This is a genomic window from Pseudomonas sp. F-14 TE3623 (assembly GCF_053629015.1).
In genome coordinates this window covers 6,693,962-6,750,579 of record NZ_JBRJHM010000001.1, presented here as the reverse complement: position 1 = coordinate 6,750,579, position 56,618 = coordinate 6,693,962, and the positions used below count along the sequence as shown (strand labels likewise).

General features: G+C 60.2%; 52 protein-coding genes (1 of these 52 cut by a window edge). 26 read left to right on the top strand and 26 right to left on the bottom strand.

The window, feature by feature from the left end; translation table 11 throughout:
- Positions 1–237: 237 nt before the first annotated feature.
- On the bottom strand, positions 238–1,185 hold the full coding sequence (locus tag AB7M29_RS31225; protein ID WP_217858081.1) for an IS110 family transposase: 948 nt from the start codon (positions 1,183–1,185) through the stop codon (positions 238–240).
- Between the two features lie 293 nt (positions 1,186–1,478).
- Here AB7M29_RS31225 and AB7M29_RS31220 point away from each other — a divergent pair, with 293 nt between their 5' ends.
- Positions 1,479–5,795, top strand: a complete 4,317-nt coding sequence (locus tag AB7M29_RS31220; protein WP_454248679.1) for an Lhr family helicase — start codon at positions 1,479–1,481, stop codon at positions 5,793–5,795.
- 135 nt (positions 5,796–5,930) lie between these two features.
- On the opposite strand, the gene AB7M29_RS31215 is transcribed toward AB7M29_RS31220, so the two are convergent.
- Positions 5,931–8,051, bottom strand: a complete 2,121-nt coding sequence (locus AB7M29_RS31215) for a mechanosensitive ion channel family protein (RefSeq protein ID WP_454248678.1) — start codon at positions 8,049–8,051, stop codon at positions 5,931–5,933.
- A 289-nt stretch (positions 8,052–8,340) separates the two neighbouring features.
- On the opposite strand from AB7M29_RS31215, the gene AB7M29_RS31210 reads away from it, so the two are divergent.
- The 5 genes from AB7M29_RS31210 (at position 8,341) to AB7M29_RS31190 (ending at position 13,750) form a co-directional block, all read left to right on the top strand.
- On the top strand, positions 8,341–9,552 hold the full coding sequence (locus tag AB7M29_RS31210) for an MFS transporter (RefSeq protein ID WP_454248677.1): 1,212 nt from the start codon (positions 8,341–8,343) through the stop codon (positions 9,550–9,552).
- 211 nt (positions 9,553–9,763) lie between these two features.
- Complete coding sequence (locus AB7M29_RS31205; protein ID WP_454248676.1) at positions 9,764–10,690, top strand: DUF72 domain-containing protein; 927 nt, start codon at positions 9,764–9,766, stop codon at positions 10,688–10,690.
- A complete protein-coding gene (locus AB7M29_RS31200) occupies positions 10,687–11,484 on the top strand; it encodes an endonuclease/exonuclease/phosphatase family protein (RefSeq protein ID WP_123720577.1) in 798 nt (265 codons plus the stop codon). The genes AB7M29_RS31205 and AB7M29_RS31200 overlap by 4 nt, the downstream gene beginning before the upstream one ends.
- Positions 11,481–12,767, top strand: a complete 1,287-nt coding sequence (gene clsB, locus AB7M29_RS31195) for a cardiolipin synthase ClsB (protein ID WP_217858206.1) — start codon at positions 11,481–11,483, stop codon at positions 12,765–12,767. Before AB7M29_RS31200 ends, clsB begins: the two co-directional genes overlap by 4 nt.
- Positions 12,764–13,750, top strand: coding sequence for a lysylphosphatidylglycerol synthase domain-containing protein (locus AB7M29_RS31190; protein ID WP_217858207.1), 987 nt, complete (start codon positions 12,764–12,766; stop codon positions 13,748–13,750). The genes clsB and AB7M29_RS31190 overlap by 4 nt, the downstream gene beginning before the upstream one ends.
- Positions 13,751–13,878: 128 nt before the next feature.
- Here the strand turns inward: AB7M29_RS31190 and AB7M29_RS31185 are convergent, their stop codons facing one another.
- From AB7M29_RS31185 to AB7M29_RS31175, 3 genes are all read right to left on the bottom strand, one after another.
- The gene (locus AB7M29_RS31185; RefSeq protein WP_052967059.1) at positions 13,879–14,637 is read right to left on the bottom strand and encodes an alpha/beta hydrolase family protein; all 759 of its coding nucleotides are present in this window, start codon (positions 14,635–14,637) and stop codon (positions 13,879–13,881) included.
- Positions 14,627–15,736, bottom strand: coding sequence for a DUF3182 family protein (locus tag AB7M29_RS31180; protein WP_217858208.1), 1,110 nt, complete (start codon positions 15,734–15,736; stop codon positions 14,627–14,629). The genes AB7M29_RS31185 and AB7M29_RS31180 overlap by 11 nt, the downstream gene beginning before the upstream one ends.
- 308 nt (positions 15,737–16,044) lie before the next feature.
- On the bottom strand, positions 16,045–17,040 hold the full coding sequence (locus AB7M29_RS31175; protein ID WP_454248675.1) for a GlxA family transcriptional regulator: 996 nt from the start codon (positions 17,038–17,040) through the stop codon (positions 16,045–16,047).
- Between the two features lie 102 nt (positions 17,041–17,142).
- Here AB7M29_RS31175 and AB7M29_RS31170 point away from each other — a divergent pair, with 102 nt between their 5' ends.
- The 4 genes from AB7M29_RS31170 (at position 17,143) to AB7M29_RS31155 (ending at position 21,006) form a co-directional block, all read left to right on the top strand.
- Positions 17,143–17,691, top strand: coding sequence for a cysteine hydrolase family protein (locus tag AB7M29_RS31170; RefSeq protein WP_454248674.1), 549 nt, complete (start codon positions 17,143–17,145; stop codon positions 17,689–17,691).
- 299 nt (positions 17,692–17,990) lie between these two features.
- Positions 17,991–18,938, top strand: a complete 948-nt coding sequence (locus tag AB7M29_RS31165) for an IS110 family transposase (protein ID WP_217858081.1) — start codon at positions 17,991–17,993, stop codon at positions 18,936–18,938.
- 261 nt (positions 18,939–19,199) lie between these two features.
- Positions 19,200–20,084, top strand: coding sequence for a sugar nucleotide-binding protein (locus AB7M29_RS31160; RefSeq protein WP_217858202.1), 885 nt, complete (start codon positions 19,200–19,202; stop codon positions 20,082–20,084).
- Positions 20,077–21,006 carry an NAD-dependent epimerase/dehydratase family protein gene (locus AB7M29_RS31155; protein WP_454248673.1) on the top strand — a complete coding sequence of 310 codons (930 nt, stop codon included), beginning with the start codon at positions 20,077–20,079 and terminating at the stop codon, positions 21,004–21,006. Before AB7M29_RS31160 ends, AB7M29_RS31155 begins: the two co-directional genes overlap by 8 nt.
- A 74-nt stretch (positions 21,007–21,080) precedes the next feature.
- On the opposite strand, the gene AB7M29_RS31150 is transcribed toward AB7M29_RS31155, so the two are convergent.
- The 5 genes from AB7M29_RS31150 to AB7M29_RS31130 form a co-directional block, all read right to left on the bottom strand.
- Positions 21,081–21,779 (bottom strand): OmpW/AlkL family protein, encoded by a 699-nt coding sequence (locus AB7M29_RS31150; protein WP_217858200.1) that lies wholly within the window; start codon positions 21,777–21,779, stop codon positions 21,081–21,083.
- Between the two features lie 247 nt (positions 21,780–22,026).
- A complete protein-coding gene (locus tag AB7M29_RS31145) occupies positions 22,027–22,545 on the bottom strand; it encodes a DUF3299 domain-containing protein (RefSeq protein WP_217858227.1) in 519 nt (172 codons plus the stop codon).
- Between the two features lie 11 nt (positions 22,546–22,556).
- The gene (locus tag AB7M29_RS31140; protein ID WP_052967068.1) at positions 22,557–23,822 is read right to left on the bottom strand and encodes an ABC transporter permease; all 1,266 of its coding nucleotides are present in this window, start codon (positions 23,820–23,822) and stop codon (positions 22,557–22,559) included.
- A gap of 1 nt (position 23,823) precedes the next feature.
- Complete coding sequence (locus AB7M29_RS31135; protein WP_052967069.1) at positions 23,824–24,534, bottom strand: ABC transporter ATP-binding protein; 711 nt, start codon at positions 24,532–24,534, stop codon at positions 23,824–23,826.
- Between the two features lie 134 nt (positions 24,535–24,668).
- Complete coding sequence (locus tag AB7M29_RS31130; protein WP_454248672.1) at positions 24,669–25,262, bottom strand: DUF2796 domain-containing protein; 594 nt, start codon at positions 25,260–25,262, stop codon at positions 24,669–24,671.
- A gap of 135 nt (positions 25,263–25,397) precedes the next feature.
- Between AB7M29_RS31130 and AB7M29_RS31125 the strand changes: the two genes are divergently transcribed.
- Positions 25,398–25,745 (top strand): hypothetical protein, encoded by a 348-nt coding sequence (locus AB7M29_RS31125; protein WP_454248671.1) that lies wholly within the window; start codon positions 25,398–25,400, stop codon positions 25,743–25,745.
- 119 nt (positions 25,746–25,864) lie between these two features.
- Here AB7M29_RS31125 and trxA read toward each other — a convergent pair whose 3' ends face one another.
- The 3 genes from trxA to AB7M29_RS31110 form a co-directional block, all read right to left on the bottom strand.
- Positions 25,865–26,737 (bottom strand): thioredoxin, encoded by an 873-nt coding sequence (gene trxA / locus AB7M29_RS31120; RefSeq protein WP_454248670.1) that lies wholly within the window; start codon positions 26,735–26,737, stop codon positions 25,865–25,867.
- Between the two features lie 176 nt (positions 26,738–26,913).
- Positions 26,914–27,570 carry a class I SAM-dependent methyltransferase gene (locus AB7M29_RS31115; protein ID WP_454248669.1) on the bottom strand — a complete coding sequence of 219 codons (657 nt, stop codon included), beginning with the start codon at positions 27,568–27,570 and terminating at the stop codon, positions 26,914–26,916.
- Positions 27,567–28,031 carry a YbaY family lipoprotein gene (locus AB7M29_RS31110; protein WP_123359061.1) on the bottom strand — a complete coding sequence of 155 codons (465 nt, stop codon included), beginning with the start codon at positions 28,029–28,031 and terminating at the stop codon, positions 27,567–27,569. The genes AB7M29_RS31115 and AB7M29_RS31110 overlap by 4 nt, the downstream gene beginning before the upstream one ends.
- Before the next feature lie 117 nt (positions 28,032–28,148).
- Here AB7M29_RS31110 and nrdR point away from each other — a divergent pair, with 117 nt between their 5' ends.
- From nrdR to AB7M29_RS31050, 12 genes are all read left to right on the top strand, one after another.
- A complete protein-coding gene (nrdR, locus tag AB7M29_RS31105) occupies positions 28,149–28,613 on the top strand; it encodes a transcriptional regulator NrdR (protein ID WP_007906838.1) in 465 nt (154 codons plus the stop codon).
- Entirely contained in the window at positions 28,610–29,743 is a 1,134-nt protein-coding gene (gene ribD / locus AB7M29_RS31100; protein ID WP_454248668.1) for a bifunctional diaminohydroxyphosphoribosylaminopyrimidine deaminase/5-amino-6-(5-phosphoribosylamino)uracil reductase RibD, read from the top strand. The genes nrdR and ribD overlap by 4 nt, the downstream gene beginning before the upstream one ends.
- Positions 29,744–29,790: 47 nt before the next feature.
- On the top strand, positions 29,791–30,453 hold the full coding sequence (locus tag AB7M29_RS31095) for a riboflavin synthase (protein WP_454248667.1): 663 nt from the start codon (positions 29,791–29,793) through the stop codon (positions 30,451–30,453).
- A gap of 31 nt (positions 30,454–30,484) precedes the next feature.
- Complete coding sequence (gene ribBA / locus AB7M29_RS31090) at positions 30,485–31,576, top strand: bifunctional 3,4-dihydroxy-2-butanone-4-phosphate synthase/GTP cyclohydrolase II (protein WP_052967077.1); 1,092 nt, start codon at positions 30,485–30,487, stop codon at positions 31,574–31,576.
- Positions 31,577–31,667: 91 nt separating this feature from the next.
- Positions 31,668–32,144, top strand: coding sequence for a 6,7-dimethyl-8-ribityllumazine synthase (gene ribH, locus AB7M29_RS31085; RefSeq protein ID WP_003228649.1), 477 nt, complete (start codon positions 31,668–31,670; stop codon positions 32,142–32,144).
- Positions 32,141–32,641: a transcription antitermination factor NusB gene (gene nusB / locus AB7M29_RS31080; protein WP_038981348.1), complete on the top strand. Its 501-nt coding sequence runs from the start codon at positions 32,141–32,143 to the stop codon at positions 32,639–32,641. Before ribH ends, nusB begins: the two co-directional genes overlap by 4 nt.
- A gap of 18 nt (positions 32,642–32,659) precedes the next feature.
- Entirely contained in the window at positions 32,660–33,625 is a 966-nt protein-coding gene (gene thiL / locus AB7M29_RS31075; protein ID WP_454248666.1) for a thiamine-phosphate kinase, read from the top strand.
- Entirely contained in the window at positions 33,622–34,125 is a 504-nt protein-coding gene (locus tag AB7M29_RS31070) for a phosphatidylglycerophosphatase A family protein (RefSeq protein ID WP_008073949.1), read from the top strand. Before thiL ends, AB7M29_RS31070 begins: the two co-directional genes overlap by 4 nt.
- Positions 34,126–34,148: 23 nt before the next feature.
- Positions 34,149–34,886: a substrate-binding periplasmic protein gene (locus AB7M29_RS31065; protein ID WP_454248665.1), complete on the top strand. Its 738-nt coding sequence runs from the start codon at positions 34,149–34,151 to the stop codon at positions 34,884–34,886.
- Between the two features lie 234 nt (positions 34,887–35,120).
- Entirely contained in the window at positions 35,121–35,738 is a 618-nt protein-coding gene (ribA, locus tag AB7M29_RS31060; protein ID WP_217858192.1) for a GTP cyclohydrolase II, read from the top strand.
- Positions 35,735–36,154 carry an MFS transporter gene (locus AB7M29_RS31055; protein WP_454248664.1) on the top strand — a complete coding sequence of 140 codons (420 nt, stop codon included), beginning with the start codon at positions 35,735–35,737 and terminating at the stop codon, positions 36,152–36,154. The genes ribA and AB7M29_RS31055 overlap by 4 nt, the downstream gene beginning before the upstream one ends.
- Positions 36,154–36,954 carry a cobalamin-binding protein gene (locus AB7M29_RS31050; protein WP_454248663.1) on the top strand — a complete coding sequence of 267 codons (801 nt, stop codon included), beginning with the start codon at positions 36,154–36,156 and terminating at the stop codon, positions 36,952–36,954. The genes AB7M29_RS31055 and AB7M29_RS31050 overlap by 1 nt, the downstream gene beginning before the upstream one ends.
- A 137-nt stretch (positions 36,955–37,091) precedes the next feature.
- On the opposite strand, the gene AB7M29_RS31045 is transcribed toward AB7M29_RS31050, so the two are convergent.
- The 13 genes from AB7M29_RS31045 to exaC all read right to left on the bottom strand — a co-directional run bounded on the left by AB7M29_RS31045 (position 37,092) and on the right by exaC (position 52,512).
- Entirely contained in the window at positions 37,092–38,975 is a 1,884-nt protein-coding gene (locus tag AB7M29_RS31045) for a TonB-dependent receptor domain-containing protein (RefSeq protein ID WP_454248662.1), read from the bottom strand.
- A 168-nt stretch (positions 38,976–39,143) separates the two neighbouring features.
- Positions 39,144–41,042: a 1-deoxy-D-xylulose-5-phosphate synthase gene (gene dxs, locus AB7M29_RS31040; RefSeq protein WP_217858188.1), complete on the bottom strand. Its 1,899-nt coding sequence runs from the start codon at positions 41,040–41,042 to the stop codon at positions 39,144–39,146.
- A gap of 91 nt (positions 41,043–41,133) precedes the next feature.
- On the bottom strand, positions 41,134–42,021 hold the full coding sequence (ispA, locus tag AB7M29_RS31035) for a (2E,6E)-farnesyl diphosphate synthase (protein WP_217858187.1): 888 nt from the start codon (positions 42,019–42,021) through the stop codon (positions 41,134–41,136).
- Complete coding sequence (locus tag AB7M29_RS31030) at positions 42,018–42,260, bottom strand: exodeoxyribonuclease VII small subunit (RefSeq protein ID WP_007894317.1); 243 nt, start codon at positions 42,258–42,260, stop codon at positions 42,018–42,020. Before AB7M29_RS31030 ends, ispA begins: the two co-directional genes overlap by 4 nt.
- Positions 42,261–43,090: 830 nt before the next feature.
- Positions 43,091–43,837 (bottom strand): S24 family peptidase, encoded by a 747-nt coding sequence (locus AB7M29_RS31025; RefSeq protein ID WP_454248661.1) that lies wholly within the window; start codon positions 43,835–43,837, stop codon positions 43,091–43,093.
- 237 nt (positions 43,838–44,074) lie between these two features.
- On the bottom strand, positions 44,075–44,602 hold the full coding sequence (gene ppa / locus AB7M29_RS31020) for an inorganic diphosphatase (RefSeq protein ID WP_007894323.1): 528 nt from the start codon (positions 44,600–44,602) through the stop codon (positions 44,075–44,077).
- 113 nt (positions 44,603–44,715) lie between these two features.
- Positions 44,716–45,528, bottom strand: coding sequence for a M90 family metallopeptidase (locus AB7M29_RS31015; protein ID WP_217858177.1), 813 nt, complete (start codon positions 45,526–45,528; stop codon positions 44,716–44,718).
- Positions 45,529–45,534: 6 nt separating this feature from the next.
- Positions 45,535–46,191, bottom strand: coding sequence for a DedA family protein (locus AB7M29_RS31010; protein WP_217858176.1), 657 nt, complete (start codon positions 46,189–46,191; stop codon positions 45,535–45,537).
- A 364-nt stretch (positions 46,192–46,555) separates the two neighbouring features.
- Positions 46,556–47,017: a GNAT family N-acetyltransferase gene (locus AB7M29_RS31005; RefSeq protein WP_052967090.1), complete on the bottom strand. Its 462-nt coding sequence runs from the start codon at positions 47,015–47,017 to the stop codon at positions 46,556–46,558.
- 112 nt (positions 47,018–47,129) lie between these two features.
- On the bottom strand, positions 47,130–47,954 hold the full coding sequence (gene eutC, locus AB7M29_RS31000) for an ethanolamine ammonia-lyase subunit EutC (RefSeq protein WP_217858175.1): 825 nt from the start codon (positions 47,952–47,954) through the stop codon (positions 47,130–47,132).
- Between the two features lie 8 nt (positions 47,955–47,962).
- Positions 47,963–49,357, bottom strand: a complete 1,395-nt coding sequence (locus tag AB7M29_RS30995) for an ethanolamine ammonia-lyase subunit EutB (protein ID WP_454248660.1) — start codon at positions 49,355–49,357, stop codon at positions 47,963–47,965.
- 51 nt (positions 49,358–49,408) lie between these two features.
- Positions 49,409–50,857 carry an ethanolamine permease gene (eat, locus tag AB7M29_RS30990; RefSeq protein ID WP_454248659.1) on the bottom strand — a complete coding sequence of 483 codons (1,449 nt, stop codon included), beginning with the start codon at positions 50,855–50,857 and terminating at the stop codon, positions 49,409–49,411.
- 134 nt (positions 50,858–50,991) lie between these two features.
- Positions 50,992–52,512, bottom strand: coding sequence for an acetaldehyde dehydrogenase ExaC (exaC, locus tag AB7M29_RS30985; RefSeq protein ID WP_052967093.1), 1,521 nt, complete (start codon positions 52,510–52,512; stop codon positions 50,992–50,994).
- A 467-nt stretch (positions 52,513–52,979) separates the two neighbouring features.
- Here exaC and AB7M29_RS30980 point away from each other — a divergent pair, with 467 nt between their 5' ends.
- From AB7M29_RS30980 to ubiX, 3 genes are all read left to right on the top strand, one after another.
- Entirely contained in the window at positions 52,980–54,893 is a 1,914-nt protein-coding gene (locus tag AB7M29_RS30980; RefSeq protein WP_454248658.1) for a sigma-54-dependent Fis family transcriptional regulator, read from the top strand.
- 168 nt (positions 54,894–55,061) lie between these two features.
- The gene (mpl, locus tag AB7M29_RS30975) at positions 55,062–56,411 is read left to right on the top strand and encodes a UDP-N-acetylmuramate:L-alanyl-gamma-D-glutamyl-meso-diaminopimelate ligase (RefSeq protein WP_007894342.1); all 1,350 of its coding nucleotides are present in this window, start codon (positions 55,062–55,064) and stop codon (positions 56,409–56,411) included.
- Positions 56,408–56,618: the 5' portion of a flavin prenyltransferase UbiX gene (ubiX, locus tag AB7M29_RS30970; protein WP_007894343.1), read on the top strand. The gene runs 422 nt beyond the window's last position; only the first 211 of its 633 coding nucleotides appear in the window; its start codon is at positions 56,408–56,410; its stop codon lies beyond the right edge, outside the window. Before mpl ends, ubiX begins: the two co-directional genes overlap by 4 nt.

Here is a 56,618-nt window from a genome sequence, read left to right as displayed (position 1 = left end):
GACGGTTTCGAGCGCTCTCCCTTTTGGCTCGCTGAATCGGTGACAGATCCGGTAGGCGGATCTGATGGAGAGCTGCTTTTCATGATGCTGACCCCGTTGTGAAAAACTCACGCGTGAGAAACACTACAGGCAATTTTTGCGGACCTCAATAGCTCACGCGTGAGATTTTTTCGACTGTTGCACAGGTGTATGACGATAGAAGGTCATGTGGGAGATTCTATGGTTGAAGGGAAGCCCTCAACCAGCTTTGGGTTGATATTCGCTCTGTCCTTTCAGTAGAGCGAATACGATCCGAGCAAGCTTGCGAGCCAGTATCACCAGCGCCTGAGTGGTGCTGAAACCTCGAGCTCTTTGCTCTTCATAAAAGCCTTTCCAGGCTGGCGTACGGCTGGCCGACATAGCTGCATTGTGCAGAAGCCGGCGAGCTTCCGGGTCACCTCGCTTGGTCAAGCTCCGGCGCCCGTCTTTTTGCCCTGACTTCGCCACCCGCAAATCCATTCCCAGAAAGGCAATAAAGGCATCTGCGTTTCTGAAGTCGCCCCGCTGAAACGCCGTGAGCAAGCGGGCTCCGGTCAGAAATCCAATGCCTTCAACTTTCAGGCAACGCTTCAACTGACCGAGCAAACCGGCTTCTTTCAGATGATCATTAATCGTCTTTTCGACCAGCGTTTCAAGCTGCTGCATGGCTTTCACTTGCGCGGCGAAAGCAGATTTCAGCAGCGGTTCATTCGCCCAACTTTGCACCAGGCCGACCCGCGCCTGAACCAAGGCTGCGCGACGACGAAAAAGGCTCAAGAGCTGGCGGTACAGCGGTGATGGCGGGGTCCAAGGATGAAGATCATCACCTTCGTTCTTCAGATAGCGGGCGAGCAGTCTGGCATCCAACGCATCGGTTTTGGCGCGGATATTCACCCCTTTTCGGTAATGGCTGAGTTCATAGCCACCCACCATGTAAATCACGCAGCCAGCCTCATAGGCCAGATCGGCGAACTCCAGGTGATAGATATTGGTCGACTCAATGGCTACCGCGACTGTCCCCGACAAGGCTTTCAACCACTGCTTGATGGCAGCCTTGTTGTTGGGAATCTCTTCAAGCAGGTCAAGTTCGGCGTGATAGATCACCAGTTCGTTCTTGGCGACATCCACGCCTACGATTGGCTTTGTGACAGAAACCGGCATTGCCATTGGATTTCCTCCGGGATATGTTTTGAGCACTTGAAGGGCTCACCCAGAGGCGCAGGCTTGTTCCTATCGTCGGTCCTAGCCAGATGCATTCTTTATCGGCGCTTGGGTGAAAGGAGGAGGGGCGAAATCTCCCACGGATCTGTACTGCGTCAACAGTCAGAATCGGGCTTTGTCCCTCCTCCTCCCTTCAAGTCCTACCATACAAGCGGGCTTGCTCGCGAAGGGGCCCTAAAGCCGACAGAGGACTTGAGCGGTACTTGCAACTTCCCGCCCCCACCCGCATAAATTACCCCATGAATCTGCCCATCCCCACGGACGCTGCTCTGGCAGGCTTTCACCCCGCCGTCAGCGCCTGGTTCAGCAACACCTTCGCGACGGCCACCGCCGCCCAAGCCCGGGCGTGGCCGTTGATCCGCCAGCGCCGCTCTACCCTGATCGCTGCGCCCACCGGTTCCGGCAAGACCCTCACCGCGTTTCTGGCCGTGCTCGACGATCTGGTCCATCGTGGCCTGGAGAGTCCGGACGGCCTGCCGGACGAAACCCTGGTGGTCTACGTTTCGCCGCTCAAGGCGCTGTCCAACGACATCCGGATCAACCTGCAAAACCCGCTGGCCGGCATTACCGAACAGTTGCGGGTGATGGGCCTGCCCGACGTACCGATCAGCACCGCCGTGCGCACCGGCGATACGCCGCAAAAAGAGCGCTCGGCCATGCGCAAAACCGCGCCGCACATTCTGGTGACCACCCCGGAATCTCTTTACGTGCTGCTCGGCTCCGACTCCGGCCGGCAAATGCTCGGCACCACCCACACGGTGATCGTTGACGAAATCCACGCCATTGCCGCCAGCAAACGTGGCAGTCATCTGGCCCTGAGCCTGGAACGTCTGCAAGCACTCTGCTCGCAACCGCTGGTGCGTATCGGCTTGTCCGCCACGCAGAAACCCATCGAAGCGGTTTCGCGCTTTTTGGTCGGCCGTGATCGCGACTGCGACATCATCGACATCGGCCACGCCCGCCCACGGGACCTCGATATAGAGGTGCCGCCCGTGCCCTTGTCGGCGGTGATGGCCAATGACGTCTGGGAACTGGTCTATGACCGACTCGCCGCCCTCGCCCGTGAACACCGGACCACGCTGATTTTCGTCAACACCCGGCGTCTGGCCGAACGCCTGAGTCGACACTTGAGCGAGCGCCTCGGCAAGGACGCGGTGGCGGCCCACCATGGCAGCCTGGCCAAAGAGTTTCGCCTGGACGCCGAGCAACGCCTCAAGCGCGGCGAGCTGCAAGTGCTGATCGCCACGGCTTCGCTGGAATTGGGGATTGATATCGGCGATGTCGACCTGGTGTGCCAGATCGCTTCGCCACGCTCGATTGCCGGGTTTCTGCAACGAGTCGGCCGCTCCGGGCACCAGGTCGGCGGCACGCCCAAGGGCCGGTTGTTTGCCACCACCCGCGACGACCTGATCGAATGCGCCGCCCTGCTCGATTGCGTCCGCCGTGGTGAACTCGACACGTTGCAGATCCCCGAAGCGCCGCTGGACGTGCTGGCCCAGCAGATCATCGCCGAGGTCAGCTGCCAGGAATGGCAGGAACAGGCGCTGCTGGACATGCTGCGCAACGCCTCGCCTTACGCCTCGCTCGACGAAAAACACTATCAGGCACTGCTGCAAATGCTCGCCGAGGGCTACAACGGGCGTCTGGGTATTCGTAGCGCTTACCTGCACCGGGACGCCGTGAGCCGCACCCTGCGCGGTCGCCGGGGCGCCAAGCTGACCGCCGTGACCAGTGGCGGGACGATTCCGGACAACGCCGACTACAGCGTTTTGCTGGAGCCTCAAGGGCTGAACATCGGCAGCGTCAACGAAGACTTCGCGGTGGAAAGCATCGCCAGGGATATCTTTCAGCTGGGCAATACGTCGTATCGAATCCTGCGGGTCGAAACCGGCAAGGTCCGGGTCGAAGACGCTCAGGGGCAACCGCCGACCATTCCGTTCTGGCTCGGTGAAGCACCCGGGCGCAGTGATGAACTGTCGTTCGCGGTGGCACGCCTGCAAGCGCAACTCGATGAGCGGCTCGGCGCCACACCCGGCAACTTGCAACCGGCCGTCGACTGGCTGACCGACACCCTCGGCCTGAACCTCGCCAGCGCCGAGCAATTGGTCGATTACCTGGCCCGGGCACGCCAGACCCTCGGCGCCTTACCGTCGCAAGACACGCTGCTGATGGAGCGGTTTTTCGACGAGTCCGGCGGTACGCAACTGATCATCCATTCGCCGTTCGGCAGCCGCATCAACCGCGCCTGGGGCCTGGCCCTGCGCAAGCGTTTCTGCCGCACCTTCAACTTCGAATTGCAAGCCGCCGCCAGCGAGGACGCCATCGTGCTGTCGCTGTCCACCGGTCATAGCTTCGAGCTGGAGGATGTCTGGCGTTATCTGCACAGCAACAGTGCCGAACATACCTTGATTCAAGCGGTGCTTGAGGCGCCGCTGTTCGGTGTGCGCTGGCGCTGGAACGCCGGGGTCGCCCTGGCGCTGCCGCGCTACAGCGGTGGACGCAAAGTACCGCCGCAGATCCAGCGGATGAAAAGCGAAGACCTGATCGCCAGCGTGTTTCCCGATCAGATCGCCTGTGTGGAAAACCTCGCTGGCGAGCGCGAGATTCCTGATCATCCGCTGGTGGAACAAACCCTCGATGATTGCCTGCACGAAGCCATGGACAGCGAAGGCTGGCTGGCATTATTGCGGCGCATGGAACAGGGCGACATCCGCCTGGTCAGCCGCGATTTGCCGGCGCCCTCGCCACTGGCGGCGGAGATTCTCAGCGCTCGCCCCTACACCTTTCTCGACGATGCGCCGCTGGAAGAGCGCCGCACTCAGGCAGTGCTCAACCGCCGCTGGAGCGATCCGCAATCCACCGACGATCTCGGTGCGCTGGACGCCGAGGCAATTACTGCGGTGCGTGAAGAGGCCTGGCCAACGCCAACCGGCATTGATGAAATGCATGAAGCGCTGATGAGCCTGGCGTGCATCTCCGATACCGAGGCCCTGGCCAATCCGAATTGGCTCGAGTGGCTGAACACCTTGGCCGACCGTGGCCGCGCCAGCCGTTTGCAAATCAATACCGAACAATCGCTATGGTTCGCGCTGGAGCGACTGACTTGCCTGCGGGCGATTTATCCACAAGCCACATTGGTTCCACCGCTGGAGGCGTTGCCCGGTTTCGATGAAACCTGGGAGCCGGACGAAGCGGTGCTGGAAGTGATCCGCGCACGGCTCAGCGCGTTTGGTCCGTTGCCGCTGAAGGCGATTGCTGAACCTCTCGGTCTACCGGCGATTCAAGTCACTCAGGCCCTGGCGCAACTGGAGCGCGAAGGCTATGTACTGCGCGGGCAATTCACCCCTGGCGCCCCTGATGACGAGTGGTGTGAGCGGCATCTGCTGGCGCGGATTCATCGCTACACGGTCAAACGACTGCGACGGGAAATCGAGCCGGTTGCGTTGCAGGACTTCATGCGTTTTCTGTTCGACTGGCAGCATCTTTCCAGCGCGAGCCAAGCCCAGGGCCGCGCGGTGTTGCCGGCGATCATCAGCCAGTTCGAAGGCTACCCCGCCGCTGCTTCGGCGTGGGACAGCGACATTCTGCCGGCGCGTATCAAAGACTACTCGGCGAGCTGGCTGGATGAGTTATGCCGCAGCGGCAAACTGATCTGGACCCGACTGACCACGCGCAACAAGAGCGCCAGCACGGCATTGCGCAGCACGCCGATTCTGTTGCTGCCGCGTAGTCAGGTCGGATTGTGGAGCGGCTTGACCGAGCAGACGCCGGTCAGCGAACTGTCGCCCAAAACACAGAAAGTCCATGAAGCGCTCAGCCAGCATGGCGCACTGTTTTTCGATGAGCTGATTCACGAAGCCCATCTGCTGCGCTCGGAACTGGAAATCGCCTTGCAGGAACTGGTCGGTGCCGGGCTGGTAAACGCCGACAGCTTCGCCGGCCTGCGGGCGCTGATTACCCCGGCCAGCAAACGCCAGAATCGCAGCAGCCGACACGGGCGCGGAGCATTTGTCGGCGGCATGGACGATGCCGGACGCTGGGCCTTGCTGCGCCGCGGTGCTGCTGCCCCGGTTGTGGATAAACAACGACCAGCGCCTACGCCCAGCGAAACCCTGGAACACATTGCCATGACCTTGCTGCGCCGTTATGGCGTGGTGTTCTGGCGCTTGCTGGAGCGTGAGGCGGATTGGTTGCCGAGTTGGCGGGAATTGCTGCGCACATTCCATCGGCTCGAGGCCCGGGGCGAGATTCGTGGCGGGCGGTTTGTCAGTGGTCTGGCGGGGGAGCAATTTGCGCTCCCTGAGGCGATTCCGTTGCTGCGCGAAGTCCGGCGGCGACCGCACGACGGAAGTCTGATCGCGGTGTGTGGGGTGGATCCGCTGAACCTTGCCGGCACCTTGTTGCCAGGCGCGAAAGTACCGGCGCTGGCGAGCAATCGACTGGTGTACCGCGACGGCATACCGGCCGCCGCCGAGATCGCTGGCAAGCAGCAGTTCTGGCTGGAGCTGGATCAGCAGGCCAGTGGCGAGGTGCGTAACAAACTGATCCGGCATTGATGTTGTCTGGCCTGGCGCCTTCGCGAGCAAGCCCGCTCCCACGGGGGATGTTGTGTCGATCACAAAACCGCGCTCCGACACAGATCAAATGTGGGAGCGGGCTTGCTCGCGAAGAGGCCATCACAACCAACAAGATCATTGGGTTCGCGGTTGATCCGGCAACAACACCGGCGATTCCTCCAGCGTCGGCCCATCATCTTCTGGCTCATCCACATGCCTTTTGGGGATCAAAACCTGCTGTGGATAAGTCTGCGCGAAATGCACCCATGGGCTGTTATCCACAAGCTTTTTCAAACGCTGATTGAACGCCCGGCTCACCGCATATTGCCCACCCGACACGGTACGAAACTGCGCCGTCAACACCACGCCGTTAAGGTCCATTTTGTCGACACCGAACACATCCAGCGGCCCTTGCAGGTTGTACTTGAGAAACGCATCGTCACGAATCGAATCCCCGGCCTCGCGGATCAGTTCTATGGCCTTGTCGACATCGGTGTCGTAAGTGAACTGCACCGAGAAAAATGCAAATGCAAACTGCCGCGATTGATTGGTCACGGCCTTGATCTGGCCGAACGGCACCGAGTGCACAAAGCCCTTGCCGTCGCGCAGACGCAGGGTGCGAATGGTCAGGCCTTCGACAGTGCCGGCGTGGCCGGAATCGAGCACCACCCAATCGCCGATCGACAAGGTGTCCTCAATGATGATGAACAACCCGGTGATTACGTCCTGCACCAGTTGCTGGGAACCGAAACCAATCGCCAGACCGACCACCCCGGCACCGGCTAGCAGCGGCGCGACGTTGATCCCCAGGTTGGCCATGGTGGTGATCGCGCAAATCACCACCAAGATGATTTTGATCGCATTGCGCAGCAGCGGCAGGATGGTTTTCACCCGCGTGCTCGGCTGACGCGCCGAGCGCTTGCTGACCGGCGGTTTCAAGGCTTCCTGAATCGCGGTGTCGAGCACCACCCAGAGCAACCACGTCACCAGAAAGATCATGCCGATACTGCTTAACGAATTACTGATCGCTCGGCCCACGGAGTTGCGTTCAGCAAACTCGAACAGCGACACGCCCCAGATTCGCCCGAGGATTTCGATGAACGCCACGGCCATGACGATGCGCAGCAAGGCATGAAGCAAGCTGAGAAAACGCTCCTTGTAAGCACTGCTGCGCTGGATCGCTTCGGCCCGGCGAGTCTTGAACAAGTGCTGGAAAATCGTGCTGAGAAACACCATCGCGATCAGCAACACGGTGGTGAATAACGCACAGCGCAGGGCCTTTTGATTGTCCTCGCCGACGCCGATCAGGTTGATCGCCGAGACCAGCACCATCAGCAGGATCGGCCAGTACCAGAGCCCGGAAAAGATTCGCAGGGACTCTTGCAATGAGGGCTGTTTGAGGCGCTGAGTCAATGGGCGGTTACGGATCAGATGCGCCACCGGACGACGCAGGTGAATCACCAGCAAACCGAAGATGATCGACGCGAACAGCCCAGTGAAGACCGCGATGCTGCTGGTGATGTTGCCGCCCAATTGCCGGGCGATCTGCGGGCTGGTCAAGGCATCGCTCAGCGCAGCGAGGAAGCCAATCATGAACAGCGGTCTGGGGCAGTAGTCACGGATGATCTGCACCGCCGGGCGCTTATGACCGGTATTGAACATGACGATTACGCAGAGCAGCATCGAGGTCGAGAAAATGCCGCTGCTGGTGGCGTAGGCGAAACACAGCGCGAGGGCGCGACCGACCGAAGCCTGCAGGAAATGGCTGACGTAGAGGGTCAGCGGCAGACAGATCACGGCGGGCAAGGTGAAAGGCATCAAATACTTGAGCAGGTCCTGGCTGCGCTCGCGCGTTCGCAACCAACGGCCCAGGTTCAAATGCCTGGCCAGAATGCCGCCGAGCACCGTGAGCAAGGCAAACGTGCCGAGCCACACACCGGACAACAACAGGAAGTCAGCGGCTACGCCCCAGGAAGAACGGGACGAGGGCTGATTCACCAGTTTGTCCACTTCATCCGCCGCCCGATCAGCGCGCAGACGCCAGGCATCCACCAGATTTTGGTTGAGATCGAGTTTGTCCTGAACGTCGTCGATGCTGGAGCTGATGGCCCCGAGCAGGCCTCCCTGGACCAGCGGCTCAGCCTTGGCGGGCTCTTCAGCTGCAGTGGGAACGCCTGACAACGCGGCGGCTTCCAGTTCGTTGCTGCCCACAAACAGCAACGCCCCCAGTAGTATCGCGGTCTTGAACTTGAACAAAACGCGGAGCTCCTTCACAAGGGTCTGTAAGGAACTGATTGGCAAATGGCGGCCAAGTTCGGTTTTGGCCGCAAGATAGCCCGCCGATGCGGTTCACTGTGGAGAGAGAGCTTGCCCCCGCTGGGGTGCGAAGCGCCCCCAAAACCTGCGAACCGATTTCTCTCAGATATTTCATTCGCCACTCGATATTTGACCTCCGCGCAAATATCAAATGCCCATCCCTGTATTTTTCCGCACGGCCCAAACCCCGACACTGCGCTCCATCAATCAATCCCACCGGAGTGCAGCCATGCCCATTGCCTTGCTCGCGCTGACCCTCAGCGCTTTCGCCATCGGGACGACGGAGTTCGTCATCGTTGGCTTGTTACCTACCATCGGCGCCGATCTCGGTGTCAGCCTGCCGTCCGCCGGTCTGCTAGTCAGTCTGTATGCACTCGGTGTGGCCATCGGCGCGCCGGTGCTGACCGCCCTCACCGGTAAAGTCCCACGCAAATTGCTGCTGTTGTCGTTGATGGTGCTGTTCACCCTCGGCAACTTGCTGGCCTGGAAAGCGCCGAGCTACGAGTCGCTGATCATTGCGCGGATCGTCACGGGCCTGGCCCACGGGGTGTTTTTCTCGATTGGCTCGATCATCGCCACCAGCCTGGTGCCGAAGGAGAAAGCCGCCAGCGCGATTGCCATCATGTTCACCGGCCTGACCGTGGCGCTGGTCACTGGCGTACCGTTGGGGACGTTTATCGGTCAGCATTTCGGCTGGCGTGAAACCTTCCTCGCGGTGTCTGCATTGGGTGTGATCGCCTTCCTCGGCAGCCTGCTCTATGTGCCGAAAAACATCGCCCACAGCAAACCGGCTTCGCTGATGCAGCAATTGCAGGTGCTCAAGCAACCGCGCCTACTGTTGGTGTATGCCATGACAGCGGTCGGTTACGGCGGCTCGTTCATTGCCTTCACCTTTCTGGCGCCGATTCTTCAGGACATTTCCGGCTTCAGCGCCAGCACCGTCAGCCTGGTGCTGCTGGTGTACGGCATCTCGGTGGCCGTCGGCAACATCTGGGGCGGCAAACTGGCGGACAAACACGGCCCGATCAGCGCTCTGAAAATCATCTTCGCCCTGCTCGCCGCCGTGCTGTTCGTGCTGACTTTCACGGCTGGCAATCCATGGCTGGCCCTGGCCACCGTGCTGGTTTGGGGCGCCGTCGCTTTCGGCAACGTGCCGGGCCTGCAGGTGTATGTGGTGCGTCAGGCCGAACATCACACCCCGAATGCGGTGGACGTGGCTTCGGGCCTGAACATTGCGGCATTCAACCTCGGCATTGCCGGTGGGGCGTGGGGCGGTGGTTTGATCGTGGCGCACATGGGTCTGATTCATACCGCGTGGATCGGCGGCCTGGTGGTCTTGGTCGCACTGGCACTGACCGCCTGGAGTGGGCGTCTTGACCGGTTGGGCCCTGTGTATGCCGAATCGGCTGAAGGCTCGGCCCGGATCGTCGTCGGGCATTGATCAACCTATGGGAGCGGGCTTGCTCGCGAAAGCGGTGTGTCAGTGACATCAATACTGGATGTGCCGCCGCTTTCGCGAGCAAGCCCGCTCCCACATTTGATTTATGGTGTTTTTGAGTTTTACCGTCCGTAGCCCCGTCGAAACTTTCTCGCCCCCCCGGCAGTCATCAAAAGACAGAGGCTGTCCGAGGGCTACATAGACGGGAGGCGACATGGCGGCGATTCATATTGGTATTTCAGGCTGGCGCTACACGCCTTGGCGGGGGGAGTTCTACCCGAAGGGGCTGACCCAGAAGCGCGAATTGCAATTCGCTTCACGGGCAGTGAACAGCATCGAAATCAATGGATCGTTTTACGCCCTGCAACGGCCCGAGCGTTATGCCCAGTGGTACGACGAAACCCCGGCGGGCTTTGTGTTCAGCGTCAAGGCGCCGCGTTTCATCACCCATATCAAGCGCTTGCGAGACATTCATAAGCCGCTGGCGAATTTCTTTGCCTCCGGGGTGCTGGAACTCAAGGAAAAACTCGGCCCGATCCTCTGGCAGTTTCCACCCAACTTCAAATTCGACCCGGAATTGTTCGAAAGCTTTCTCGAACAATTACCCCACGACACGGAACAAGCCGCCGCCCTCGCCCGCCAGCATGAGCCGCGTTTGAACGGTCACGCCAGCATGAAGGCCTACGGCAAGAAACCGCTGCGCCATGCCGTGGAAATTCGCCACGAAAGCTTTGTCGATCCCGCCTTCGTCCGGCTGCTCAAACGCTACAACACCGCGCTGGTCATCGCTGATACCGCCGGCAAATGGCCGTATCGCGAAGACCTCACCAGCGATTTCGTCTATCTGCGCCTGCACGGTGCCGAAGAACTCTACGCCAGCGGTTACACCCCACAAGCGCTGAAACGCTGGGGCGACCGGATCGATGCCTGGTATCACGGACAGCAACCGGCAGATCCGCAATTGATCGCGCCCCGGCAAAAACCCAAGACACGCAGATCCCGGGAAGTGTTCTGCTATTTCGATAACGACATCAAAGTCCGGGCGCCCTTCGATGCCCGCCGCCTGCTTGAGCGTTTCCATCTCGACAAGGACCTTGCCACCGTCCCCGGTGAGCCAGTTGCCGAAGGAGTGCTGCCATGAGCGTTCCCGAACCGGTCGGCACAACGGATGAACAGCAACCCATCATCAGCGCCGTGAGCCGTTTCACCGTGCTGACGGTCAACACCCACAAGGGTTTCACCGCGCTCAACCGACGCTTCATCCTGCCCGAGTTGCGCGAAGCAGTACGCAGTGTGTCCGCCGATGTGGTGTTTTTGCAGGAAGTGCATGGCACTCACGAATATCACCCGCAGCGCTACCTCAATTGGCCGGCGATGCCTCAGTACGAATTCCTTGCCGATACCTTGTGGCCGCAGTTTGCCTATGGGCGCAACGCGGTCTATCCAGCGGGCGATCACGGCAATGCGCTGTTGTCGAAATTCCAGATCATTCGCCACGACAACCTCGACGTTTCCATCCACGGCCATGAGAACCGTGGAATCCTGCATTGCGTGTTACGGATGCCCGGCGATGGCCGGGAAGTGCATGCCATTTGCGTCCATCTGGGGCTTCGCGAAAGTCACCGCACGGCACAACTCAAGCTGCTGACCCAACGTTTGGAAGAGTTGCCGGAGGATGCCCCGGTGGTGATCGCCGGCGACTTCAATGATTGGCGCCTGCGCGCTGATGCGCTGCTCAAGCCCTGCGGCTTGCGTGAAGTCTTTGCCGAGCTGCATGGCAAACCGGCGCGTAGTTTCCCGGCGCGTTTGCCGGCGTTGCGCCTGGACCGCATCTACGTGCGCAACCTCAAGGCCAGCCATCCGCAAGTACTGGCGGCACGGCCCTGGTCACACCTTTCCGACCATGCACCGCTATCGGTGGAGATCGAGCTATGACCGGCCCATTGATGGAAAAAACCACGATCGAACACGTCTCCGCACCTCCGCCCGTGCGTGAGCCGGCGGTCGTTAATATCGAATACGGTTGGCACCGTAACAACCGGGTCCAATTGCTGGAGAACGGTGAGGAATACTTTCCACGGGTATTTGAAGTGCTGCGCCAGGCCCAGAGTGAAATCCTGCTGGAAACCTTCATTGTGTTCGAGGACAAGGTCGGTAATGAGCTGCAAAAAATCCTGATTGAAGCGGCTCAACGCGGCGTGCGCATCACCGTCAGCCTCGACGGTTTTGGTTGTGGCGAATTGAGTACGGAGTTCCTCGCGGCCCTGAGCAATGCAGGTGTGCGCCTGCAAATATTTGACCCCGCCCCGCGTCACTTTGGCATCCGCACCAACTGGTTCCGCCGCCTGCACCGCAAGATTGTGGTGGTCGACGGCACGATTGCGTTCCTCGGCGGAATCAACTTTTCCGCCGACCATTTGGCCGACTTCGGCCCTGAAGCCAAACAGGATTATTCGGTTGAAGTGCAAGGCCCGGCGGTGGCCGATATTCATCATTTCGCCTTGCTGCAAAGCGGTCGCCCGGCCCGGGCCAAATACTGGTGGCAACGCCGCAGACAGAGGCGCGCGGAACTGGCGGTCAGCGATCATGATGGTCAGGTACGGCTGGTGTATCGCGACAATGCCGAACACCAGGGCGATATCGAAGAGGTGTACTTGCGAGTACTGCGCGGCGCCCGGCATCGCGTGATCATCGCCAACGCCTACTTCTTTCCAGGCTATCGGCTGCTGCGGGAGATCCGCAACGCGGCGAGGCGAGGGGTCGAGGTGCGCCTGATTCTTCAGGGCCAGCCGGATTTGCGCGTGGCCAGGCTCGCCGCGCGCATGACCTACGATTATCTACTGCGGGCCGGGGTAGCGATTTACGAATATTGCGACCGTCCCCTGCATGGCAAAGTCGCCTTGGTCGACGAGGACTGGAGCACCGTCGGTTCAAGTAACCTCGACCCGCTGAGCCTGTCCCTGAACCTGGAGGCCAACGTGTTGATCCGCGACCGCGCCTTCAACCGTGACCTGTTCGAGCGTCTCGACGAATTGAGCAGCAACCACTGCAAGGTCATGTCGACGGACAAGGCGCCTCGCGGGCGGATCTGGCACATGACTATCGGTTTTCTGGTGTTTCACGTCCTGCGGCATTTCCCGGCCTGGGCCGGTTGGCTGCCGGCGCATAAACCGCGCCTGAAACCCTTCATCCATCCGACCGGGAGCGATAAGGCATGAGGCATTCTGAAGCGCAGCCTGCGCCTCACTCCGACACGCCGCGAAAATCCCACTGGCACCGCTGGAAAAAGCCGCTGACGATGCTGTTTTTTCTGGCGTTGATTGTGCTGTTCACGATGCTTGCCCAACGCATCGAGTGGGGCGAAGTGTTCGATACGTTGGCCGACTTTAAAGTGCGCACACTGATCATCGCGTCCGGGCTGACGCTGCTGAGTTTTCTGGTGTACGCCTGTTTCGACCTGATCGGTCGCACCTATATTCGACAGGACCTGACCTGGCGGCAGATCCTGCCAGTGGGCATCATCAGCTATGCCTTCAACCTTAACCTGAGCGCCTGGGTCGGCGGGGTCGCCATGCGTTATCGGTTGTATTCGCGGCTCGGCGTGAGCAAAAGCAACATCGCGAAAATCCTCGGGCTGAGCCTGGCGACCAATTGGTTCGGCTACATGGTGATTGCCGGCACAGTGTTCAGCAGCGGACTGGTGCGAATGCCCCCAGGCTGGAAATTGAGCAGCGGCGCCCTGCAAGGCGTGGGCGTGTTATTACTGCTGATAAGCGCGGGCTATCTGGCAGCCTGTCGATTTTCCAGGCGACGGCAATGGTCAATTCGCGGCGTGGAAATCAATCTGCCGTCGCTGCACATGGCGGTCCTGCAACTGGCCCTCGGCGCGCTCAACTGGTCGCTGATGGCGGCGGTAATCTTCACCCTGCTGCCGAGCAAGCTGGACTATCCGCTGGTGCTTGGCGTGTTGCTGATCAGCGCCTTTGCCGGAGTTATTACCCACATTCCGGCCGGGCTCGGCGTGCTGGAGGCGGTGTTCGTGGCGTTGCTGCAACACGAGGCCTCACGAGGAAGCCTGGTGGCGGGGTTGCTCGCTTATCGGGCGATCTATTTCCTCCTGCCGCTGCTGATTACCGTGGTGATGTACCTGGTGGTGGAAGCCAAGGCGAAGTCGTTGCGGATCCAGAAGAAACCTTCTTGAGAGATTGGTTGAAACGGATGCCGCTTTCGCGAGCAAGCCCGCTCCCACATTGATAGCGCTTAGACAGGCAGTGCGGATCAAATGTGGGAGCGGGCTTGCTCGCGAATGATCGCAAGAACACTGCAAATCTAACTCGACTGAATAATGCTCAACCGCTCGCCCACCACCATTTCCGTGATCCAGCCCACCAGAATGCTGGTATACGCCTGTTGTGAGACAGGCTCGCTCAAGGCGTGATCGGCACCGTCGATAATCCGGTGAGTCAGCGAGTGGGTCTGCTGACACGCCGCGCGGTAACTCATGATGGTCGCGTGGGGCACATAGGCGTCCGTCTCGGACTCCACCAGCAACACATCCCCGGTAAATTGCGAACAGGCATGCAGCGCGCGATTGCTGTCGGCGCTGACCCGCGTGCTGCGGTAATCGCGCAAATCGAGCTTGTCCAGCTCACGCTTGGGTGTGTGCCAAAAGTCGTCTCGATACAACGCCGGCACCCGCAACGCCAGCCAGCGCACCGGTCGCAACGACGTCAGGATCGAGGCCAGATAACCGCCATAACTGGTGCCGACCACGGCGATCGCCGACGTGTCGAGCGCCGGATGGGCGAGCAAGCGGTCGTAGGCCGCCAACAGGTCACGCAGATTGTCTTCGCGGGTTACCCGAGATAACGGAATACCGGTCCCGCCAGTATGGCCGCGCAAGTCGAATGTCAGGCACACGCAACCCAACCCGGCGATGCCTTTGGCGCGCTCCAGGTCGCGCTCCTGACTACCACCCCAGCCATGAACAAAAAGCACACCCGGGACTTTCGATTTGGGGCTGAGGAAGGTTCCGCTCATCTGTTCATCGTCGATGTCGATCTGAATGGTTTCGCTTCTAGCCGTCATAGGATTTGACCGTTACGTACTTGAGAAGAAAGTCACTGTGTTCCGCTGGCCCGCGGTAGACCTCAATGGCGTTGGCCGGCAGAGGTTGATCGGTATAGGTTTCGATCGACGACACGCGAATCGCGCGCAAGCCGGGGTTGTTGACGAAGCTCTGCAGTGCCGCGACTTCAGCACTGCTGGCACCGCCCAGGCGCCAGGATTGTTCGAGCACGCCACTGCGTTGTTTGCCATCGCAATCCAGCCCTTGGGCGATGTCGTAGTTGCGCCGCGAGGCGTAGAAACCGGGGTAGGCTTCATCGGCCGCGCTGTCGAATACCTGCGCTTGCTGGATCGCCAGCCTCGTGTCTTCCGGTAGTTCCAGCGCCAGCAGGTCCTCGTAATAACCCTGCACCACCAACAGATTGGACCCTCCATAAACCTGCTCGCCCTGACCGTCTTCGGTCAAGTATTGATCACCGCAATAACTCAGCACTTTGTCGCCGATAAAACTCTGACCGACACTATGGGTGACCACCTCGATCAAGTCTTGTTCCAGCACCACACCTTCGGTGAACAATGTTTTGGCATCGGGGCGAGCAAGGATGGCGTCGAACTGATCGAGGCTTTTGATTACTTCCTGACCGCGTCCGGCGCAGGCATGAATAGGTTTCATGCGGATCGGACCGCTGTAGAGCAGGTGCTCCGCCGCCGGGCGAGCATCCTCCAGGGAGAACACGCTGAGGCCATCGAGCACGACGCTGCGTACCCGTTCGGAAAACAACGACGACCAGCCTTCGGGCGCGAACGCATAGCGATTCAACAATCCATGGCTGATGGCTTTGGTGCAGATGAAATCGTGGTCGACGTAACCGCCCCATAAGTCCTCCGGCCCTTTGACGCCCAGCTGCCGGGCGGCAGCAACGCCCACCAGCGTTTGGGTCGGCAACAGATAAATATCCCGGCCGCGATGCAGCTGCGGGTCGTAACTGCCGCCGTATTCGAGCCCCACAACCTGCGCCAGCCAACGGGCCAACGCGCGATTGGTTTCGACTTCGTGAAGCGAGGCACTGGGTCGCACTGAATGGGCGAGTACCAGTTTGTTGCGATTTGTTGGGGTCATGCGTTCCCCTTCAATCTGCGTTTGATAAATGTAGCTCAAGGAGGTGCAGAGATCAGGCCAATGGCGGCTGGAGAAAAACAGTCTTTAAATCAGCCAATTGCGAAATGTGCGGTGGCACAAGGCCTGTTTTATTCTGCACGACACCTTTCAATGCTCCCGGCATTTTGCACGACTCAAACCTGCCACCTAACTCATGTGGGAGCGAGCCTGCTCGCGATGGCGGCCTGACATTCCATATTTGTGTTGAATGACACACCGCTATCGCGAGCAGGCTCGCTCCCACATTTTTAGATCTGTGGTGATGCTCGCTACCGAGCCACGGCCGCGGTCGCAGACACACCAAACCGCCCCCGGTAATCACTCGGCGCCAGCCCGGTAATCTTCTTGAACGTTGCCCGAAACGCACTCGGGTCCTGGTAACCCACGGTCCAGGCAATATGATCAATAGTGCCGTTGGTGAATTCGAGCATTTCCCGCGCTTTGCCGACACGCAGGTGCTGGCAGTACTCGGTGGGTTTCAACCCGGTTGCAGCACGAAAACGCCGCAGGAAAGTGCGTTCTTCCAGCCCCGCCCGCTCGGCCATTGCCGTCAACGAGACATCGGTCGCCCCAGTGCTTTGCAGCCAATGCTGGACCTTGAGAATCGACGCATCGCCATGGTTGAGAATCGGTGAAAAATTACTGCCGCACGCACTCGCGCTGTCGCTGTGTTCCACCACCAGAAACCGCGCCGTGCCAGTGGCAATGCTCGGCCCGAGCAAGCGGTTCACCAATCGCAATCCCAGCTCTGACCAGGCCATCAACCCGGCGGTGGTGATCAGGTCGCCATCGTCGACAATGGGCGTATCGGCCTTGAGCTTGATCGCCGGATAACGCTCGGCGAAAGCCTTGGCCGAGGTCCAGTGGGTAGTCGCGCTACGGCCATCGAGCAGGCCGCTTTCGGCCAACAGTATAGAACCCACGCAGACCCCGCCGAGGGTCGCACCGTTGGCATGTTGCTGACGAAGCCAGCGAATCAACCCTTGGGGCGCCTGCCCCTCGGAAAAACCTCCGATCGAGGGCGGGATCAACACGGCGACCAATGCGCCGGCCGGGCCGGGATGAGTGTCATAGACCCGCTCGGGCACTTGATCGCCATCGACCTGCCAGTGACTGACCCGCAGCAACGGCAGCTGCGCCGCCTGATGCTCGGCGGCGATCCGGTTGGCCACGCCGAACAGGTCCGTCAGCCCATGCACCGCCGCCATCTGCGCACCGGGATAGATCAGCACTCCCAGTTCGGCGACTGCCCTTTCTACACCCATTGTCAGTTTTCCCCCTTCTATTGTCGGTGCGGCCAATCCTCGAACGGAGGGCCAGCGCCAATACTTAATTCCACACCCAACACACACTTCGAGGAAACAGTCATGGCCAAGCAAGCACTCATCGTAGTCGATATCCAAAACGACTACTTCCCTCAGGGCAAGTGGCCGCTGGTGGGCGCCGACGCCGCAGCGGACAACGCCGCACGGTTGATTCAGGCATTTCGCGAGGCCGGCGATCAGGTGGTGCACATCCGCCACGAATTCACCTCCGACGCCGCACCGTTCTTCGCGCCGGGCTCCGACGGCGCGAAGCTGCACCCCAAAGTCCTCAACCGCGCTGACGAACCGGTGGTGCTCAAACATTTCGTCAACTCGTTCCGCGAGACCGAACTGGAAGCCATCCTCGACCAGCAAGGCATCGAGCACTTGGTGGTGGTCGGGAGCATGAGTCACATGTGCATCGACGGTATCGCCCGAGCCGCGGCCGACTTGGGTTACACCGTCACGGTGATTCACGACGCCTGCGCCACCCGAGACCTGGAATTCAACGGCATCACCGTCCCGGCCGACCACGTTCACGCCGCCTTCATGTCGGCCTTGGGTTTTGCTTATGCAAGTGTGGTGTCCACTGACGATTTTCTGGCTGATTAAGATGAGGAACCTGTGGGAGCGGGCTTGCTTGCAAAAGCGGTGTATCAGGCAACATCAATGTTGACTGTGCCGCCGCCTTCGCGAGCAAGCCCGCTTGTATGGTAGGACTTGAAGGGAGGAGGAGGGACAAAGCCCGATTCTGACTGTTGACGCAGTACAGATCCGTGGGAGATTTCGCCCCTCCTCCTTTCACCCAAGCGCCGATAAAGAATGCATCTGGCTAGGACCGACGATAGGAACAAGCCTGCGCCTCTGGGTGAGCCCTTCAAGTGCTCAAAACATATCCCGGAGGAAATCCAATGGCAATGCCGGTTTCTGTCACAAAGCCAATCGTAGGCGTGGATGTCGCCAAGAACGAACTGGTGATCTATCACGCCGAACTTGACCTGCTTGAAGAGATTCCCAACAACAAGGCTGCCATCAAGCAGTGGTTGAAAGCCTTGTCGGGGACAGTCGCGGTAGCCATTGAGTCGACCAATATCTATCACCTGGAGTTCGCCGATCTGGCCTATGAGGCTGGCTGCGTGATTTACATGGTGGGTGGCTATGAACTCAGCCATTACCGAAAAGGGGTGAATATCCGCGCCAAAACCGATGCGTTGGATGCCAGACTGCTCGCCCGCTATCTGAAGAACGAAGGTGATGATCTTCATCCTTGGACCCCGCCATCACCGCTGTACCGCCAGCTCTTGAGCCTTTTTCGTCGTCGCGCAGCCTTGGTTCAGGCGCGGGTCGGCCTGGTGCAAAGTTGGGCGAATGAACCGCTGCTGAAATCTGCTTTCGCCGCGCAAGTGAAAGCCATGCAGCAGCTTGAAACGCTGGTCGAAAAGACGATTAATGATCATCTGAAAGAAGCCGGTTTGCTCGGTCAGTTGAAGCGTTGCCTGAAAGTTGAAGGCATTGGATTTCTGACCGGAGCCCGCTTGCTCACGGCGTTTCAGCGGGGCGACTTCAGAAACGCAGATGCCTTTATTGCCTTTCTGGGAATGGATTTGCGGGTGGCGAAGTCAGGGCAAAAAGACGGGCGCCGGAGCTTGACCAAGCGAGGTGACCCGGAAGCTCGCCGGCTTCTGCACAATGCAGCTATGTCGGCCAGCCGTACGCCAGCCTGGAAAGGCTTTTATGAAGAGCAAAGAGCTCGAGGTTTCAGCACCACTCAGGCGCTGGTGATACTGGCTCGCAAGCTTGCTCGGATCGTATTCGCTCTACTGAAAGGACAGAGCGAATATCAACCCAAAGCTGGTTGAGGGCTTCCCTTCAACCATAGAATCTCCCACAGTTGAACAGTGTCGGTCACAAAATGTGAGTACACAGGAGATCCAATGTGGGAGCGGGCTTGCTCGCGAAGGGGCCAGCAGGGTCAACCCAATCCGACGGAACTACACTTTACGGATGACGGTTGCGCACTAAACCCGCAAAATGCAACGATTCCGGCAACTATTGACGAAATCGCCTGCGGGCGCTGTCGATAAAGCCATCGTTCCAATCAGACTGGGCCTGCTGACTCTATGCGAATGCGCCTTATGTTACTGGGCGGCGGAAATGCCCTTGGGCAGGCGCTGATTCGCCTCGGTGCGGAGGAAGACATCGGTTTCCTCGCCCCCCGCCCACCGCAAGACGGCTGGGACGCCGCGAGCCTGACGCAACTGCTCGACGATACCCGTCCGGATGCGTTGATCAATCTCGCCTACTATTTTGACTGGTTCCAGGCGGAGACCGTCAGCGAACAGCGTCTGGCCGGGCAGGAGCGAGCCGTCGAACGGCTGGCCGAGCTGTGCCAGCATCACAACATTGTGCTGCTGCAACCGTCGAGTTATCGCGTGTTCGATGGCTCCCGGGCGACCGCCTACAGCGAAAAAGACGAACCGGTACCGCTGGGCCTGCGCGGCCAGGCCTTGTGGCGAATCGAGCAAAGCGTGCGCGCCACTTGTCCGCAGCACGTACTGCTGCGTTTCGGCTGGCTGCTCGATGACAGCCCCGACGGCACCCTCGGGCGATTCCTGAGCCGGGCCGAGAAAGCTGAAGAACTGTTGATGGCCGATGATCGTCGCGGTAATCCGACGCCGGTGGACGATGCCGCCCGGGTGATCATTTCGGTGCTCAAGCAACTCGATTGCTCCGCGCCGCTGTGGGGCACTTACCACTACGCCGGGCATGAGGCGACCACGCCGCTGGCACTGGGGCAGGCGATTCTCACCGAAGCACGCGCCCTGCATCCGCTGGCCATTGAGGCACCGACCGCCCAGGCTCACGCCGCACGGCCCGACGCCGCTGAAGAGCCGCAACACGCGGTGCTGGCCTGCAAGAAAATTCTGCACACTTTCGGGATCAAGCCCCGCGCCTGGCGCGCGGCACTCCCGGGCTTACTGGATAGGTTTTATCGCCATGGCTGACGGCCCTGTTTTAATCACCGGCGGCGCCGGTTTCATCGGTTCGCACCTGACCGACGCCTTGCTCGCCAAGGGTCACTCGGTGCGCATTCTCGATGACCTCTCCACCGGCAAACGCAGCAACCTGCCGCTGGACAATCCCCTCATCGAACTGATCGTGGGCGACGTCGCCGATGCCGCACTGGTGGCGCAGGCGATGGTTGGCTGCAGCGCTGTGGCGCACCTGGCTGCGGTGGCCTCGGTGCAGGCTTCGGTGGATGACCCGGTGAAGACCCATCAGAGCAATTTCATCGGCTCGCTGAATGTCTGTGAAGCCATGCGTCAGACCGGCGTCAAACGAGTGCTGTACGCGTCCAGCGCAGCGGTCTATGGCAACAATGGCGAAGGCGAGTCGATCGACGAAGACACGCCCAAGGCACCGTTAACGCCATACGCGGCAGACAAGTTGGCGAGCGAGCATTACTTCGATTTCTATCGTCGCCAGCATGGTCTGGAACCGGTGGTTTTCCGCTTCTTCAACATCTTCGGCCCGCGCCAGGATCCGTCCTCGCCGTATTCCGGGGTGATCAGTATTTTCAGCGAGCGCGCGCAGAAAGGCTTGCCGATCACCGTGTTCGGCGATGGCGAGCAGACTCGGGATTTTGTCTATGTCGAGGACCTGGTGGACGTGTTGGTGCAAGCCATCGAGAAGCCACAGGTCGAAGTCGGCGCGGTGAATGTCGGCTGGAATCAGGCGACGACCCTCAAGCAAATGCTTGCAGCCCTTGAAGCGGTGGTCGGCAAGCTGCCGCCCGTGAGCTACGGCCCGGCGCGCTCCGGTGACATCCGCCATTCACGCGCGAATAATCGGCGTTTACTGGAGCGGTTTACCTACCCGGAGCAAACACCGATGAGCGTCGGCCTGGCGCGGTTGCTGGGACGATAGATCGTTCCCATGCGGAGCGTGGGAACGATCAATGAAAAAGGCGCCTGTCGAGGCGCCTTTTTTTTGCAGCGGGTTTAGAACTTGTAACCCAAACCCACCATGTAAATGAACGGGTCCACATCAACGTCGACCTTGGCCCGGGTGCCCGGTGCGACGGCGTTGTTTTCCACGGTCGCGGTGGTGTCGATGTCGATGTAGCGGACCTGGGCGTTGATCATTACGTTGTCGGTCAGCATGTAGTCGGCACCGACCTGCCAGGCCAGACCCCAGGAGTTATCCGCCTTGAAGTTGCTGAAGCCATTGGCGGCGGCTTCGCTGCCGACGTGCTCGTCGTAGATCCAGGTGTAATTGATACCGCCGCCGATGTACGGCTGGAACGCGGACTTGGCGTCCAGCGGGTAGTAGACCAGGCTCAGGGTTGGCGGCAGGTGTTTCAGGGTGCCGAGTTTGCCGTTGGCGGCGCCGAGGGCGGTGCCTTTGAGCTTCACGTCATGCTCGAACGGCGAGGCCGCGAGCAATTCGATCCCCAGGTTGTTGGTGATCATGTAGGCGAAGTTCAAGCCCAGTTGCGTGTCGCTGCTCATGGTGGCCTTGCCACCCAGATCGGCGCCCTTCAACGGGCCTTGATCGACCTTGACGCTGGAGCTGTCGGCTTCCGGGTTAACGGTGATCGCACCGGCCCGAACGATGATGTCACCGGCGGTGTGAGCATGGGCGAGCGGGGCTGCGAGCGCGAGGGCGAACAGCGAAGCGCAGAGCAAGGACTTGTGCATGGGAGCTCCAAAGGACGTTAAAAATGTTCGATGTCCAATGGTAGGGATCCAACTGATACGGTCTTTTGACTCAGCTCAATGAAACAGTGATGGCCCTGTTTTTTGCGCAGCCTTCGAAGGCCCCTTCGCGAGCAAGCCCGCTCCCACAGGGATCTTCTGTGAATGCAATATTTGTGAACAACAGAGAACACTGTGGGAGCGGGCTTGCCCGCGATGGCGATTGAACAGACAACACAGAACTGCCGGATCATTCCGGCAATTCATACACATAAATCTTGTCCGCCTCCATCTGATACCCGGCATCCGCCAACTCGCTGGTGGACGCTTTCACCTGTAATGCACCTTCGATCCAGTACGGCTGATACAGCTCATCAAGCTTCACGCCGACTTCGCTTTTGACATGCACGATCTGGTTCGACGGAGGCGGCGGTACGTGGATGCAGGCGCCGAAATACGGCACCAGCAGAAACTCCGTGGTGCGGCCTTCTTCACTGACTTCCAGCGGCACGATGTACCCCGGTAAACGAATATTCTGGCCGTCGAGGCTCTTCACCACCGGCGCGTTCGGCATGTCCTGCTTGGCCGCTGGAGCCGATTCTGCGGATAACGCATCGCTCATCTTCGACAGGTCATGCAGCGGCGTCATGTTCGGCACTTCTGGCGCAGCATCCGGCGGGATCATTTCCGACCAGGTCAGGTCCTTCGGCTCGGCCGCCCACAACGGAAGGGCAACCAGCATCAATAGCGCAAGCACAGCGCGGGGCATCATTAATGTCCTCATAGTCGGATCGACAGGCCATCGGCCAAGGATTGGCGATACGCGCGCCAGGCCGGCACGCTGCCCATCAGCAGCGCGGCGATCAGGATGCCACCGAGCAGCGTCCATTCATATTCGCTCGGCCAGGCCAGTGGCAAGTACAAGCCGTAATTCGCCTGCACGTAACCCTGAGCTGCGGCAATGCACACATACAGCAACGCCACACCGGCAATCACTCCGGACAACGCCAGGGCAAAGGCTTCCAGCACCAGCAAGGTCGCGATGTGCCACGGCCGAGCGCCGACCGAGCGCAGAATCGCCATCTCGCGGCGCCGTTCATTGAGGCTGGTGAGGATCGCCGTGAGCATGCCGATCAACCCGGTCAGCACCACGAACAGAGAGACGACGAACAAGGCTTTTTCCGCCGTGCTCATCAAACTCCACAGCTCTTGCAATGCCACGCCCGGCAGGATCGCCAGCATCGGCTCGCCACGGAATTCATTGATCTCCCGTTGCAGCGCAAACGTCGAAATCTTGCTGTTGAGGCCGAGCATGAACGCAGTGATCGCTTGTGGCGTCAGGTCCATGTTGCGCGCCTGATCGGCACTGATCCGACCATTACCGCGCGCCGGCACGCCGTTGTGCCAGTCGACGTGAATCGCCTCCATGCCGCCGAGACTGATGTGCAGCGTGCGGTCCACCGGGGTGCCGGTGCGTTTGAGAATGCCGACCACGGTGAACGGTTTGTCGTCGTGTTTGACCAGGCTGATCACCGCCACGCCATGGGCCAGCACCAGTTTGTCGCCGAGCTTGTAATGCAGTGCATCGGCCACTTCGGCGCCGAGCACCACTTCGAACGGATCGCTGGCGAAGGCGCGACCGTCGGCCAGTTCGAGGTGCTGTTGATGGCCGTACTGGTAATGCTCGAAGTACGCCTCGGTGGTGCCCATCACCCGGTATCCGCGATGAGAATCGCCGAGGGACATCGGGATCGCCCACTTCACTTTCGGGTTGTTGGCGAAATGTTCAAAGCTGTCCCAGCGGATGTTGTTGGTGGCGTTGCCGATGCGGAACACCGAATACAACAGCAGGTTCACCGAACCGGAACGCGCGCCAACGATCAGGTCGGTGCCGCTGATGGTGCTGGCGAAACTGGCCTTGGCTTCGGTGCGCACCCGCTCCACGGCCAGCAACAGGCAGACCGACAGGGCGATGGCGAATGCGGTGAGGATCGCGGTGAAGCGACGGTTAGCCAGGCTGGCCATGGCTAGACGAAACAAATACATCTCAGACCTCGGACGGGGTGGCGGCGCGATTGAGATCGGCCAGCGACAGGTGGCGATCGAACAGCGGCGCGAGACTCTGGTCATGGCTGACAAACAACAGGCTCGACCCGGCTTCGCGGCATTCGGCGAACAGCAGGCGAATGAAGTTCTCGCGGGCGTCGTAGTCCAGCGCCGAGGTCGGTTCGTCGGCGATCACCAGTTCCGGCTGACCGATCAACGCACGCGCGGCGGCGACCCGTTGCTGCTGGCCGATGGAAAGCGAATCGGCGCGGCGGCTGAGCAGGCTTTGATCGGTCAAACCCAGGTGGGCGAGCAGGGTGGCTGCCGCCTGATCGACACTGCCGTGACGCTGTTTCGCCCGTTCGGCCCGCAGCTTGGAGAAGTGACAGGGCAGCTCAACGTTCTCACGCACCGAGAGAAATGGCAGCAAGTTGAACTGCTGGAAGATGTAGCCGGTGTGATCGACGCGGAAGTGGTCGCGCGCGCCGGCAGAAAGCTCGGTCAGTTCCTGGCCGAGCAGGCGAATGCTGCCGTGATCAGGCTTTTGCACGCCACCGAGCAGGCCCAGCAGGGTGGTCTTGCCGCTGCCGCTGGGGCCTTTGAGGAACAGGGTTTCACCCGGCATGAGGCGAAACGCCGGGATGTCCAGCAGCGGCGGATGACCGGGCCAACTGAAGCCCAGGTCGGACAGTTCGATGAGTGCTTGGGTCATGTGAAACCGGTCAGGTTGGTGGTGAACCCTGTGGGAGCGGGCTTGCTCGCGAAAGCGGTATTTCAGTCACATCATTGCTATATGTGCTGCCGTCTTCGCGAGCAAGCCTGCTCCCACATTGGATTGGTGTCGGATCAGAATTTCAGGGCGGCAGCCTTGGCCGTCACTTCAACCCCTTGCTGCCCGCTCGGGCTGATCAGTTGTACCTGAATTTTCTGGGTGGCCGGGAATGTGTTGAAGATATTCGCCAAATCCAGGGTCTTCAGCGCGCCCGGGGCCGAGCAGCTGAATTGGTAATGGGCATGGATCTCGCTGTGATCTTGGTGATGTTCGTGACCGTCCTTGGCGTCTTCTTCGTCATGGTCATCGGCATCCGGCTTGTCACCGAACAGCGGGCTTTCCAGTTCCTGAGTCGCGACCACGCAACCGGCGGCTTTCGGCAGGTTGAACAGCACCAACGGTTTTTCCAGCTGCGCGCGGACGGCGGCGACTTTGGCCTTGTCGGCGTCGGTGGTGGCGGCGTGTTCGAAACCCACCAGGTTCATCGCCGGGCTTTCCAGTTCAAGCTCCAGAGTCTGGCCATCCAGCGCCGCGTTCAGGCGACCGACGCCATGTTCGTGGGCGCTGAGGCTGCCATGTTCATCATGATCGTGATCATGCTCGACCGCCGCATGGGCGACAGCCAGCGGCAACAAGGCAAACGGCAAAGCGAGCAGCAGACGGCGCATGGCGGGTCTCCGAAAAGTAAAATGAAAAATTTGTTATGTAATCTTATAACGAAATCGCCGAGAGTTTGACCGTCTGCTTGGCGTTGCGCAAGACCCATGGGAGCATGCGAGTCAGGTATGTGCAGGAGCAGACTTATGTTGCGAATACGCGGAAGCATCGGCGACTGGCCGGTGGGTTTGACCCTGGAACTGGATGAGGGCGACTGGGCACAGCTCGGTGCGCAGTTGCAGGCAGCAAAACCCGAGGCGAGTGTTGCGCCCGCCAAACCGGTGAATCAGGACGATGCGCTGTGGCAGATCGCCCAAGAGTTGCTGCGCAAGGCCGGGCAATTGAGCGGGCCGGATTTGCTGGAGCAACTGGAAGGGCTGACCGGCAGCGCTGCGGCGGGCAAACGCTTGTTGGTGCGCTTGCGCCACTGCGCAAACGTCAAAGTGGTGAGCGGCGGGGATACGCCGCTGTACCACTGGATCGAACCAGCGTAGGAATCGGGTTCACACGGCTGGATCGAGTAAGCCACAAAAAAGATCGCAGCCTTCGCCAGCTCCTACACGGGATTTGTATTCCCCCTGTAGGAGCTGGCGAAGGCTGCGATCTTTTGATTTTAATAAAGCGCAGCAAACAACTTGCGACGGTACGTGGTCACCAGCGGGTGATCGTTGCCCAGCAGGTCGAACACCTGCAGCAAGGTCTTGTGCGGCAAGCCTTCGCTGTAGCTGCGATTGCGGATGAACAGTTTCAGCAAGGCATCCAGCGCAGCGTCGTATTGTTGGCGGGCCAGTTGCTGGATCGCCAGTTGATAGACCGCCTCATCGTCCTGCGGATTTTTCGCCAGACGCGCTTTCAGGTCTGCCGCATCCGGCAAATCCCTGGCCTGACCGAGAAACTGGATCTGCGCCTTGGCGCCGGCCAGCGCAGCCTTGTGCTCATCAGTCTTGACCGCGTCGAGTACGATTTGCGCTTCACCCAGTTCGCCGCGCTCAGTGAGGCAGCGGGCATATAGAATCAGCGCCTTGGCGTTGGTGTTGTCTTCCGCCAGCAGCACTTTGAGCGTGGCTTCAGCGTCGGCGTAACGGCCTTCATCAAACAGCGCCTGAGCCTGTTCGAACGGGTCGGCCGCAGCGGGCGGCGGCATTTGCACGTGGGGTTCGAGCATCGTGCGCACAGCCGATTCCGGTTGTGCACCGGCAAAACCGTCCACTGGCTGACCGTCCTTGAACAGCACCACAGTCGGCAGGCTGCGAATGCCGAAGCGCGCAACAATGTCCTGCTCGATGTCGCAATTGACCTTGGCCAGCAGCAACTCGCCCTGATAGCTCTCGGCGATGGTTTGCAGCATCGGCATCAAGGCCTTGCACGGCGCACACCATTCGGCCCAGAAATCCACCAGCACCGGTTTGTGAAAAGAGTTCTCGATCACCGACTGGTCGAAATCGGCAGTCGTGGCGTCGAAAATGTACGGCGTTTCCTGACTCATGGGGGATCTCGTAAAAGCGTGAATGTGGTCACTATAAGGCTTGGCGGGGGGCTGCTGAAAGTCGTAACGTTGATCGTTCCCACGCTCTGCGTGGGAATGCCTCAATGGACGCTCTGCGTCCGCTTTGGGACGCGGAGCGTCCCGGGCTGCATTCCCCACGCGGAGCGTGGGAACGATCATGTCCGGGTGGAATGGTAAAGGCTCACATACCGAAACTCTTCAGGTTCGGCCAGATCCGGCAAGGTCATCGCTTCCAGCATTTCAATGCGCCGATACAACGGATGGCGAAAATCCCTCACGCGCGAATCCGCCACCAATGCTTCCCAGCCACGGCTGAGAAACTCGTCGAGCAACGGCAGGTTTGCCCGGTCGTACAACACATCGGCCACCAGAATAAGATCAAACCGATCAGCCTCGGCGAAAAAGTCCGTCGAGTAGCTGAGTTGCACGCCATTGAGTTCGGCATTCGCCCGACACGCGGCAATCGCCAGCGGGTCCAGGTCACAGGCCACCACTTCCAGTGCCCCGGCTTTCACCGCCGCAATCCCGGCCACCCCGGAGCCGGAGCCGAAATCCAGCACCCGTTTACCTTCGACCCATTGCGGGTGCTCGGCGAGATAACGAGCCACGGCCAGCCCACTGGCCCAGCAGAAACTCCAATACGGCGGCTCGTGGAGAATCCGCCGGGTTTCTTCCGGGCTGAAGGCACGGTCCATGTTGTCGCCGTCGATCAGCCAGAGTTTCAGCTCGGTGCCGGGTAACTCACAGGCTACAAGCTGTGCATCGCCGAGCAGTTCACTTAACGCCTGTTGCAGGTCGAGCGGTGCAATCATGGCGCTTTGACGAACTGCAGCTGACCCAATGCCTGGGTGGTTGGCTGTGTGATCATTTGCGCCGGCAGATGCAGAATCAACTGCCCGGACTGGCTGGCGCGGCCGCGAAGCTCGACGCGGGCGCCGGCCGGAAAGGATTCAGGGTTGAAACGCAGGCGAAACGGCAACACTTGATTGGTACCGATCAGGTTGGAACTGGCGAGCAATAGTTGCGGACGATCCTTTTCGTCGATCACCAGCAACGCCAGTTCGACTTCGGCACCGGCCGGCACGCCCTGCAGGGTGCCGCTCAATTCACGTTGATATGCCGGCAGGGGGCCGAGCTCGGCCGACGCCTTGGCTTTCTTCTGCGCCTGTTGCGGTGCAGGGCCGGGCGTTGGCGGCTGGGGCTTGGGCGCATCGCTGCCACAGGCCACCAACAGGCTGAAAAGACTGAGCAAAATGAGTGGTCGTAAAGACATTGGCGGCTCCAGCAAGCGAAATCCATATACAGCCAGTCTGTATACCGCAAACCCTATGGCTTGTCTTGCCACGGGGATGCGCTACCATGGCCCTCCCATTTTTTGTTGCCTGCCACCATGCACTGTCCCTTCTGCGGTGCCAACGACACCAAGGTCATCGACTCGCGTCTGGTCGCCGAGGGCGAACAGGTGCGCCGCCGGCGTGAATGCCTGGCCTGCGGCGAACGTTTCACGACGTTCGAAACCGCTGAACTGGTGTTGCCGCGCCTGATCAAAACCGACGGCAGTCGCCAGCCGTTCGACGAAGAAAAACTCCGTGCCGGTATGCAGCGGGCGCTGGAGAAGCGCCCGGTGAGTGTCGAGCGCCTCGAATCGTCGCTGGTGCACATCAAACACAAGCTGCGCGCCACCGGCGAGCGCGAGGTCAAATCCCTCGTGGTTGGCGAACTGGTGATGGCCGAGCTGAAGAAGCTTGATGAAGTCGCCTATATTCGCTTCGCTTCGGTGTACCGACGCTTCCAGGACCTCAACGAGTTCCGCGAAGAGATCGATCGCCTCGCCCGTGAGCCGGTGAAAGAATGACCACACCTCCCGAACAAGCCATCCTCGACGCGCATTACATGGCCCGGGCCCTGGAGCTGGCGCGCAAAGGTCATTACACGACGCATCCCAACCCTCGTGTTGGCTGCGTGGTGGTGCGTGACGGGCAGATTGTCGGCGAAGGCTGGCATGTGCGCACCGGCGAGCCCCATGCCGAAGTCCACGCCCTGCGCGCCGCTGGCGACAAGGCGCGGGGCGCCACGGCTTACGTGACCCTCGAACCTTGCAGCCACCACGGCCGCACGCCGCCTTGCGCCGATGCGCTGGTGAATGCCGGTGTGGCACGCGTCGTTGCGGCGATGCAGGACCCGAACCCGGAAGTCGCCGGTCGCGGTCTGCAACGTCTGGCCCAGGCCGGTATCGCCACTGAAAGCGGTGTGCTGGAAGGCGAGGCGCGCAAACTCAATCAAGGCTTCCTCAAACGCATGGAACACGGCTTGCCGTTCGTGCGGGTCAAGTTGGCGATGAGCCTGGACGGTCGCACGGCGATGGAAAGCGGCGAGAGCCAGTGGATCACCGGGCCGGCGGCGCGTTCGGCGGTACAGCGTTTGCGCGCCGAGGCCAGCGTGGTGCTGACCGGTGCCGACACGGTACTGGCGGACAATGCGCGCTTGACCGTACGTGCCGACGAGTTGGGTCTGGACGCTGAACAAACCGCGTTGGCCATGAGCCGTCCGCCGCTTCGCGTGCTGATCGACGGTCGCCTGCGGGTGCCGCTGAATGCACCGTTCTTCAAGGCGGGGCCGGCACTGGTCGCCACGTGTGTCGCGGTGGAAGAACAGTACGCCAACGGCCCGGAATGCCTGATCGTGCCGGGCGACGATGGCCAGGTCGATCTGCATCAGTTGCTGGTCGAACTCGCCAACCGTGGCGTCAATGACGTGCTGGTCGAGGCCGGCCCGCGATTGGCTGGCGCCTTTGCCCAGCTGGGGCTGGTGGACGAATTCCAGATCTTCATCGCCGGCAAGTTTCTCGGCTCCTCGGCCCGTCCCTTACTGGACTGGCCACTGGCGCAGATGAAAGACGCGCCTGAGCTCAAAATCACCGAAATCCGTGCGGTTGGCGATGACTGGCGAGTCACTGCCATCCCTGCGCCATCGGCGAGCGTATAATTCCCGGCCATTGCTCTAGCGCTGGCTCTGTTCTCGAGGAGGACTCCATGTTTACCGGCATCATCGAATCCATCGGCAGTATTCGCGCATTGACCCCAAAAGGCGGAGATGTGCGGGTTTACGTAGAAACCGGCAAGCTCGACCTGAGCGATGTAAAGCTGGGCGACAGCATTGCCGTCAATGGCGTGTGCCTGACGGCGGTTGAACTGCCGGGCAATGGCTTTGCGGCGGACGTCAGTCGCGAAACCCTCGACTGCACCGCAATGAATGACCTCAAAAGCGGCAGCCCGGTCAACCTGGAAAAAGCCCTGACCCCGACCACCCGCCTCGGTGGGCATCTGGTCAGCGGTCACGTCGATGGCGTGGGCGAAGTGGTTGCCCGCACGGAAAATGCCCGCGCCGTGGAATTTCGCATCCGTGCCCCGAAAGACCTGGCCAAGTACATTGCCCATAAAGGCTCGATCACCGTCGACGGCACCAGCCTGACCGTGAACGCAGTCGATGGCGCCGAATTCTTGCTGACCATCATTCCGCACACCCTGAGTGAAACCATCATGGCGTCGTACCAGCCTGGTCGCCGGGTGAATCTGGAAGTCGACTTGCTGGCACGTTATCTGGAGCGCCTGTTGTTGGGCGATAAGGCCGCAGAGCCGACGTCTGGAAACATCACCGAAAGCTTTCTGGCCCAAAACGGCTACCTCAAATCCTGAAGCTCAAATTTCGAAAGAAGGGGGGTGCCTTGTGGCGCTCAATAGCATCGAAGAACTGGTTGAAGACATCCGCCAAGGCAAGATGGTCATCCTCATGGATGACGAAGACCGCGAGAACGAAGGCGACCTGATCATGGCGGCCGAGTGCTGCCAGCCTGAACACATCAACTTCATGGCCAAGCACGCCCGTGGCCTGATCTGCATGCCGATGAGCCGCGAGCGCTGCGAACTGCTCAAGCTGCCGTTGATGGCGCCACGCAACGGTTCCGGTTTCGGCACCAAGTTCACCGTGTCCATCGAAGCCGCCGAAGGCGTTACCACCGGTATCTCCGCAGCCGACCGTGCGCGCACCGTGCAAGCCGCTGCCGCCAAAGACGCCAAGGCTGAAGACATCGTCAGCCCCGGCCACATCTTCCCGCTGATGGCCCAGGCCGGCGGTACGTTGGCCCGCGCCGGCCACACCGAAGCTGCCTGCGACCTGGCGCGCATGGCCGGTTTCGAGCCGAGCGGTGTGATCTGCGAAGTGATGAACGACGACGGCACCATGTCCCGTCGCGCTGAACTCGAAGCGTTTGCCGCCGAACACAACATCAAGATCGGCACCATTGCCGACTTGATTCACTACCGGATGATCCATGAACGTACCGTTCAGCGGATTGCCGAGCAGCCGCTGGACAGCGAATTGGGCCAGTTCAACCTGGTGACCTATCGTGATTCGGTAGAAGGCGACGTGCACATGGCCCTGACCCTGGGCACCGTGTGCGCCGAAGAGCCGACGCTGGTCCGGGTGCACAACATGGACCCGCTGCGTGACCTGTTGATGGTCAAGCAACCGGGCCGCTGGAGCCTGCGCGCCGCCATGGCTGCGGTTGCCGAGGCTGGCAGCGGCGTGGTGCTGTTGCTCGGTCACCCGCTCGATGGTGACGTGTTGCTGGCGCACATTCGCGAAACCGCCGACCACACCGCGGTGAAAAAACCGACCACCTACAGCATCGTCGGTGCCGGTTCGCAGATCCTTCGGGATCTGGGCGTGCGTAAAATGCGCCTGATGAGCGCGCCGATGAAATTTAATGCGATATCCGGTTTCGATCTGGAAGTTGTAGAATACGTGCCCTCCGAATAATGACCGGCAATTTGCGGGCCTGTATTCGCGGTTAACACATCACTGAGGGACGCGTAGAAAACGCGTCCCGGCTCTTTAAGAGATCTAACGAATGACCCTGAAGACCATCGAAGGTACCTTCATCGCCCCTAAAGGCCGCTACGCTTTGGTAGTGGGCCGTTTCAACAGCTTCGTGGTTGAAAGCCTGGTCAGCGGTGCAGTTGATGCCCTGGTTCGCCATGGCGTGAGCGAAAGCGACATCACCATCATCCGTGCGCCTGGCGCCTTCGAAATCCCGCTGGTTGCGCAGAAAGTCGCTCAGAAAGGCGAGTTCGCGGCAATCATCGCCCTGGGCGCAGTCATTCGTGGCGGTACTCCGCACTTCGAATACGTGGCGGGCGAATGCACCAAGGGCCTGGCCCAGGTGTCCATGGAGTTCGGCGTACCGGTCGCTTTCGGCGTACTGACCGTTGATTCCATCGAACAAGCCATCGAACGTTCCGGCACCAAGGCCGGTAACAAAGGTGCTGAAGCTGCCCTGTCCGCTCTGGAAATGGTCAGCCTGCTGGCGCAGTTGGAGGCCAAGTGATTAGCGACGATAGCGATCGTTTCAACCCGCGCGATCCAAAGCCTGCGGATGCCGGCAAGCCATCGAAAAGCGTCAAGCGTCGCGAAGCCCGTCAGCTCGCGACTCAGGCGCTGTACCAATGGCATATGGCCAAGCAGTCGCTGAACGAGATCGAAGCGCAGTTTCGGGTCGATAACGATTTCAGCGATGTCGACGGCGCCTACTTCCGTGAAATCCTGCATGGGGTTCCGGCTCAAAAGGACCGGATCGACGCCGCACTGGCGCCATGCCTGGACATCACCATCGAAGAGCTGGACCCGGTTGAACTGGCGGTTCTGCGCCTGTCTACCTGGGAGCTGCTCGAGCGCGTTGATGTGCCGTACCGCGTTGTGATCAACGAAGGTATCGAACTGGCCAAGGTCTTTGGTTCCACCGACGGCCACAAGTTCGTCAACGGTGTGCTCGACAAGCTAGCCCCGCGTCTGCGTGAAGCTGAAGTGAAGGCGTTCAAGCGCTAACCAGCGCTTGAATTTGCGATGGGCGAGTTTGAGCTGATCCGCAATTTCTTCGCCGCCGCGCCTTGTGCGCAGGGCGGCGAAGGCGTTGCTCTGGGGATCGGCGACGACTGCGCCTTGCTGGCTGTTCCCCCAGGGGAGCAGTTGGCAATTTCCACTGACACGCTCGTGGCCGGTGTGCATTTCGCAGACCCCTGCGATTCGTTTCTGCTCGGTCAGCGCTCGCTGGCTGTGGCTGTCAGTGATCTGGCCGCCATGGGCGCCACCCCCATTGCCTTTACCCTTGCCCTGACTTTGCCGACGGTGACCACCGATTGGCTGGAAGCCTTCGCCCGTGGTTTGAACCTCATGGCGCAACATTGCGGTGTGGCGCTGGTGGGTGGCGATACCACCCGCGGGCCGCTGAGCCTGACCATGACCGTATTCGGTCGGGTGCCGGCCGGTCTGGCGTTGACCCGCAGCGGCGCACAGCCGGGCGATTTGCTCTGCGTGGGCGGAGAGCTGGGTAACGGCGCGGGCGCGTTGCCGCTGGTGCTCGGCCAGCGGATGGCTGACGCGGCCATCGCTGATCCGTTGCGTGCCCATTACTGGTCGCCGCAACCGCAGCTGGGTCTGGGCATGGCGTTGCGCGGCAGAGCCACAGCGACGCTGGACATCTCCGACGGCCTGCTCGCCGACTGCGGGCACATTGCCCTGGCATCGAAAGTCGGGATTCAGGTAGAGCGCAGTAAGCTGCCATTGTCGAAGGCGCTGCTGGCCTTCCTCGGTCAGTCTGGCGCTGAGCAAGCCGCCCTGAGCGGCGGTGACGATTACGTGCTGGCCTTCACCTTGCCGCCCGCCGAGTTGCCATCGTTGCTGGCGGACGGCTGGCCAATCCACGTGCTTGGGCGAGTTGTAGCGGGGCAGGGCGTGACACTGCTGGACGCCGACGGACACGACATCATCCCGCCAATCCGGGGTTATCAACATTTTCGGGAGACACCGTGACAGATCATCCCAAACAGGTCCCGGCGGAGTTCGTACCGCCGTCGGTCTGGCGCAACCCTTGGCATTTCCTGGCGTTCGGCTTCGGCTCGGGCACCCTGCCAAAAGCGCCGGGCACCTGGGGTTCGTTAGTGGCGTTACCCTTCATTCCGTTGTGGCAGATGCTGCCCGACTGGGGCTACTGGCTGATGCTCGGCATCACCATGCTGTTCGGCTTCTGGCTGTGCGGCAAGGTCGCCGATGATTTGCGCGTGCACGATCACGAAGGCATCGTCTGGGACGAAATGGTCGGGATGTGGATCACCCTGTGGCTGGTGCCGGAAGGTTGGTATTGGTTGCTGGCGGGGTTCCTGATGTTCCGCTTCTTCGACATCCTCAAGCCTTGGCCGATTCACTGGATCGACCGGCATGTGCACGGTGGCGTCGGGATCATGCTCGACGACGTGCTGGCCGGCGTGTTTGCGTGGTTGGCGATGCAAGGGCTGGTGTGGTTTTTCGTCTGAGGCGTCAAGTGAGAGAGCTGAGGATGGCGCAACGCGGGTTGCTGCTGATGGTTTTCGCAGTGTTTTGCTCCCTCGCCCGGGCGGAGGATGCACCGACGATGCCATCGGTGATTCATCTGGCCAGCGAAGCCTGGGAAGACTACACCGCCGCCGATGGTCAGGGTTTGGGCTGGGACGTGTTGCGCAAAGTGTTCGAGCCGGCGGGCGTGAAACTGGATATTCGAACCGAGCCGTATACGCGCGCCATAGGCCTGGCGCAGCGTGGCGAAGTGGACGCTTGTGTCGGTTCTTATCGGGAGGAGGCGAGCGACCTGCTTTATCCTCGCTGGAATTTCGATACCGATCATATCTACGCATTGGGCTTGGCCAGCAATCCGGCGCCGACCCTGGATACCTTGGGCATCTACCGATTGGCCTGGGTACGCGGCTACAAATACCAGTCGTATCTGCCCAATGTGCAGCGCTATAACGAAGTCATACGGCGTACAGGTATTTTGTCGATGCTGACTCACAATCGCGCCGACTACTACATCGATGCGCTGACCGAAGTCGATTACGTCGTTAGCCGAGCCAAGGACCCGTCGCAGTTTCGTCGCACGCATATTGCGGAATTGCCGCTTTACCTGTGCTTCGCCGATACACCTCGGGCTCGCACGTTGATGGCGCTGTTCGATCAGCGTATGGAAGTGCTGGTAAAAAACGGCCAGCTGAAACCGATTTTCGCAAAGTGGAAACAGCCGTACCCGTTTGGCACAGACTGAATACGGTCAATGTGGGAGCGGGCTTGCTCGCGAAAGCGATATATCAGGCTACTCATATGTTGAATGTGAGTCCGCTTTCGCGAGCAAGCCCGCTCCCACAGGGTCGTTGGCTTGGTCTCTTGATCAAACATTTTGATCGTTATGCCCCATAATTCAGCCTAAGCGTCTGCAGGAACGTGCTGTTACAATGCCGCCTCTGCGAATCTTCAGTACATATAGATCAGGAGCACACCGGTGCCTGTCGTTTTTGTCGCCGCTTCCAAGCTGCCAACGCCTTTTGCGCAATTCACCATGCATGGCTTTCTCGATGAAGAGAACGGGCGCGAGCACGTAGTACTGAGCCTGGGTGAGTTCGCCGATGGTGCTCCGGTACTCGGCCGGTTGCACTCCGAATGCCTGACGGGTGATGCCTTGTTCAGCCAGCGCTGCGACTGCGGTTCGCAACTCGAGGCCGCCTTGCAGGCGATCGCCCGTGAAGGCCGTGGCGTGTTGCTCTACTTGCGTCAGGAAGGTCGCGGCATTGGTCTGCTGAACAAGATCCGCGCCTATGAATTGCAGGATGGCGGTGCCGACACCGTTGAAGCCAACGAGCGTCTGGGTTTCGCCGCCGACCAGCGCGACTACGCTATGTGCCTGCCGATGCTGGAGCACCTGGGCGTGAAGGCCCTGCGTCTGATGACCAACAACCCACGCAAGGTCAAAGCCTTGACCGACATGGGCATCGTGGTTGCCGAGCGCGTGCCGTTGCACACCGGGCACAACCCGCACAACAAACTCTACCTGGCGACCAAGGCCAGCAAGCTCGACCATATGATGGGCAACGAACATCAGGGCGAGGTTGACCGGGCGTGACCCGCGGTCAGGTACGGCGGCGACTCTCCGTCAACTGGTGGCAATACCTGGCGCTGGCCTTGGTGCCGCTGTTCGTGATCAATGGTGTATTCGGTCAAAGCGAGGCGATTCTGCCGGTGCTGGCCATGCCATTGTTCATCGCCGGTGTGGCCTCGATGTTTGTCAGCCTGAAGTTCTTTGGCGGCTACAAGCACGCACTGATCGGCACCCAGAAAGCCCTCGACACCCCTGAAGAACCCGATGCCTGGATCGCCCTGGCCGCAAAACGCCGCACAGCGTTTCTGGCTGCCGGCCTGCCCGCCTGGATCGGTGCGCTGGCGGTATTCGTCGGTCTTGAAGCCGTTCCATTGGTGCTGCTGGCGCTGTCGACCACGGTGCTGTTCTATCTCTACCGTATCCCGCGTCAACTCGGCTGATGCGCAGTGTCTGGCTGGCGGTGTTGCTGCTGGCCGTCAGCGGCTCGGCGACTGCGGTCGAGCGGGTTGTCAGTCTGGCGCCGTCGCTTTCTGAAATTGTCGTTGAGCTGAACTCGGCTGACCTTTTGGTCGGTGTGCTGGATGCCGGCGAACGTCCCGCTGAACTCAAGGACATTCCTTCCGTTGGCAGCTACGGCCAGTTGGACATGGAACGACTGCTCAGCCTCAAACCCGATCTGTTGCTGCTCTGGCCGGGCAGTGTGGGGCCGGCCCAGCGTGAGCAGCTCAAGCGGCTGAACATTCCCACCTTTGTCGCCGAACCCCACAACCTCGAACAACTTACCGCCCAGATTGAAGTGATCGCTACGCAACTCGGCAGAGCGGAGCGTGGCGTTTCATTGGCCGAAAATCTGCGTCAACGACTCGATTCCCTGCGCCAGCGCTATCGAAGGGACGAGCCCTTACGGGTGTTTTACCAAGTCTGGGACCGGCCGCTGTACACCGTGGGCGGTGGGCAGATTATCAGCGATGCGCTGGAGGTGTGCGGGGCGCGCAATGTGTTTGCCGACCTGACGCAGCCTGCACCGCAGATCAGTGTGGAGGCGGTGTTGCAGCGCAATCCCGAGGTGATCCTGGCCAGTGACCAGGCGCAGCTCGATGCTTGGAAAGCCTGGCCTCAGGTGACGGCGGTGGCGCTGGGGCAATTGCTGCTGGTGACGGACAAAGGCCTGGAGCGGCCGAGTGGGCAGATGATCGAAGCGACTGCCAAGTTGTGCCGAGTGATCGCGCCGGACCGTTGAGACCGAGGTGTCTGCTTCGCGAGCAAGCCCGCTCCCACAATGATCTGTGTCATGCACAAAATGTATGTCTGCACGCGATTAACTGTGGGAGCGGGCTTGCTCGCGAAGAGGCCAGATCAAACACAGCAAGTTTCAGCTTAGAGCTCCGGCGTCCAGGTCACCCCGAACATCCACGCCCGGCCTTCCTCGCGATACCCATACTGACTGCCGTCATGGCTGTACAACGTCCGGCTGTAGCCTTTGTCCAGCAGGTTATCGACCTTCAATTCCAGCTTGATCTCGCGATTCAGCGCCCAACTGCTACGCAACCCCAACAACGCATACCCGCCCAATGGCTGCTGGTTGTTTTCGTCGTCATAACTGCTGCTCACCGCTTGCCAACTGGCGCCGAGGCCGAGCTGATCAAACTGCCGATCAAGGTCCAGGCTCAAAGTCCGCCGTGCACGACGGGCCAGGGTGTGGCCACTGTCGCGATCCCGTGGGTCGATGATCGCTACGCCGAGGTTGCTCTGCCAGCCGAACAGCTCTTGTTTCAAAGCCGCTTCAAAACCGTTGATCCGCGCCGAAGCGACGTTCGCCGGGCGGTTGTTGCTGCCGAAAATAATCGCGTCTTCCAGATCGGTGCGGTACAGCGAGGCTTCCAGGCGACTGTTCTGCGTCAGCTGACTGCGCCATTGCAGCTCATAACTTTTCGAGGTTTCGGGCTTCAAGTCCGGGTTGCTGAAATCCGGGTAGTACAGGTCGTTGAAGGTCGGCGCGCGGAAGCCTTCGCTGTAGGTGAACAGCACATCGTTGTCCGGGTTCAGCGGCAGGGTGAACGTGCCGCTCCAGCTGTTCTGGCTGCCGAACTGCTGGTTCTGGTCGCGACGCAGGCCCAGTTCGGTAGAGAAACTGTCGGCCTGATAGCGATGCTGGATAAACGCTGCGCGGTTCCAGCGGCTGTCTTCGTCGAACGCTGTGCTGCTGTTGATTCTGTCTTCGTACCAGTCGCCGCCGAGGATCAGGCTGTTGCGCTCATCCACGGTCAGGTCGTTCTGCCAGTTCACCGAATCGCGATAGGTATTGAACACGCTGCGCTCGTCGCTGAGCTTGTCGAGTGTCTTCTCACGGTTTTCGCTGTGGCCGAGCTCGACGCGGGCTTTCCACCGGTCATTGATCCGCGCGTCGACGTAACTGCTGACGCTGCTCACAGAAAACTCGCTGTAGGGCTGCTGCTGGACCGATTCGAAGGTGTTCATGTCGAAGCGGCCGAACGGGTTGTCGAATGCGCTTTTGCCCTGATTATCCTGTAGATTGGCGCCGACTTCGATGTCGTCGGTGAGGGCGTGACTCAGGCTTAAACTGACCGACTTATTGCGGTATTCATCGTGATCGCCGTCGCTAGGATAGGACTCATGGGTGCGATTGATGCCTGCCGTTTCATCAAGGCTGGTACCGAGATTGAAGCGGGTCTGCGCGTCGCCGCCGGACAATCCGAGGCTGCGCTCCCAGGTCTGGTTGCTGCCAACCCCAACGTGCATGCGTGGTTGCAGGCCTTGTTCGTCGCCACGGCGGGTGAAGATCTGGATCACCCCGCCAATCGCATCGCTGCCGTAAATTACCGAGCGCGAACCACGCAGCACTTCCACGCGCTCGACCTGTTCGATGTTGATGTGCTGCAGGTTGCTGTCGCCGGAGGTCGAGTTGCCGATGCGCTGGCCGTCGACCAGCACCAGACTTTGCGCCGACTTGGTACCGCGAATGTAGACCCCCGGCAGACTGCCGCGCCCGCCGGTTTGCCCGACCTGTACGCCCGGTACGCGGCGCAGCAAGTCAGTGACGTTGCTCGGTTGCAGACGATCGATGTCGTCGCGGGTGAACACCGTGTTGGCAGCGCTGCTGTTGTTGCGCGCTTCGACCTGACGGTTGGCGCTGATCAGCACGTCCGGCAGTTTCAGGGCCTGGTCGCGTTCGAAGGTGTCGGCCAAAAGTTGGCCGGCCGGCAGGAGGGTCAGTGCCAGGGCGAGGCGGGGGAGTTTCATGGGCAGTCCGTTGGCGCTTTAAAGCGAATACATTTTTGAAGGTTGCACAAACCAATGTGGGAGCGGGCTTGCTCGCGAATGCGGTGTGTCAGTCAACATTGATACCGACTGATACACCACATTCGCGAGCAAGCCCGCTCCCACAGGGTTTTGCATGTAGCTAGAGGATTAGATGTTCAGCAGCTGCAGGCGTTGACGCACCGCTTCTTCGATCCCAACCTCATCCAGCCCACACTCCGCCAGCATTTGCGCAGGCTTGGCGTGTTCGACGTAGATGTCCGGCAAGCCCAGGTGCAGCACCGACTTGAGGATGTTTTCGCGGGCGAGGAACTCGCTGACCGCGCCACCGGCACCGCCCATGATGGCGTTCTCTTCGATGGTCACCAGCAACTCGTGGCTGCCGGCGATTTCGCGAACCAGTGCTTCGTCGAGCGGTTTGACGAAACGCATGTCGACCACCGTCGCATCCAGCTTCTCGGCGACTTTCAGTGCCTCGGCCAATTGCACGCCGAACACCAGCAGGGCGACTTTGCTGCCCTGACGGCGGACGACACCCTTGCCGATTTCAATCGGTTCGAGGTCTTTCGCGATCGGCGCATTCGGGCCGGTGCCGCGCGGATAGCGCACCGCCGCCGGGCCGTTGTACAGGTGGCCGGTGCTGAGCATTTTGCGCAGTTCGTTTTCGTCGCTCGGGGTCATCACCAGCATGCCGGGGATGCAGCGCAGGAACGACAGGTCGAAGCTACCCGCGTGCGTCGGGCCGTCTTCGCCCACCAGGCCCGCGCGGTCGATGGCGAACAGCACGTCGAGGTTTTGCACCGCCACATCATGCACAAGCTGGTCGTAAGCGCGCTGCAGGAAGGTCGAATAGATCGCCACCACCGGTTTGGCGCCTTCGCAGGCCATGCCGGCCGCGAGGGTCACGGCGTGTTGCTCGGCAATCGCCACGTCGAAATAGCGTTCCGGGAAGCGCTCGCTGAACGCCACCAGATCGGAGCCTTCCTTCATCGCCGGGGTAATCCCGACCAGACGCGGATCGACTGCGGCCATGTCGCACAGCCATTCACCGAACACACCGGAATACTTCGGCCCGCCGGCTTTCTTCGGCGCGGTGGCCGGAGCATCCACAGGTTCGAGTTTGGTGATGGCGTGGTAACCGATCGGGTCGACTTCCGCCGGGGCGAAGCCTTTGCCTTTCTTGGTGACCACGTGCAGGAATTGCGGGCCTTTCAGATCGCGCATGTTGCGCAGGGTGGCGATCAGGGTCGGCAGGTCGTGGCCATCGATCGGGCCGATATAGTTCCAGCCCAGCTCTTCGAACAGCGTGCCGGGGACCAGCATGCCTTTGGCATATTCTTCGGTACGACGGGCGATTTCCCAGGCGCCAGGCAGGCGCGACAGGACCTTTTTGCTGCCTTCGCGCATGCTCGCGTAAGTGCGGCTGGAAAGGATTTTCGCCAGATAGTTCGACAGCCCGCCGACGTTGCGCGAGATCGACATGTCGTTGTCGTTGAGGATCACCAGCATGTTGGCGTCCACTTCCGGCGCGTGGTTCAGCGCCTCGAAGGCCATGCCCGCGGTCAGTGCGCCGTCGCCGATCACCGCGATCGCCTTGCGATCACTGTGTTGCAGGCGGGCGGCAATTGCCATACCCAGCGCAGCGCTGATCGAGGTGCTGGAGTGGCCGACGCCAAAGGTGTCGTACTCGCTCTCGGAACGACGCGGGAAGGCGGCAACGCCGTCCTTCTGGCGCAGGGTGCCCATGCGCTCGCGACGGCCAGTGAGGATTTTGTGCGGGTAGGCCTGATGACCCACGTCCCACACCAGCCGGTCGTCCGGGGTGTCGAAGACGTAATGCAACGCGATGGTCAGCTCGATGACGCCCAGGCCGGCACCGAAATGCCCACCGGTCTGACCGACCGTGTAGAGCAATTCCAGGCGCAATTCATCGGCCAGGGTTTCCAGCTCGGCTTCGCCTAACCGGCGCAGGCCGTCCGGCGTGTTGGCACGGTCGAGCAGGGGCGTGGTCGGGCGCTTGCGGGGAATCTCATGAAACGTCGTGGGCATCAGGCGAATCGTTATAGGTATAAAAGATGCGGCAGTTTACCTGATGCATCGCCCCCTGCCCACGCGTTGGTTTTTTTTGGCGGATACGCCGTCAGCTGCGGCGATCGACGATGTACCGGGCCAGATCGCGCAATGGCTCGGCCGCCGCGTCAAACGGTCGCAGCGCATGCAGGGCCTGGTCGCGCAGTTCCAGGGCGTAGGCCTTGGCCGCATCAAGACCGAGCAGGGCCGGGTAGGTCGGCTTGTCCCGGGCGATATCGGCGCCCTGGCGTTTGCCGAGGGTTTCTGTGTCACTTTCGACGTCAAGAATGTCGTCTTGGACCTGAAATGCCAGGCCAATGGCCTGTGCATAACTCTGCAGGGACTTCAGTTCGTCCTTCGCGGCATGACCGCTGGCCAGGGCGCCGAGCTTGACGCTGACTTCGATCAACGCGCCAGTCTTGTGCCGATGCATGTATTCAAGGGCTTTTTGATCGAGCTTCAGGCCCACTGAGCCGAGATCGATGGCTTGCCCGCCGACCATGCCCGCCGGGCCTGCCGCCAACGCCAGGGCGCTGACCATCTGCAGACGGGTGTCGGCGTCGCAACTGCTCAGGCGCGGGTCGAGCAGGGCGCTGAAGGCCAGGCTCTGCAAACCGTCACCGGCGAGGATTGCACAGGCTTCATCGAATTTTTTATGCGTAGTCGGCTGGCCGCGACGCAGATCGTCGTCGTCCATGGCCGGCAAATCATCGTGCACCAGCGAATAGGCGTGGATCAGCTCCACCGCACAGGCCGCGCCGTTGGCTTGCTCGGCCTTGCCGCCCAGCGCTTCACATGCGGCATAAGCCAGCAACGGGCGCACACGCTTGCCGCCGTTCATCACGCTGTAGCGCATGGCTTCGTAGAGGCGGGCGAGTTCAGGGCTCGGAGGGCTGAACAGGGTTTCCAGTGCAGCATTGACGCGAGCCTGGCTGGTCGCCGAATACGCCGCAATCATTCTGGCTGATCCGCGTCGAAGGGTTCCTCGGCCAGCTCACCATCACGCTCGAGCAGCACTTGAACCTTCTGCTCGGCCTGAGCCAGCGCCGCCTGGCAATCGCGGGTCAGACCGATGCCCTGCTCGAAAGCGGTCAGCGAGTCTTCCAGCGACAATTCGCCGTTCTCCAGACGCTCCACCAGCGTTTGCAGGTCAGCGAGAGATTGTTCGAAATCCAGTGCAGCTTTTTTGCGGGCCATGGCGGCTATTTCCGGTTGACGTTAAACCGGCGCGACACTAGCAGACATAGGGGTTATGGGCAAATGAGCGGGGCGTTTCGGCCAATGAGTTTTGGGAGTCAATGCAACCTCTGTGGCGAGGGGGGGCTTGCCCCCGTTGGGGTGCGAAGCGACCCCTAAACCAGACGACGTGTTTCTTCAGGCAAACCGCATTTAGCAATTTGCGACTGCTTCGCAGCCGAACGGGGCGATGCAGCGTTCCGACAAGCCCCCCTCGCCACAGGACTGCGTCGATCATGATTAATGTGTTGAGTCATCGGGATAGTTGAACTGGGATGAGCCGATTAAAAATGTTATTCGGCTCACCGGCCAGCCATCGACAGGGTGTCGCCCCACGTCCGGGTGCGACTGAATTGCGCAATATCGCGGTCTGGGCTCGACCCCATTTGCAATGGGCTGCCGGTCAAAGCATATTCAGGATTTATTTTCAGGCATTAAAAAGCCGGCTTGTGGCCGGCTTCTCGGGGACTGGCTTGGTTTATTTTTGGTAAACCGCGCCAGCCTTCAAAACGTACACCCGGATCTTGCGTCCGGCTGTGGGACTTGGCGAGAAAGTCATCTGCCTTGTCGGTGCGATCTGAGCCTGAAGAAGGGTCGATGCGCAAATGTGGGGCGCAGCATACTGATTTTTTTGAGAAATTCCCAGCTTGGCATGCGGGGTAGGGCGATTGCGCTCAGGTGTAGCAGCTGCCGAACCCACAGTGAATGGTTTGCGACTGCTGCGCAGTCGAACGGGGCGATGCGGCGTTCCGACAAGCTCCCTCGCCACAGTGGATCACAGGGTTGCGTGCTTACAGGAAGGGCACGGAAGGTCTGCGTTTATTGAGCGTCGACCACCAGAAAACCCACCCCAATACCCTGATGTTTTGCTTGTCGATCTGCTCGGCACTGAAGATCTCGTCTGGATACTCGGCTTTGTTATAGCTGCGCAATCGCAGCGCATTCCCCGGCATTCGATGCAGGTATTTGATCCGCAACATCCCGTCGTGCTCGATCGCATAAATCTCTCCATCAATTACCTGAGTCAGTCCGCGGTCGATCGCAAGCGTCGAACCGTCTTCTATCTTGTCGCCCATGCTGTTGCCGATCATTTGGGTACAAATAGCGTCGGCGTGGTTGATTTCCAGGGAGTCCAGATGGCTGCGGGGCAGGCGGATGGATTGGCTGGGGTCTTTGACGACGTGGGTTTTGTTGGAGCCCGGGGCGGTGGCTGTTTCTTTGTAGAAGGGCAGCTCAACGTCGATGGGCTCGATCACCGTGTAGATGCCGCGAATGGCTTGGGCGTCGAAGGTGTTGCCGGCCTCGTCGAGTACGCGCAGACGAGAGGACTCTTTCGGGCCTTCGCCGGTTTTCAGCCAGTCGCTGTTTACAGACAGTAGTCTGGCGACCTCTTCCATGCGGTAGGCGGGCACACCGCGGGTGTACCAGTTATGGATATTTTGCGCTTCCGTGTCGAAGAAAGCGGCAAATCCTGTGGTTGTGATTTTCGCTGCTTCAAGGAGCGCTTTAAACCGTGGGCCGCTAGTGTTCTTTTTCATAAACACGAGTTTACTGGCGCAGGATGGGGGTTTGAATAAACGACCTGTTCAAATTTCGAGGGAAATTTAAGACTGGATGTAAGACGCTTTTAGTGGAATTTAAACAGGCAAAAACCAGAGCCAATAAGCGTTCCACGTACCGTTAAAGGTGAGTGTCTGAGCGGAGCGCCCACAAAAAACCCCGGATCAACCGGGGTTCTTCTTCAAACGTCGCAGCTAGAAGCTTACTGCGGCTTCTCAGCCTTTATAGGCAGCAACCGACTTGGTGATCGCGTCGCGGGCGGCATCTGCGCCGGCCCAGCCTTCGATCTTCACCCATTTGCCTTTTTCGAGATCTTTGTAGTTCGCGAAGAAGTGCTCGATCTGCTGAATCAGCAGCGCAGGCAAATCGGTGTATTCCTTCACATCGACGTACAGCTGGGACAGCTTGTCGTGTGGAACCGCGATCACTTTGGCATCGCCGCCGCCGTCGTCGGTCATGTTCAGGATGCCGACTGGACGCGCGCGGATTACCGAACCTGGAGCAACAGGGTAAGGGGTCACGACCAGCACGTCGAGGGGATCACCGTCGTCGGCCAGGGTGTTCGGGATGTAACCGTAGTTGGCCGGGTAGAACATCGGGGTGGCCATGAAACGGTCAACGAACAGGCAGTCGCTGTCTTTGTCGATTTCGTATTTGATCGGCGCGTGGTTGGCCGGGATCTCGATCGCGACGTAGATGTCGTTCGGCAGGTCTTTGCCAGCCGGAATCTTGCTGTAGCTCATTGGGCGGTGCCCCCGTTAGTTGACCAAAAACACTTGGCCGGATTGACCAAAAAGTGGCGGCGATTATAGGCATATTCCGCCTTCGACGCTATGGACCAGAGGTCGTGTAGACCTTAGTCGTGTGCCTGATAGACCGGATCTTCGGCCTGAAGTTGCCGCAACCTGCTCAAAGGATCCTGACGATAAAACAGCTTCAGCTGCTCATAGACCTGTGGATAAGCCTTGTGCAGCAAATCCGGGGCGCTAAAGAAGTATTCGCTGGTGACCGCGAAGAACTCGGCGGGGTTTTCCGCTGCGTACGGGTCGATGGCGGTCTGCGCGTCAGGGTTGCGGTCCAGTTGCCGGTCGAGGTCGTCATAGGCTTCTTGCATGACCTTGGCCCAGTCGCTGACGCGCATATCGGCATGCAGCGGTGGCAGGCCATTGGCGTCGCCGTTGAGCATGTCGAGTTTGTGCGCGAGTTCGTGGATGACCAGGTTGTAGCCTTCCCAGCCACCGCTGGCCATTACGCCGGGCCAGGCGAGGATGATCGGGCCTTGCTGCCACGCTTCGCCGCTGTGTTCGCCGTCCCATTCGTGTTCAACGCCGCTGGCATCGCGATGGCGCTGGGGGCTGAGGAAATCGTCGGGGTAGAGGATGATTTCGTGAAAGCCCTGATACCAGTTCAGATCGCCCAGATGCAGCAGCGGCAATTGGGCCTGGGCGGCGAGTAGCAGGCGTTGTTCCTGGTGAAGCTCGACGCCGGGCAGGGCGGTCAGGTGCTTGTCTTGCAGGAACAGCACGCAGGCTTTGCGCAGCCACTGGTCTTCGGCTGCGCTGAGGCCATCGAGAAAGCTCAGGTGATGGCGCACCCGTTGCCACATGTCGTCGGCAATCGGATGCCTGGCCAGGGTGCGCTGGCGTCGCCAGGCGCTAAGGGACCACATCGTGAGTCAGCGGGGTTCGGCTTTGGACGCGGCATGACCGAGGCGGCTGCGGATCACGCCGATGATCATCGGTAGCAGCGACAGGATGATGATGCCCAGCACTAGCAGCGACAGGTTCTGCTTGATGAACGGTACGTTACCGAAGAAATAGCCGAGGGTGACCAGACCGCCCACCCAGAGAATGGTGCCGAGGATGCTGAAGGCAAAGAAACGCGGATAAGGCATTTTGCCAACGCCGGCGACGAACGGGGCAAAGGTGCGGATGATTGGCAGGAAGCGCGCCAGGGTCACGGTCTTGCCGCCGTGTTTGTCGTAGAAGTCATGGGTTTGTTGCAGGTAGTCGCGGCGGAAAATTTTCGAGTTCGGGTTGCTGAACAGCCGTTCGCCAACGGTTCGGCCAATCAGGTAGTTGGTGCTATCGCCGAGAATCGCCGCCAGCATCAGCAGACCGCCCAGCAGCACCGGGTCCATGCCGCCACCGGCCGCCACGGCGCCCGCAATGAAAAGCAGAGAATCGCCTGGCAGGAATGGCATCACCACCAGACCGGTTTCGCAGAAGATCACCAGAAACAGAATGGCGTAAATCCATGCCCCGTAGTTGGTCACCAGCAAGTCGAGGTAAACATCGAGATGCAGGATAAGGTCGATAGGGTTGAAATCCATGGAAAGCACCTGTGGTGATGGCCCGACTCTGCAGGCCTGTGCGGATGGCTTCGCGTAAGACTACAGCTAAGTGTGATTTTTCTTACGAGCCGGAAGAATGGGCATTATACGGGGTGACAAGTGAAAAACGCGTCGAGTTTGTAGCGGGGAATGTCGATGGCTCGATCAGAGGTATTTTGCCCTTGCGCATTACCTCGTGGCGAGGGGGCTCGCCCCCGTTGGGTTGCGAAGCGACCCCTGACCAGACGGCGCGTTTCTTCAGGCATACCGAATTCAGCAATTTGCGACTGCTGCGCAGCCGAACGGGGCGATCCGGCGTTCCGACAAGCCCCCTCACCACAAAAGCCCGCAGCTTCAAGCTGTGTTACAGCTCCTCACTGATCGGCAACACGTAGTTCTTGAACTCGGTGTCTTCCTTGAACCCGATGGATTCGTAGGTTTTCTGCGCGACGTCGTTATTGCTGCTGGTGGAAACACGCATGCGCACGGCATTGGTTTCCTTGGCCATTTTTTTCGCGGTGCGGATCAGGTTGTCGGCCACCAACTGGCGGCGGGCGTCTTCGGCGACGTAGATGTCGTTGAGGATCCACACGCGTTTAAGCGAAAGAGACGAAAAGCTGGGGTACAACTGACAAAAACCCATCAGTTTTTTGTCGTCGTCATCGGCCAGGGCCAGGTAGATCACCGATTCCTTGCGCCGCAGGCGTTTCTCGAGGAACGCCCGGGACGAGTCCGGATACGGCAGGGAACCGTAAAACTCACGATATTTGACGAACAACGGGGTCAGCAGGTCGAGGTGTTCGAGGGTCGCTTGAATAATCCGCATGGTAGGTCTCGTCTTCAAGTGGCTGTCTTACGTGGTGACGGCGACGGGAAACCCTGGCGGCCGTGCATCGATCCTGCCTGAAACCTGAATAGAAACGCAATGCGGAAACGGTTCAGGTATCCGACGGGCTCAGTAGAAAATTACCTTTCATATCTGCACCAATGTCCGACTCCAGCGTCTGAACCTGGGCTTCGTCCTTCAGACTGACCCCTGATAACTGCCGCCGACAGGCTTCGCGCATCAAATACAGCAAACGGTGTGCCGCCATGCCGTAACTCAAGCCTTCGAGCCGAACATTCGAGATGCAGTTGCGATAGGCATCTGTCAGTCCGACTTTGGGATTATAGGTGAAATACAACCCCAGGCTGTCTGGCGAGCTCAAGCCGGGGCGTTCGCCGATCAATATGACCACCATCTTCGCGCCCAGCAGCTCGCCGATCTCGTCGGCCACCGCGACTCGGCCCTGTTCCACCAGAATCACCGGCGACAGGGACCAACCCTCAGCGGCTGTCTGTTCTTCCATGCGCGCCAGAAACGGTAAGGTGTGGCGATGAACGGCCAATGCCGAGAGGCCATCGGCCACCACAACGGCCAAATCGATCCCGCCAGGATGGCTCAGCGCGTAGTCGCGCAGGGTCTGCGCCGACTGATCACTCAGCTTGCGCCCCAAATCGGGGCGCTGCAGATAGCTGTTCCGGTCCGTGGCGGCGCTGTGCAGCAGCAAACTCTCACGTCCACGCTCGGCCAGTTGCGAACTGAGCCCCATGTGATCGAATGGCAGGTGCACCGCATCCCGGGCCTGTGCATGGGCGTACTGAAAATCCAGCTGCGCGCTGGTCGGCATGCTGGTGCCTGTACGACCGAGGGCAATACGTGCCGGGGTCAGGCGACGCAGTTCCAGCAATGGGTTTTGCGGATCGACAGGTGGTTTATCCATCTCAATACTCATCCCAGTTGCGCCATGGCCTGACGGAAGGCCGGCGGCAGGTTGTCGCCGAAGTGAATTTTGCCGTCTGCCTGGGTGAAGATGCCCATGTTCGCCAGCCACTGTTCAAACTCCGGCGCCGGTTTCAGGCCCAAGGTTTTCCGGGCGTAGAGGGCGTCGTGGAACGATGTGGTCTGGTAATTGAGCATGATGTCGTCGGAACCGGGAATGCCCATGATGAAGTTGATCCCGGCCACGCCCAGCAGGGTCAGCAGGGTGTCCATGTCGTCCTGATCGGCCTCGGCGTGATTGGTGTAACAGATGTCGCAACCCATGGGCACGCCCAGCAGCTTGCCGCAGAAGTGGTCTTCGAGACCGGCGCGGATGATCTGTTTGCCGTTGTAGAGGTATTCCGGGCCGATGAAGCCTACGACGGTGTTCACCAGAAACGGTTTGAAATGGCGTGCCACGGCGTAGGCGCGGGTTTCGCAGGTCTGTTGATCGATGCCGTGGTGGGCGTTGGCCGACAAGGCGCTGCCCTGGCCGGTCTCGAAATACATCAGATTCTGGCCCAACGTGCCGCGATTCAGGCTCAAGCCCGCGTCATAGCCTTCCTGCAAGACGTTGAGGTTGATGCCGAAACTGGCGTTGGCCGCTTCCGTGCCGGCGATCGACTGGAACACCAGGTCCAGCGGAACGCCGCGATTCACCGCCTCGATGGAGGTAGTGACGTGGGTCAGCACGCAGGCCTGTGTCGGAATTTCGTAGCGCTGGATGATCGCATCAAGCATTTCCAGCATGGCGCAGATCGACGCAATGCTGTCGGTGGCCGGGTTGATGCCGATCATTGCGTCACCGTTGCCGTACAGCAGACCGTCGAGAATGCTCGCGGCGATGCCGGCCGGTTCGTCGGTGGGGTGATTGGGTTGCAGGCGTGTCGAGAGCCGGCCGCGCAGGCCCAGAGTGCCGCGAAATTTCGTGACCACGCGGATTTTTTGCGCCACCAGCACCAGGTCCTGCACGCGCATGATCTTTGACACGGCCGCAGCCATTTCCGGGGTCAGGCCCGGAGCGAGGGCGCGCAGGCTCTGTTCGTCGGCGGCGTCGCTGAGCAGCCAGTCGCGAAAACCGCCAACCGTGAGGTGGCTGACCGCTTTAAAAGCCTGTTTATCGTGAGTGTCGATGATTAGTCGGGTGACTTCATCGGCCTCGTAAGGAATCAGTACTTCCTGCAGGAAGTGAGTCAGCGGGATGTCAGCCAGGGCCATCTGTGCAGCCACTCGCTCGCCATCGTTGAGGGCGGCAACGCCGGCCAGAAAGTCCCCGGAGCGCGCCGGGCTGGCTTTGGCCATGACGTCCTTGAGGCTGTCGAAGCGGTAGGTCTGGGCGCCGACCGTGTGAGCAAAACTCGCCATACAGATTCTCCGTGACGGCGCAGACAGGGCCTGCGCCGTGATTTGCGGCCGTTAATGCAAGGCTTCTTCAGCTTTCTGAATGGCCGCGAACTCTTCTTCGGGCGTGCCTGCTACCAAGTGATGCCGACTGTAGAAAGCAAAGTAAGCAATTAACACTCCATAGATGATCGCGGCGCCAATCACCACCCGCGTATCCACCAGAAAACCCGCCACCACGGCGATGCAAGCCAACACCAGTGCCACGCCTGAGGTGAAGATACCGCCGGGCGTGCGGTACGGCCGATCCATTTTGGGGCGACGGATACGCAAGGTGATGTGCGCGGCCATCATCAGCACATAGGAGATGGTCGCGCCGAATACCGCCACCAGAATCAGCAGGTCGCCCTGGCCGGTCAGTGACAGACCAAAGCCGATGATGCCGGGAATGATCAACGCCAGTACCGGCGCCTTGCTCTTGTTGGTTTCGGACAATTTGCGCGGCAGATAGCCGGCACGGGACAAGGCAAAGATCTGCCGCGAATAGGCATAGATGATCGAGAAGAAACTGGCGATCAGCCCGGCCAGGCCCACAAGGTTGACGAAACTGCCCATCCAGGTCGAGCCGCCATAGGCTTTGGTCAGCGCTTCGACCAACGGGTTACCGGAGGTCAGCAGCGCGTTTGAGCCGGCACCGCCAGGGCCGATGACCAGAATCAGCAAGGCAAAACTCACCAGCACCAGCATGGCGCCGATCAGCCCGCGCGGCAGATCGCGTTTCGGGTTTTTGGTTTCTTCTGCCGCCAGTGGCACACCTTCGACGGCCAGGAAGAACCAGATTGCGTAAGGAATGGCTGCCCAGACACCGACATAGCCGAAGGGCAGGAAACTGCTGGCGCCCTTGGCCTCGGTCACCGGGATGTCCAGCAAATTGGCGACGTTGAAGTGCGGCACCATCGCGATCAGAAATACTGCCAATGCCAAGGCTGCGACGGCGGTGATGACGAACATCAGCTTCAGGGCTTCGCCGACACCGAAAATGTGAATGGCGATAAAGATGATGTAGAACGCCAGGTAAATCATCCAGCCGCCAATGCCGAACAGCGACTCGCAATACGCCCCGATAAACACCGCGATCGCCGCTGGGGCGATCGCGTACTCGATCAGGATCGCGGTTCCGGTAAGGAACCCGCCCCACGGCCCGAATGCACTACGGGCAAATCCGTAGCCACCGCCGGCGGTCGGGATCATGGAAGACAATTCGGCCAGGGAGAAGCACATGCACAAGTACATGGTGGCCATCAGCAACGTGGCGAGAAACATGCCGCCCCATCCGCCTTGGGCCAAACCGAAGTTCCACCCGGCGTAATCACCTGAGATGACATAGGCCACACCCAAGCCCACCAGCAGGACCCAGCCCGCTGCACCTTTTTTCAGTTCACGTTGTTGGAAATAATCGGAGCCGACTTTTTCGAAGTCGACCGAGGAGATTGCCGGCTGCGCGCTGGCTTGATCGCTAGGCATAGGGGTTCACCTGTTCTTATTGTTTTTTAGTCGGCGTTTTTGCCGGGGTGGCGCTAGACATTTTTGCTGAATGTTCAACCGCTTCGCGAGCAAGCCCGTTCCCTCAGGGGAAGTGGCTTGCTCGCGACAGGCGTTTAGAAGAAGCCCAACGGATTGATGTCGTAGCTCACCAGCAGGTTTTTGGTCTGCTGATAGTGGTCGAGCATCATTTTGTGGGTTTCACGGCCGACGCCGGACTTTTTGTAACCACCGAACGCGGCGTGCGCCGGGTACAGGTGGTAGCAGTTGGTCCATACGCGACCGGCCTTGATGGCGCGGCCCATGCGATAGGCGCGGTTGATGTCGCGGGTCCAGAGGCCGGCGCCCAGGCCGAACTCGGTGTCGTTGGCGATGGCCAGGGCTTCGGCTTCGTCCTTGAAGGTGGTAATGCTCACCACCGGGCCAAAGATTTCTTCCTGGAACACGCGCATTTTGTTGGTGCCCTTGAGCAGGGTCGGCTGGATGTAATACCCGGTCGCCAGGCTGCCCTCGAGTTTCTCTACCTTGCCGCCGGTCAACAGCTCGGCGCCTTCGCCCTTGGCGATTTCCAGGTACGAAAGGATTTTGTCGAATTGCTGCTCGGACGCCTGGGCGCCGACCATGGTGTCGGTGTCCAGCGGGTCGCCACGCTTGATTTGCAGGACTTTGTTCATGACCACTTTCATGAACTCGTCGTAGATCGACTCTTGCACCAAGGCGCGGGACGGGCAGGTGCAGACTTCGCCCTGGTTGAAGAACGCCAGCACCAGGCCTTCGGCGGCTTTCTCGATGAAGGTCGGTTCGGCTTGCATGATGTCTTCGAAGAAGATGTTCGGCGACTTGCCACCCAGCTCCACGGTGGACGGAATGATGTTTTCAGCGGCGCATTTCATGATGTGCGAGCCGACCGGGGTCGAGCCGGTGAAGGCGATCTTGGCGATGCGCTTGCTGGTGGCCAGGGCTTCCCCGGCTTCTTTGCCGAAGCCTTGCACCACGTTGAGCACGCCGGGTGGCAGCAGGTCGCCAATCAGTTCCATCAGCACGGTGATGCCCAGCGGGGTTTGCTCGGCAGGTTTGAGGACCACGCAGTTACCGGCGGCCAGGGCCGGGGCAAGTTTCCAGGCGGCCATCAGAATCGGGAAGTTCCACGGAATGATCTGCCCGACCACGCCCAGCGGTTCATGGATGTGATAGGCCACGGTGTTGCCGTCGATCTCGGCGGCGCTGCCTTCCTGGGCGCGGATGCAGCCGGCGAAGTAGCGGAAATGGTCGGCGGCCAGCGGGATGTCGGCGTTGAGGGTTTCGCGAACGGCTTTACCGTTGTCCCAGGATTCGGTGATCGCCAGCACTTCCAGGTTCTGTTCGATGCGATCGGCGATTTTCAGCAGGACCAGCGAGCGTGCCTGGGCGGACGTGGCGCCCCAGGCATCGGCGGCGGCATGGGCAGCGTCCAGGGCCTTTTCGATGTCTTCGGCTGTGGAACGCGGGAATTCGGCAATAGGTTGGCCGTTGACCGGCGATGTATTGGTGAAGTACTGACCTTTGACAGGCGCGACGAACTCGCCGCCGATGTAGTTACCGTATTTGCTCTTGAACGAAACGATAGCGCCTTCAGTACCGGGGTGAGCGTAACGCATGATGGGTTTCTCCTTGGCTTTTGTGCTTATAAGGGAGGACGCGCTAAAGCGCTGCATTAAGCGTAGAGCAAAGGTCGGGCCAGCGCCTTGCAGGTCAGGTAAATCAAGGCCTTGCGTGTTTTTTGTCGGACGGATGGGCAGCGTTTGTGACGCTTGCGGTACAGCCCCTGTGACACTTTGTACCGTTTATGGCGCAGGCTGTGACTGGCGGGTCTTGCCAGCATTGCAATGCGTCGATGGCTGGAGGATGCTGGGCCTCAAATTGCCACACAGGTAATCCTCTGTGGTGAGGGAGCTTGTGTGGCGAGGGAGCTTGCTCCCGCTGGGCTGCGAAGCAGCCCCAAAATGTCTGCCGGTCATGATTTTTGGCGAGCGCTTCGCACTCGAGCGGGAGCAAGCTCCCTCGCCACAAGGTGTGTGCCAGCCTCTTAATGGGGCAGCACAGCTATCGGGGAGAATAATAAGAAATGCACGACAACCATTTGAGTCGCCATGCCCAGCAAGTGTTGACCGTGACCCAGGGTAAATCCCACCTTCACGGTCCCGGCAGCGATCCGTCCATTGCCCGTTCCTGGCTGCGTTGTCTTGAGGACTATCACCTCGACCCGGCCCTGACCATGGCGCCGACGGTGCTGGAACATGGCCGCGTGCTGGAAAGCCGCGAACGCTTGCAGCAAGTGCTGCAGATCGCCGGCAACGAAATGACCAGCCTCCACCAGCAACTTTCCGGCGCCGGCCACGCGGTGCTGCTGACCGATGCCCGCGGGGTGATCCTCAACTGCGTCACCGCGCCCGCCGAACGGAAGATTTTCGAGCGCGCCGGCCTTTGGCTGGGCGCCGACTGGAGCGAAGCCTGCGAAGGCACCAATGGCATCGGCACCTGCCTGGTGGAGCGCCAGTCCCTGACCATCCATCAGGACGAACATTTTCGGGGGCGTCATACCGGCCTGACTTGCTCGGCGAGCCCGGTGTTCGATCCTCATGGCGAGCTGCTGGCGGTACTCGACGTGTCTTCGGCGCGTCATGAGGTTTCGCGTCAGAGCCAGTTCCACACCATGGCCCTGGTCAATCTGTCGGCGAAGATGATCGAGAGCTGCTATTTCCTGCGTTACTTCGATAATCAATGGTTGCTGCGTTTTCACTTGCAGGCTGAATCCGTCGGGCTGTTCAGTGAAGGGTTGCTGGCGTTCGACGGGGAAGGGCGGATCAGTGCGGTGAACCAGAGTGCGCTGAATTTGCTGGGGCATATTCGTGGCGGGCTGTTGGGTAAACCGGTGGAGGCGTTTTTCGACTGCTCGCTGGATGAATTGCTCGGCCGCGCGAGCCCTAGTGCCAGCGCCAGTTGGCCGCTGCGCACCCGTGACGGGCGGCGGCTGTTTGCCGTGTTGCGCGGGCAGCCGCGCAGTATTCCGGTGCCGGTGGTGCAAAGCCCGATGGTTGCCGAGCGTCCGCGCTTGTCAGGCATTTGCCTGGGCGATGCTGCGTTGCAGGAGGATTTCCGCAAGGCCTTGCGCGTGTTTGAACGGGACGTGCCGTTGCTGATCAACGGCGAAACCGGCTCAGGTAAGGAGGCCTTCGCCAAAGCTGTGCATCAGGCCAGTCAACGGGCAGCAAAATCTTTCGTTGCACTCAATTGCGCGGCGATTCCCGAAAGCCTGATCGAAAGCGAGCTGTTCGGCTATCGCGGCGGTAGCTTCACCGGTGCCCGCAAGGAAGGCATGCGTGGCAAGTTACAGCAGGCGGATGGCGGGACGTTGTTCCTTGATGAAATCGGTGACATGCCGCTGAGCATGCAGACCCGTCTATTAAGGGTGCTGGAAGACCGTCAGGTGGTGCCGATTGGCGGTGAGCCGGAATCGGTCAATGTGCGGATCATTAGCGCCACTCACCGCAATCTGCTTGAAAGGGTGCAGGACGGCAGTTTCCGCGAGGATTTGTATTACCGGCTCAATGGGCTGGAGGTTGCATTGCCGGCGCTGCGTGAGCGCGCTGACAGATCACAGTTGCTCGACTTTTTGCTGGCCGAAGAGGCGGGCGCAGAGACGGTATTGATCGACGGGCCGGCGCGGCAGGCCTTGCTGGATTTTACCTGGCCGGGGAATGTGCGGCAGTTGCGCAATGTGCTGCGAACCCTGGCGGCGCTATGTGACGACGGCCGGATCGGGCTGGAGGATTTGCCGGCGATGATTCGCCAGGCCCGGCCGGTGCCGGCGTCGGCGGTTGAAGAGCCGTCCGAGTATCCGCTGGACGATGCCGAGCGGCTGGCGTTGCTGACGGTGCTGGAGCAGCAGCGCTGGCACATGACGCACACGGCCGAACAGCTGGGCGTCAGCCGCAATACCCTCTACAGAAAGCTGCGCAAACACGGTATCGCCCGGTAAACCGAGTCGCGACCATTCGCGAGCAAGCCCGCTCCCACATTGGATTTGTGAACGACACAGATCTAATGTGGGAGCGGGCTTGCTCGCGAAGGCGTCCTCAAGTCAGAAACAAAGGTGCGATTTTCCCCTCCCTACGCTAACCTGCGGCCATGTTTTACGAGGTCGACTATGCACATTCATATTCTTGGTATTTGCGGCACTTTCATGGGTTCGATGGCGGTTTTGGCCAAAGAGCTGGGCCATCACGTGACGGGCTCCGATGCCAACGTCTATCCGCCAATGAGCACTCAACTGCAAGCCCAGGGCATTGAGTTGACCCAAGGTTACGACCCGGCGCAGCTCGATCCGGCCCCGGACCTGGTGGTGATCGGCAATGCGATGTCGCGCGGCAACCCGGCCGTCGAATATGTGCTGAACAAAGGCCTGCCGTACGTCTCCGGCCCGCAATGGCTGGCGGATCACGTATTGCAAGGCCGTTGGGTGCTGGCGGTTGCCGGCACTCACGGCAAAACCACCACCAGCAGCATGCTCGCTTGGGTTCTGGAGCACGCCGGCATGAGCCCGGGTTTCCTGATCGGCGGCGTGCCGCAGAATTTCTCGGTGTCGGCGCGTCTGGGCGGCACGCCGTTCTTCGTGATCGAAGCCGACGAATACGACAGCGCGTTCTTCGACAAGCGCTCCAAGTTTGTTCACTACCGTCCCCGCACGGCGATTCTGAACAATCTTGAGTTCGATCACGCCGACATCTTCCCCGATTTGCCGGCGATCGAGCGTCAATTCCACCATTTGGTGCGGACCATCCCGAGCGAAGGCCTGGTGATCCATCCGACCACCGAACCGGCATTGCTGCGCGTCATCGAAATGGGCTGCTGGACCCCGGTGCAAACCACCGGTGCCGGCGGTCAGTGGCAAGTCAAACTGCTCAGTGAAGACGGCTCGAAATTCGAAGTGATGTTCGAAGGCGCCGTTCAAGGCGTGGTCGAGTGGGACATGACCGGTCAGCACAACGTCGCCAACGCCTTGGCCACCTTGGCCGCTGCGCGTCACGTCGGCGTAGTACCGTCGATGGGCATTGCGGCACTGAGCGCGTTCAAAAGCGTGAAGCGGCGGATGGAAAAAGTCGCGGAAGTGCGCGGTATCACCATTTACGATGATTTCGCTCACCATCCGACCGCTATCGCCACCACCCTCGACGGTCTGCGCAAACGCATTGGCGACGCGCCGTTGATCGCGATCATCGAGCCGCGCTCCAACTCCATGAAGCTCGGCGCTCACCGCGATGGCTTGCCGGAAAGTGTGGTCGATGCCGATCAGGTGATCTGGTATTCGCCAGCCAACCTCGGTTGGGATCTGGGTGCCACAGCAGCGTTGTGCACCGTGCCGTCGATTGTCAGCGACTCGCTGGAAGGCATCATCGAGCGCGTGAAGAGCCAGGCCCAGCCAGGCACTCACGTGGTGATCATGAGCAACGGCGGCTTCGGCGGCCTGCATGGCAAACTGGCTGAGGCGCTGCAATGAACAACGGCCCGGAACGCATCACGCTGGCGATGACAGGCGCTTCGGGCGCCCAGTACGGCTTGCGCCTGCTCGACTGCCTGGTGCGTGAAGACCGCGAGGTGCACTTCCTGATTTCCAAGGCTGCGCAACTGGTGATGGCTACCGAGACTGATGTCTCTCTGCCGTCGAAACCGCAGATGATGCAAGCCTTCCTCACTGAATACACCG

What these genes read in the sequence shown, in the direction of transcription:
- AB7M29_RS31225 (WP_217858081.1), bottom strand. Translation starts at nt 1,185, where the DNA reads ATGGCAATGCCGGTTTCTGTCACAAAGCCAATCGTAGGCGTGGATGTC.
- AB7M29_RS31220 (WP_454248679.1), top strand. Translation starts at nt 1,479, where the DNA reads ATGAATCTGCCCATCCCCACGGACGCTGCTCTGGCAGGCTTTCACCCC.
- AB7M29_RS31210 (WP_454248677.1), top strand. Translation starts at nt 8,341, where the DNA reads ATGCCCATTGCCTTGCTCGCGCTGACCCTCAGCGCTTTCGCCATCGGG.
- AB7M29_RS31205 (WP_454248676.1), top strand. Translation starts at nt 9,764, where the DNA reads ATGGCGGCGATTCATATTGGTATTTCAGGCTGGCGCTACACGCCTTGG.
- AB7M29_RS31200 (WP_123720577.1), top strand. Translation starts at nt 10,687, where the DNA reads ATGAGCGTTCCCGAACCGGTCGGCACAACGGATGAACAGCAACCCATC.
- clsB (WP_217858206.1), top strand. Translation starts at nt 11,481, where the DNA reads ATGACCGGCCCATTGATGGAAAAAACCACGATCGAACACGTCTCCGCA.
- AB7M29_RS31190 (WP_217858207.1), top strand. Translation starts at nt 12,764, where the DNA reads ATGAGGCATTCTGAAGCGCAGCCTGCGCCTCACTCCGACACGCCGCGA.
- AB7M29_RS31185 (WP_052967059.1), bottom strand. Translation starts at nt 14,637, where the DNA reads ATGACGGCTAGAAGCGAAACCATTCAGATCGACATCGACGATGAACAG.
- AB7M29_RS31180 (WP_217858208.1), bottom strand. Translation starts at nt 15,736, where the DNA reads ATGACCCCAACAAATCGCAACAAACTGGTACTCGCCCATTCAGTGCGA.
- AB7M29_RS31175 (WP_454248675.1), bottom strand. Translation starts at nt 17,040, where the DNA reads ATGGGTGTAGAAAGGGCAGTCGCCGAACTGGGAGTGCTGATCTATCCC.
- AB7M29_RS31170 (WP_454248674.1), top strand. Translation starts at nt 17,143, where the DNA reads ATGGCCAAGCAAGCACTCATCGTAGTCGATATCCAAAACGACTACTTC.
- AB7M29_RS31165 (WP_217858081.1), top strand. Translation starts at nt 17,991, where the DNA reads ATGGCAATGCCGGTTTCTGTCACAAAGCCAATCGTAGGCGTGGATGTC.
- AB7M29_RS31160 (WP_217858202.1), top strand. Translation starts at nt 19,200, where the DNA reads ATGCGAATGCGCCTTATGTTACTGGGCGGCGGAAATGCCCTTGGGCAG.
- AB7M29_RS31155 (WP_454248673.1), top strand. Translation starts at nt 20,077, where the DNA reads ATGGCTGACGGCCCTGTTTTAATCACCGGCGGCGCCGGTTTCATCGGT.
- AB7M29_RS31150 (WP_217858200.1), bottom strand. Translation starts at nt 21,779, where the DNA reads ATGCACAAGTCCTTGCTCTGCGCTTCGCTGTTCGCCCTCGCGCTCGCA.
- AB7M29_RS31145 (WP_217858227.1), bottom strand. Translation starts at nt 22,545, where the DNA reads ATGCCCCGCGCTGTGCTTGCGCTATTGATGCTGGTTGCCCTTCCGTTG.
- AB7M29_RS31140 (WP_052967068.1), bottom strand. Translation starts at nt 23,822, where the DNA reads ATGTATTTGTTTCGTCTAGCCATGGCCAGCCTGGCTAACCGTCGCTTC.
- AB7M29_RS31135 (WP_052967069.1), bottom strand. Translation starts at nt 24,534, where the DNA reads ATGACCCAAGCACTCATCGAACTGTCCGACCTGGGCTTCAGTTGGCCC.
- AB7M29_RS31130 (WP_454248672.1), bottom strand. Translation starts at nt 25,262, where the DNA reads ATGCGCCGTCTGCTGCTCGCTTTGCCGTTTGCCTTGTTGCCGCTGGCT.
- AB7M29_RS31125 (WP_454248671.1), top strand. Translation starts at nt 25,398, where the DNA reads ATGTTGCGAATACGCGGAAGCATCGGCGACTGGCCGGTGGGTTTGACC.
- trxA (WP_454248670.1), bottom strand. Translation starts at nt 26,737, where the DNA reads ATGAGTCAGGAAACGCCGTACATTTTCGACGCCACGACTGCCGATTTC.
- AB7M29_RS31115 (WP_454248669.1), bottom strand. Translation starts at nt 27,570, where the DNA reads ATGATTGCACCGCTCGACCTGCAACAGGCGTTAAGTGAACTGCTCGGC.
- AB7M29_RS31110 (WP_123359061.1), bottom strand. Translation starts at nt 28,031, where the DNA reads ATGTCTTTACGACCACTCATTTTGCTCAGTCTTTTCAGCCTGTTGGTG.
- nrdR (WP_007906838.1), top strand. Translation starts at nt 28,149, where the DNA reads ATGCACTGTCCCTTCTGCGGTGCCAACGACACCAAGGTCATCGACTCG.
- ribD (WP_454248668.1), top strand. Translation starts at nt 28,610, where the DNA reads ATGACCACACCTCCCGAACAAGCCATCCTCGACGCGCATTACATGGCC.
- AB7M29_RS31095 (WP_454248667.1), top strand. Translation starts at nt 29,791, where the DNA reads ATGTTTACCGGCATCATCGAATCCATCGGCAGTATTCGCGCATTGACC.
- ribH (WP_003228649.1), top strand. Translation starts at nt 31,668, where the DNA reads ATGACCCTGAAGACCATCGAAGGTACCTTCATCGCCCCTAAAGGCCGC.
- thiL (WP_454248666.1), top strand. Translation starts at nt 32,660, where the DNA reads ATGGGCGAGTTTGAGCTGATCCGCAATTTCTTCGCCGCCGCGCCTTGT.
- AB7M29_RS31065 (WP_454248665.1), top strand. Translation starts at nt 34,149, where the DNA reads ATGGCGCAACGCGGGTTGCTGCTGATGGTTTTCGCAGTGTTTTGCTCC.
- AB7M29_RS31050 (WP_454248663.1), top strand. Translation starts at nt 36,154, where the DNA reads ATGCGCAGTGTCTGGCTGGCGGTGTTGCTGCTGGCCGTCAGCGGCTCG.
- AB7M29_RS31045 (WP_454248662.1), bottom strand. Translation starts at nt 38,975, where the DNA reads ATGAAACTCCCCCGCCTCGCCCTGGCACTGACCCTCCTGCCGGCCGGC.
- dxs (WP_217858188.1), bottom strand. Translation starts at nt 41,042, where the DNA reads ATGCCCACGACGTTTCATGAGATTCCCCGCAAGCGCCCGACCACGCCC.
- ispA (WP_217858187.1), bottom strand. Translation starts at nt 42,021, where the DNA reads ATGATTGCGGCGTATTCGGCGACCAGCCAGGCTCGCGTCAATGCTGCA.
- AB7M29_RS31030 (WP_007894317.1), bottom strand. Translation starts at nt 42,260, where the DNA reads ATGGCCCGCAAAAAAGCTGCACTGGATTTCGAACAATCTCTCGCTGAC.
- AB7M29_RS31025 (WP_454248661.1), bottom strand. Translation starts at nt 43,837, where the DNA reads ATGAAAAAGAACACTAGCGGCCCACGGTTTAAAGCGCTCCTTGAAGCA.
- ppa (WP_007894323.1), bottom strand. Translation starts at nt 44,602, where the DNA reads ATGAGCTACAGCAAGATTCCGGCTGGCAAAGACCTGCCGAACGACATC.
- AB7M29_RS31015 (WP_217858177.1), bottom strand. Translation starts at nt 45,528, where the DNA reads ATGTGGTCCCTTAGCGCCTGGCGACGCCAGCGCACCCTGGCCAGGCAT.
- AB7M29_RS31010 (WP_217858176.1), bottom strand. Translation starts at nt 46,191, where the DNA reads ATGGATTTCAACCCTATCGACCTTATCCTGCATCTCGATGTTTACCTC.
- AB7M29_RS31005 (WP_052967090.1), bottom strand. Translation starts at nt 47,017, where the DNA reads ATGCGGATTATTCAAGCGACCCTCGAACACCTCGACCTGCTGACCCCG.
- eutC (WP_217858175.1), bottom strand. Translation starts at nt 47,954, where the DNA reads ATGGATAAACCACCTGTCGATCCGCAAAACCCATTGCTGGAACTGCGT.
- AB7M29_RS30995 (WP_454248660.1), bottom strand. Translation starts at nt 49,357, where the DNA reads ATGGCGAGTTTTGCTCACACGGTCGGCGCCCAGACCTACCGCTTCGAC.
- eat (WP_454248659.1), bottom strand. Translation starts at nt 50,857, where the DNA reads ATGCCTAGCGATCAAGCCAGCGCGCAGCCGGCAATCTCCTCGGTCGAC.
- exaC (WP_052967093.1), bottom strand. Translation starts at nt 52,512, where the DNA reads ATGCGTTACGCTCACCCCGGTACTGAAGGCGCTATCGTTTCGTTCAAG.
- AB7M29_RS30980 (WP_454248658.1), top strand. Translation starts at nt 52,980, where the DNA reads ATGCACGACAACCATTTGAGTCGCCATGCCCAGCAAGTGTTGACCGTG.
- mpl (WP_007894342.1), top strand. Translation starts at nt 55,062, where the DNA reads ATGCACATTCATATTCTTGGTATTTGCGGCACTTTCATGGGTTCGATG.